30 protein-coding genes are annotated in these 48,947 nt (G+C 68.0%); 14 read left to right on the top strand and 16 right to left on the bottom strand.

What is annotated here, in order from left to right:
* Nucleotides 1-96 precede the first annotated feature (96 nt).
* The 3 genes from AB0J58_RS32555 to AB0J58_RS32545 form a co-directional block, all read right to left on the bottom strand.
* On the bottom strand, nt 97-741 hold the full coding sequence (locus AB0J58_RS32555) for an L-threonylcarbamoyladenylate synthase (RefSeq protein WP_364223118.1): 645 nt from the start codon (nt 739-741) through the stop codon (nt 97-99).
* A 100-nt stretch (nt 742-841) separates the two neighbouring features.
* Nucleotides 842-1,363, bottom strand: a complete 522-nt coding sequence (locus AB0J58_RS32550) for a GNAT family N-acetyltransferase (protein ID WP_364223115.1) — start codon at nt 1,361-1,363, stop codon at nt 842-844.
* A 61-nt stretch (nt 1,364-1,424) separates the two neighbouring features.
* Entirely contained in the window at nt 1,425-2,324 is a 900-nt protein-coding gene (locus tag AB0J58_RS32545) for an EamA family transporter (protein ID WP_343977910.1), read from the bottom strand.
* Between the two features lie 40 nt (nt 2,325-2,364).
* On the opposite strand from AB0J58_RS32545, the gene AB0J58_RS32540 reads away from it, so the two are divergent.
* Complete coding sequence (locus tag AB0J58_RS32540; protein WP_364223112.1) at nt 2,365-2,889, top strand: MarR family transcriptional regulator; 525 nt, start codon at nt 2,365-2,367, stop codon at nt 2,887-2,889.
* A 147-nt stretch (nt 2,890-3,036) separates the two neighbouring features.
* On the opposite strand, the gene AB0J58_RS32535 is transcribed toward AB0J58_RS32540, so the two are convergent.
* Both AB0J58_RS32535 and AB0J58_RS32530 read right to left on the bottom strand, forming a co-directional pair.
* The gene (locus tag AB0J58_RS32535; RefSeq protein ID WP_364223109.1) at nt 3,037-3,354 is read right to left on the bottom strand and encodes a zinc ribbon domain-containing protein; all 318 of its coding nucleotides are present in this window, start codon (nt 3,352-3,354) and stop codon (nt 3,037-3,039) included.
* A 291-nt stretch (nt 3,355-3,645) separates the two neighbouring features.
* Nucleotides 3,646-4,092: a MarR family winged helix-turn-helix transcriptional regulator gene (locus AB0J58_RS32530; protein WP_364223107.1), complete on the bottom strand. Its 447-nt coding sequence runs from the start codon at nt 4,090-4,092 to the stop codon at nt 3,646-3,648.
* A 333-nt stretch (nt 4,093-4,425) separates the two neighbouring features.
* Here AB0J58_RS32530 and AB0J58_RS32525 point away from each other — a divergent pair, with 333 nt between their 5' ends.
* The 6 genes from AB0J58_RS32525 (at nt 4,426) to AB0J58_RS32500 (ending at nt 19,026) form a co-directional block, all read left to right on the top strand.
* Complete coding sequence (locus AB0J58_RS32525) at nt 4,426-6,126, top strand: cytochrome P450 (protein ID WP_364223104.1); 1,701 nt, start codon at nt 4,426-4,428, stop codon at nt 6,124-6,126.
* A gap of 212 nt (nt 6,127-6,338) precedes the next feature.
* The gene (locus AB0J58_RS32520; protein WP_364223102.1) at nt 6,339-7,262 is read left to right on the top strand and encodes an ABC transporter ATP-binding protein; all 924 of its coding nucleotides are present in this window, start codon (nt 6,339-6,341) and stop codon (nt 7,260-7,262) included.
* A 126-nt stretch (nt 7,263-7,388) separates the two neighbouring features.
* On the top strand, nt 7,389-8,453 hold the full coding sequence (locus AB0J58_RS32515; RefSeq protein WP_364223099.1) for a radical SAM protein: 1,065 nt from the start codon (nt 7,389-7,391) through the stop codon (nt 8,451-8,453).
* A gap of 62 nt (nt 8,454-8,515) precedes the next feature.
* Nucleotides 8,516-8,752 carry a hypothetical protein gene (locus tag AB0J58_RS32510; protein ID WP_364223096.1) on the top strand — a complete coding sequence of 79 codons (237 nt, stop codon included), beginning with the start codon at nt 8,516-8,518 and terminating at the stop codon, nt 8,750-8,752.
* A gap of 506 nt (nt 8,753-9,258) precedes the next feature.
* Nucleotides 9,259-14,661, top strand: a complete 5,403-nt coding sequence (locus AB0J58_RS32505; protein ID WP_364223093.1) for a type I polyketide synthase — start codon at nt 9,259-9,261, stop codon at nt 14,659-14,661.
* A gap of 1,002 nt (nt 14,662-15,663) precedes the next feature.
* Entirely contained in the window at nt 15,664-19,026 is a 3,363-nt protein-coding gene (locus AB0J58_RS32500; RefSeq protein ID WP_364223091.1) for a BTAD domain-containing putative transcriptional regulator, read from the top strand.
* Here AB0J58_RS32500 and AB0J58_RS32495 read toward each other — a convergent pair.
* Together AB0J58_RS32495 and AB0J58_RS32490 are read right to left on the bottom strand one after the other, a co-directional pair.
* Nucleotides 18,950-20,881 carry a hypothetical protein gene (locus tag AB0J58_RS32495; RefSeq protein ID WP_364223089.1) on the bottom strand — a complete coding sequence of 644 codons (1,932 nt, stop codon included), beginning with the start codon at nt 20,879-20,881 and terminating at the stop codon, nt 18,950-18,952. The genes AB0J58_RS32500 and AB0J58_RS32495 overlap by 77 nt on opposite strands.
* 5 nt (nt 20,882-20,886) lie before the next feature.
* Entirely contained in the window at nt 20,887-21,330 is a 444-nt protein-coding gene (locus tag AB0J58_RS32490) for a hypothetical protein (protein ID WP_364223086.1), read from the bottom strand.
* Between the two features lie 1,244 nt (nt 21,331-22,574).
* On the opposite strand from AB0J58_RS32490, the gene AB0J58_RS32485 reads away from it, so the two are divergent.
* The gene (locus AB0J58_RS32485; protein WP_364223083.1) at nt 22,575-28,697 is read left to right on the top strand and encodes a DNRLRE domain-containing protein; all 6,123 of its coding nucleotides are present in this window, start codon (nt 22,575-22,577) and stop codon (nt 28,695-28,697) included.
* Between the two features lie 158 nt (nt 28,698-28,855).
* Here the strand turns inward: AB0J58_RS32485 and AB0J58_RS32480 are convergent, their stop codons facing one another.
* Nucleotides 28,856-29,326 carry a signal peptidase II gene (locus tag AB0J58_RS32480; RefSeq protein ID WP_364223080.1) on the bottom strand — a complete coding sequence of 157 codons (471 nt, stop codon included), beginning with the start codon at nt 29,324-29,326 and terminating at the stop codon, nt 28,856-28,858.
* Nucleotides 29,327-29,607: 281 nt separating this feature from the next.
* Entirely contained in the window at nt 29,608-33,528 is a 3,921-nt protein-coding gene (locus AB0J58_RS32475; RefSeq protein WP_364223077.1) for an NB-ARC domain-containing protein, read from the bottom strand.
* A 798-nt stretch (nt 33,529-34,326) separates the two neighbouring features.
* Here AB0J58_RS32475 and AB0J58_RS32470 point away from each other — a divergent pair.
* Both AB0J58_RS32470 and AB0J58_RS32465 read left to right on the top strand, forming a co-directional pair.
* Nucleotides 34,327-36,306 (top strand): hypothetical protein, encoded by a 1,980-nt coding sequence (locus tag AB0J58_RS32470; protein WP_364223074.1) that lies wholly within the window; start codon nt 34,327-34,329, stop codon nt 36,304-36,306.
* The gene (locus AB0J58_RS32465) at nt 36,303-37,868 is read left to right on the top strand and encodes an extracellular solute-binding protein (RefSeq protein ID WP_364223071.1); all 1,566 of its coding nucleotides are present in this window, start codon (nt 36,303-36,305) and stop codon (nt 37,866-37,868) included. Before AB0J58_RS32470 ends, AB0J58_RS32465 begins: the two co-directional genes overlap by 4 nt.
* Nucleotides 37,869-37,941: 73 nt before the next feature.
* Here the strand turns inward: AB0J58_RS32465 and AB0J58_RS32460 are convergent, their stop codons facing one another.
* Nucleotides 37,942-38,448 (bottom strand): lytic polysaccharide monooxygenase auxiliary activity family 9 protein, encoded by a 507-nt coding sequence (locus AB0J58_RS32460; RefSeq protein WP_364223069.1) that lies wholly within the window; start codon nt 38,446-38,448, stop codon nt 37,942-37,944.
* Nucleotides 38,449-38,811: 363 nt separating this feature from the next.
* Between AB0J58_RS32460 and AB0J58_RS32455 the strand changes: the two genes are divergently transcribed.
* A complete protein-coding gene (locus AB0J58_RS32455; protein WP_364223066.1) occupies nt 38,812-40,197 on the top strand; it encodes a glycoside hydrolase family 16 protein in 1,386 nt (461 codons plus the stop codon).
* 182 nt (nt 40,198-40,379) lie between these two features.
* Here the strand turns inward: AB0J58_RS32455 and AB0J58_RS32450 are convergent, their stop codons facing one another.
* Entirely contained in the window at nt 40,380-41,705 is a 1,326-nt protein-coding gene (locus AB0J58_RS32450; RefSeq protein WP_364223063.1) for an aminotransferase class V-fold PLP-dependent enzyme, read from the bottom strand.
* A 314-nt stretch (nt 41,706-42,019) separates the two neighbouring features.
* Here AB0J58_RS32450 and AB0J58_RS32445 point away from each other — a divergent pair, with 314 nt between their 5' ends.
* On the top strand, nt 42,020-42,640 hold the full coding sequence (locus AB0J58_RS32445) for a S1 family peptidase (RefSeq protein WP_364223060.1): 621 nt from the start codon (nt 42,020-42,022) through the stop codon (nt 42,638-42,640).
* A 169-nt stretch (nt 42,641-42,809) separates the two neighbouring features.
* Here AB0J58_RS32445 and AB0J58_RS32440 read toward each other — a convergent pair whose 3' ends face one another.
* Complete coding sequence (locus tag AB0J58_RS32440; protein WP_343977972.1) at nt 42,810-43,250, bottom strand: cold shock domain-containing protein; 441 nt, start codon at nt 43,248-43,250, stop codon at nt 42,810-42,812.
* Nucleotides 43,251-43,603: 353 nt separating this feature from the next.
* On the bottom strand, nt 43,604-44,248 hold the full coding sequence (locus AB0J58_RS32435) for an SRPBCC family protein (RefSeq protein WP_364223057.1): 645 nt from the start codon (nt 44,246-44,248) through the stop codon (nt 43,604-43,606).
* Between the two features lie 300 nt (nt 44,249-44,548).
* Between AB0J58_RS32435 and AB0J58_RS32430 the strand changes: the two genes are divergently transcribed.
* Nucleotides 44,549-45,511: a threo-3-hydroxy-L-aspartate ammonia-lyase gene (locus tag AB0J58_RS32430; RefSeq protein WP_364223055.1), complete on the top strand. Its 963-nt coding sequence runs from the start codon at nt 44,549-44,551 to the stop codon at nt 45,509-45,511.
* A gap of 117 nt (nt 45,512-45,628) precedes the next feature.
* On the opposite strand, the gene AB0J58_RS32425 is transcribed toward AB0J58_RS32430, so the two are convergent.
* From AB0J58_RS32425 to AB0J58_RS32415, 3 genes are all read right to left on the bottom strand, one after another.
* A complete protein-coding gene (locus AB0J58_RS32425) occupies nt 45,629-46,087 on the bottom strand; it encodes a hypothetical protein (protein WP_364223052.1) in 459 nt (152 codons plus the stop codon).
* A 90-nt stretch (nt 46,088-46,177) separates the two neighbouring features.
* Nucleotides 46,178-47,185 carry a 1-aminocyclopropane-1-carboxylate deaminase gene (locus AB0J58_RS32420; protein ID WP_364223049.1) on the bottom strand — a complete coding sequence of 336 codons (1,008 nt, stop codon included), beginning with the start codon at nt 47,183-47,185 and terminating at the stop codon, nt 46,178-46,180.
* Between the two features lie 28 nt (nt 47,186-47,213).
* Nucleotides 47,214-47,909, bottom strand: coding sequence for a GntR family transcriptional regulator (locus AB0J58_RS32415; RefSeq protein WP_364157949.1), 696 nt, complete (start codon nt 47,907-47,909; stop codon nt 47,214-47,216).
* A gap of 164 nt (nt 47,910-48,073) precedes the next feature.
* Here AB0J58_RS32415 and AB0J58_RS32410 point away from each other — a divergent pair, with 164 nt between their 5' ends.
* Nucleotides 48,074-48,775 carry a CBS domain-containing protein gene (locus AB0J58_RS32410; RefSeq protein ID WP_343977993.1) on the top strand — a complete coding sequence of 234 codons (702 nt, stop codon included), beginning with the start codon at nt 48,074-48,076 and terminating at the stop codon, nt 48,773-48,775.
* Nucleotides 48,776-48,947: the final 172 nt, after the last annotated feature.

The raw sequence follows: 48,947 nt of genomic DNA, 5'->3' as shown, positions 1-48,947 counted from the left end.
CTGGGGGGGGGGGGGGGTTGTGCGGCGGGGGCCCCCCCGGGGCCCCGCCCCGGGCCCCAGACCCTGCCGGACCCACCGTGAACAGTGTCGGCCGTCTTACTCGAAGAGGGACGGGTCTCCGGTGCCCCGGCGGAGGATCTCCGGCTCGCCCTGCGAGAGGTCGACGACCGTCGTCGGGGTGGCACCGCACTCACCGGAGTCGATGACGGCGTCCACCACATGATCGAGCCTCTCCTTGATCTCCCAGCCCTGCGTCAGGGGCTCGGTCTCATCGGGCAGCAGCAGGGTGCTCGACAGCAGCGGTTCGCCGAGTTCGGCCAGCAGCGCCTGCGTGACGACGTGGTCGGGGATCCGGACACCGACCGTCTTCTTCCGGGGGTGCAGCAACCGCCGCGGCACCTCCTTGGTCGCGGGCAGGATGAACGTGTATCCGCCGGGGGTCGCCGCCTTGACCGAGCGGAACAGCGCATTGCTCACATGCACGAACTGGCCGAACTGAGCGAAGTCTCTGCAGACCAGGGTGAAGTGATGGTCGCTGCCCAGGTGGCGGATCTCTCTGATCCGGTCGACGCCCTCCTTGTTACCGAGGCGGCACCCCAGGGCGTAGCACGAGTCCGTCGGATATGCGATCAGCCCGTCCGCACGCAGCAGCTCGACCACCTGGCCGATCAACCGAGGCTGCGGACCCTCCGGATGCACATCAAGGTATTTCGTCACACCTTGAAGCTTAGAAGCGGACATTCCATCAGATGACATGCGGGCTGCCCGCAGGTGCCGATGGCCACCGGCGCCCGGTCGTACCGGCGGTGGCCGTATCCGTCTCCGCGCCGGCCCCCGCCGACTAGATCTTGATCCAGTAGCGCCGTGCGGGACCGTACCCGGTGTCCCGTACGCCTTCGAGGACACCGCCGTTGTGCTCGATCGTCTTCACCGAGGCGAGGTTGCCGACTTCGCAGACGATCAGCACCCGGTCCAGACCGAGCTCCCGCGCCTCGCCGAGCATCCGGCCCAGTGCCCAGGTGGCCAGCCCACGCCGACGTGAAGACGGCCGGACACCGTACCCGATGTGGCCGAACCGCAGCACGTAGTCGTTGAGCCCGTGCCGCAGCGCGATCCCGCCGTGCACCCGGTCGCCCTCGACGATCCACCGATACACGCAACCCATTCGGCCGGCCTCCACCGGCTTCGCCGGATCCGACCCCTCGGCCAGTCGCGCCACCCAGGCCGCGAATCCGTCCGGCGAGTCGACCTCGTCGGACGGCCCCAGCCCGAATCCGTCCTCGTGGAGGCCGGGACCCCACTCGTGATGCGCCTCACGCCAGGCGGAGTGCAAACGCGTGGTGGGCGCGATCAGTTCAGGCATACGGCGACGATACTCACCCGGACCATCACGATCTACGGCTGGAACGTCGGGGACAGGCCGATCACGGCAGGCAGCCGGAGGGTGAACGCCTGGTTCGGACGGCCGCGGCGAGGCGGGCCGCGACGGGCTGCCCGAGGAGGATTCCAAGGAAGGTCAGCACCAGCCCGCAGAACTGCTGGACGGTGAGCACCTCTCCGGCGATCGTCGTGCCGAGCAGTACCCCGGTCACCGGGTTCAGCAGCCCGACGAGTCCCACCGTTCCCGCCGGCAGGTGCCGCAGTCCCGCGAACCAGGCGGCGAAGGCGAGAGCCGTCGCGACGACGCTGACATAACCGAACCCAAGGATCGCGGATCCCCCCAGGTCCGGCGGCGGACCCTCCACCGCGACGGCGAAAGGCACCAGGACGACTCCTCCGGCGATGAGCTGCCACGAGGTCGACGACAGCACGTCGACGTCCGTGCCCCATCGCTTGGCCAGTACGTAGCCGACCGACGACATCACCATGGCCGTGACGGACGCGAGCACGCCGAGCGCGTCGACGGCGGCCGCGCCGGCGAACAGCATGAGGCACACGCCCGCGACGCCGATGCCGGCTCCGGCCAGGTGCGCGATCCGCGGACGTTCCGAGAGCAGCGACCAGGCGGTGAGCATCATCGCGACAGGTGACGTCGCCATGATCATCGAGGCGATGCCCGTCGGGAGCAGCTGAGCCGCCAGGTAGATCAGCGCGAAGAACGCGCCCATGTTGAGCGTCCCGAGGACCAGGGATTTCCACCACCACGACCCGTGGGGGCGCTTCCCGCCGGCGAGGAGGAGCAGCAGCCCCGCGGGCAGCGCCCTGATGACCGCCCCGTACAGCGGGTAGCCGGGCGGGAGGAACCGGTGGGTGACGAAGTAGGTCGTCCCCCAGGCGATCGGCGCCACCGCCGTGACCAGCACCCAGCGAAAATTAGCTTCCATGGAAGATAATATAACTTCCCTGGAAGCTATATTGTCCTCCATGAACGAATCCCTGGATCACGTCGCCCGCATCCAGCAGGAATGGGCCCGCGAGCGCCCGGACCTGGACGTGAGCCCACAGGGGGTGATCGGACGACTCCACCGTCTCGCCGGGCACCTCACCGAACAGCTCTGTGTCGTCTACCGGCGATACGAACTCGGGGAGGGGGAGTTCGACGTCCTCGCCACCCTCCGGCGCGCCGGCGCGCCGTTCGAGCGCGCGCCCGGGGAACTCGCCGCCTTCACCATGGTCACCACCGGCGCGATGACCAAACGCATCGACCGGCTCGAACGCAACGGGCTTGTCGCCCGCCGCCCGAGCGAGAGCGACGGCCGCGGCCGGGTGGTCGCGCTCACCCCCGCCGGCAAGGAACTGATCGACCGGGCGTTCACCGAGCACATGCGCAACGAACGCCGCCTCCTCGACGAACTGACCCCCGAAGAGGCCGCGCACCTCGAATCGCTCCTCACCACCTGGCTGGCCCGCTTCGAGACACCGCTCACCGGCTCTCAGGATTCGTCGTGAGGCCGACCTCCCAGCCGAGCGCCTCGGCCCACCGGTCGGCGAGCACGTGGGGTTCTCACACGTCGACACAGACCTGGAAGCCGCATGCCATGCCCCGGATCCCACGGATCTTCGATGGTGATCACGCCTGGGCTCCCGGGCGGACGATCATGAGGACCACGACGGTCGCCCACAGCAGGTTTTGAACTCCTCCCAGGCCTGAGGGCCGTGGATTCTTCCCGTCGCGTCGGGCTGGGCGACGCGCGGGGGTTGACGCTTCACAGACCGGGCATTCCCGAGGTCTCCACGTCCTGACACCGGCGTTCCGACGGCGTTGTCGATATTGATCGCGGCGTTGGTGTCGGCATGGCCGACCCAGCCGCACCCGGGATTGACACAGGCGTACCGTGTCCCGTCCCGGGCCGCCGCATCACGACGGCCGCACCGGCGACAGGTCTGCGAGGTCCCCCGCGCGCAGACCTTCACCCCCGGCGTGAACGCCGGAGCACCGGCCCACAGCTCGGTAGATTCCGGCGAGCATGCTCAGGGTGCGCAACCGCTTGCCGTCGCCGGGGGCGGCGAGGGCCTCGCGCTGCTCCGGACAGAGTCGCGACGGCCGAGCCTCCGACGAACACCGTGCCGGCGAGTACATGGGCCGACAGCAGCAGACCTTCCACGAGTTCCCCCCCGCACCCTTCAGGCAGCCTGAAGCTTAGCAGGTGCTTCAGCCTACCTGAAGGTAGCGGCCCCGCCGCCCGGGGCGGCTCGCACGTCGGATCAGGACCGGGAACGCCCTTCGAACGCGGCGCGTACGGTGTCGGCGATCTGACGCTGGATCAGGTCGGCGTCCGAGCCGAACAGCCGCTCGTCCACCCCGTTCACGGCCTTCATCGCCTCCCGCATGAGGCTCGCCCCCTCGGGCGTGATCTCGATGGCCGAAGCGGACCCGGCGCGAGCGGTGTTGTCACGAACGAGCCCGGCCCCAGACAGCGCCTTCACCGCCGCATGAACGCTCTGGACGGTGATTCCGGACATTCGCGCCAAGTCACTGAACGACGCGCCGGGCACGCCGGAGATGTGTCCGAGCAGGCCGAACCTGCTCACCGTCAGCCTGAGCGGCGCGAGGGCCGCGCCGAGTTCGGACTCGATCCGATGCGCCAGCGTGAGCAGCACGATGGAGGGGCTGGTCTCCGGCGGACCTGGGCGGGCGTTCTCGATTGTCACCTTCCAAGTCTCCCGCACCGCCCCTCGGCTGCGGCAACGCCGGGACGCCCCAGATCGAGTCCGAACCCGACGCCGCCTCCCAGGAGTCCAGGCCTCCAAAAGAGTCACCGGCCATGCTCGCCCCGGTCTTCCTGTCCGTCACCCGCGCCCGGCCGAGGAGCGAACATGCGGACAGCGACGGAACCTCGCAGGTGACGCTCCACGGTGGGAACCTCATAAGTCGGCCACAACGACACCCCAAGTGCCCACAAGAGCATCCCAACTTCCCCCGGCAGCATTGATCACAAGCCAAGCGGGGCGTTCTGAATTACCGCAGTATCGGGGGAAGACGACGTGGCGACAGTCGCCAACGGTGTGATCGGGGCACTGTCCGTTACGGTCTCGAAGGACGACAAGTCGACCCAGGACGCCGGGGGGCGTGTCCTGATGATCCTCAACCGGGGTGCCGGGAGCGAGCGCCTGGAGGACGAGCTCACCGGCCGGGGCTGGCAGGTGCGGATGACCGGTGTACCGGCTGGTGACCTTGACGCGTGCATCGGAGGGATCACGGATTTCCTGGCGGCGCCGGACAGCCCGGATCGCGCTGTGCTACTTGGCTACGGTACGGCCGGATCCGCGGCGACGGAGGTCGCGGATCGTCATCCGGAGCGGGTGGCCGCGGTGGTGGTCGTGGGCTCACAGAGTGACGGGAGTCCGGTACCCGGAGACTCCGCCCCGGATCTGCTCTGCCCGGTCCTGGTGCTCTCCACCGCCGACCCGGAGGCGGTGATCCCGGCGCTCGTTCCCTTCCTTACCGATCTGGACCGGCAGGCGGGCGAGGCGGGCGCTCACCTGAAGGCCCCGGCAAGGCTCCCGGTACTCACCCCGGCGATCTTCAACGACCCCGACGCGCTCCGGCAGTGGCGGGAGCTGGGGCCGATCCATCGGGTCAACGCGTCCGGCATGGCGACGTCCTGGCTGCTGACCGGGCACGAGGCGACCACCACGCCCCTCGCCGGCCCGGGACTGACCGGGGACGCGGAGATCACAGCGGGGTTCCGGCTCCAGTCGGCCGATCCGGCTCTCGCCCATCAAGGCGAACTGGATCTGATCACGATCGAGGGGCAGGAGCACGCCCGGCTGCGCCGGCTGATCGAGCGGCACCTCACACCGCGACGGGTGGAGGCGCTGCGTCCGCGCATACAACGTGAGACCGACGCGCTGCTGGACGCGATCCCCGCCCACGAGGTGATCGACCTCCTCCCGACGTTCGCCTACCCCCTGCCGGTCGTCGTCCTGTGCGAGCTGTTCGGCGTGCCGGAGCAGGACCGGGGCTACATACACGAGTGGATCCTGGAAAGGCTTGTCTCCCCGCCTCCCAAGGCGCACAGCGACATCGACGACTACCTGCGCGCCCTGATCGCGGCCAGGCGGAACCGCCCCTCGGATGACCTGCTCGGCTGGGTCGTCGAAGCCGAGAGAGACGGACTGTCCGAAGAGGACCTCATCTCGGCGGCCAGGTTTCTGATGGTGAACGGGCATCGGGCGCCGACGACCGTGCTGGCGAGCGGTGTCGCCGCTCTGCTCCGGCGCAAGCAGTGGAAGCGGCTCGTGGACGACCCCACGCTGATCGTCACCGCGGTCGAGGAACTGCTGCGACTCATCACACCGTTCCCCGTGGGCATCGCCCGTCGCGTGACGGCCCCGATCGATGTGGAGGGCACGCCGATACCGAAGGGCGACCTCCTCACCGCGTCACTGGTGGCGGCCAACCGGGACCCGTCGTTCTTCACCGATCCGGACCTGCTGGACATCGAGCGGGCGAGCAACCCCCATCTCTCCTTCGGGCACGGCCACCATCACTGCCTGGGAGCGGAACTGGCCAGGGCCCAGACGCAGATCGCCATCGGCACGCTCGCACGGCGCTTCCCGGACATGGAGCTCGCCCGTGACTCCCAGAGTCTGCACTACCGGCAGAGCAGCGTGCGCTACCTCCTCGGACTGCCGATCGTTCTCGAACCGGACCGTCCCCGGCGGCCGGCGACCGGCGTGTGATGTCAGAAAACACGATCTCGTGCGAACAGTTCCCTTCGCGCCTTCAGCATCCTGGAGTTCGACCAGATGAAAGAGACACTTCCCCAGCTTGTGACCTACTGCCAGGCCGATCCGGTGTTCTTCGAACCGGTCTGGCGTATACCGGACGACGACAACCGGTTCCCCACGGCGCGCCGCCCCCTCCCCAGTGGGTGGCCGCCGGGGTGACCGACGTGGGAACGCTGATCGCGTTCCTGATGTACGTGTTCAACCTGGTGGCACCCGTCCAAGGGCTCGTCACCGCGGTCAGCCAGTATCAGGTCGGGGCCGCGGCCATCGCACGTATCCAGGAGGCCGAACGACTGCCGGCCGAGCCGCAGAGGCCTGCCGCCGTACTCCCCGCGCCCGGCACGGCACCCGCCGAACTGGGGTTCCACGACGTGCACTTCCACTACGCGCCCGGCCTGCCGCCCGTGCATCGCGGGGTGACCTTCACCGTCCCATCACAGGGCATGACCGCTTTCGTCGGCCCCTCCGGCGCGGGCAAGACCACCCTCTTCTCCCTCATCGAACGGTTCTACGAGCCGACCTCGGGAGGCATCCTCCTTGACGGCCGTAACCTAAGCGCCTGGGACATCCCGGAGCTGCGGTCCGCGATCGGATACGTCGAGCAGGACGCTCCCGTCCTGTCGGGCTCCCTCCGTGACAACCTCCTGCTCGGCGCCCCCGACACCACCGACCACGAGATACAGCGAGTCCTGCGCACCGCCCGCCTCGACGATCTGGTGGCCCGGCTGCCCAAGGGCCTGGACACCCTGGTCGGCCACCGCGGCACCAAGCTCTCCGGCGGCGAGCGCCAGCGCGTGGCCATCGCCCGCGCGCTGCTACGCCGTCCCCGCCTGCTGCTGCTGGACGAGGCCACCTCACAGCTCGACGCCGTCAACGAGGCGGCGCTACGGGACACGATCGCCGAGGCTGCCCGGACGACGACGGTGCTGGTCGTGGCGCACCGGCTGTCCACGGTCACCTTGGCCGACCGGATCGTCGTCATCGACGCGGGCAGGGTCCAGGCGGTCGGCACCCACAGCGAGCTGGTCGCCACGGACCCGCTCTACGCCGAACTCGCCGCCACCCAGTTCCTCATCGCCACCGGCTGACGCGCCAGGCGGGCACCACCTGCCTGGCCGTGACGGCCTCACCCATCCGTTCGCCGCAAGGACTCACCCGGAGTTCCTCACATCCACAAAGCCGGCCCCGGCCTGTCATGCGTCAGGAGCGCCACCATGAAAATACCCGATCGCCCGCTTGAGATCGTCTGGGACATCACCTACGCGTGCCCGCTGCGGTGTTCCCACTGCTACTCGGAATCCGGGCGTCGACCGCCACGTCAGCTGGATCACCATGAGATGCTTCGCGCCGCCGACGCCATCATCGCGATGAACCCGTACGGCGTCTGCCTGGCCGGTGGCGAACCTCTCCTGGTGAAGGGTGTTTTCGAGATCGCCGACCGGATGTCCGACGCGGGGATAGCGGTCTCGCTCTTCACCGGAGGCTGGTCGCTGCGCCCCGAAATGATCGACGACATCGTACGGGGCTCCTTCAAGGTGAGCGTGAGCCTCGACGGCGCCACCGCGGAGGTGCACGACCGGATTCGCGGCCGACGCGGATCGTTCGACCGGGCGATGAACACGCTGGCACTCCTGGACAAGGCCGCCGAGCGGCGGCGGCTGCGCGGGGGGAGTCGCCTCGGCCTGGGGATCGACTGTGTCGTGGTCAGCAGCAACTCCCACCAGCTCGAGGACCTCTGCACCGTCATCGCGCCCCGCTTTCCCGAACTGGAGTCCATCGCGTTCGGGGCGGTGATACCGGAAGGGCTCGCCAGCCGCGAGGGATTCGCACGGCACGAACTACTCTCCGACGCCCAGGTCGAGCTGCTGGGAAGTCACGAGTACGAAGAACATCTGCGCTCCTTGGCACCGTCGTCCGTACAGGTGGCCACGACGGACAACCTGGCCCTGCAGATGCACCCCGACCGCATCCGCAATGGGAGGTTCTTTCCCGTCCTGCAGATCGAGCCGGACGGAGCCGCGCGGGCGATGGCCGCCTACGAGGGAACGATCGGCAACATGCTCACTGACCCCCCGGAGGAGCTGTGGCGACGAGCCGTCGAACGCTGGCACGACCCGTTCGTGGTCGAGACGCTCACCCCCGTGCGCACGATGAGGCAGTGGGCGGAGGCGACCCGGAAGATCGACTATCACTTCGGGTCCGAGGCCGACCGCACGCGCATCGACCGCCGGCCGGAATTCGTGCCCGCCGACTCCGGGGCACCCCCTGCCCGGCGGTGAGACACGCCCGCCATGGCGATCCGAACGGGCGACGCGGGGGGGCGGGGGTTACGGTATGGCGCGTGACCGTTACCGTGTCGGCCCTCACATCCACGGCGCCGGTGCTGCTCTCGCTCGTCGTCACCTTCGCGCTTCCCCCGGCGTGGCGCCCAGTGCCGCCGGCGATTCCCGACACCGTCGCCGGCATGGCATCTCCGATCGCGGCCACGTTCCTCATCGCGCACCGGCCGCGCCTGGTCACGGCGTGGCTCCCGCTCCGCTGGTTCGGCTCGTCAGGGCGGCCCGGCCCGGCGGCGTAGTACGCCCTGAGCACGATGTCGCGGTTCGGCTCGCGGTACCGGCGGGTGACCACGGCGGTGCTGTGGGCCTTCGGCAAGCTCGCTGCAATCGAGGCCAAGCGACTTACAAGCGCGACCGGTCACTATCGGCGACCGACATCCCCCAGCCGTGCCCGGAAGGCACGACCATAGTCACGGAGTCACTCCTGTGCACTGGTTATTCAGTCGTGCCTCCGCTCAGCGGATCGCGCTTCCCCTGATCGCCGCGCTGGTCGGTTTCCTCACCACGCCCTTACCCGCGCCGGCCGCTGCCGGCCCGGCGTCATCTCGGGACGCAAACTCAAGCCGGCGGCAAGGGGGTCCACAAGTCGGCGGCAAGTGACGACCGCCATCGTTCGATGCGCTGGAACAGCAGGCTGCGAAGATGCGCGGCCTCTTCTCCGGCCGCGGTGACTCCGCGCTGCTCGCTCAGGCATGGGCGCGGAGTTCCCGGCCTTCCGCCCAAAAGCAGTGACAGGAACACCGCAATGAGCTTGAACCACGAAACCACGTCCTCGCCAGAGCCGATCGCCGTCGTGGGGATGGCTTGCCGGCTGCCCGGTGCCAACTCCCCGGAGGAGCTGTGGGAGCTGCTGTGCCGCGGTGAGAACACGATCTCCGAGATCCCATCCGACCGGTTCCCGGTCGAGGAGGTCTATCACCCCGTGTCCGGCGTGCCGGGCAAGATCGCCTCCAAGTACGGCGGTTTCGTCTCCGGTATCGACGAGTTCGACGCCGAGTTCTTCGGCATCTCCCCCCGTGAGGCCGCGGCGATGGACCCCCAGCACCGCATGGTGATGGAGGTGGCCTGGGAGGCCTTCGAGGACGCCGGCCTGGTGTTGGAACGAATGCCGGAGCTGACCGGAGCGGTCTTCATGGGGGTGATCACCAGCGACTACTGGGACCGTCAGTCGGGAGTCATCGAAGAGCTCGACGTGCACACGGTCGCGGGAAGCACCCGAGGGGGCAACGCCGGCCGCATCTCCCACGCCCTGAACCTCAAAGGGATGAGCGTGGCGCTCGATGCCGCCTGCTCCTCCTCGCTGGTCGCCATCCAGCTCGCCGTCCAGTCACTTCGCACGGGGGCGTGCGACCTCGCTTTCGCCGGTGGCGTCAACGCCATCCTCACCCCCGACCACGGCATCGGATTCTCCCAGGGCGCGATGATGGCCCTGGACGGCCAGTGCAAGACGTTCGACGCCCGCGCCGACGGCTACGTCCGCAGCGAGGGCGCGGGCATCGTCGTGTTGAAGACCCTCTCTCGAGCGCTGGCCGACGGGGACAGGGTTCACGCCCTGATCCGCGGGGCCGCCGCCAGCAACGACGGGCACTCGGACAGTTTCATGGCCCCCCAGGTCCCTGGACAGCAGGCGGCTCTGAAAGCGGCCTACCGGGACGCCGGGGTGGACCCGGCGAGCGTCGCGTACGTGGAGGCCCACGGCACCGGCACCAGCGTCGGCGACCCGGTGGAGATCGCCGCACTGGATGGGGTACTCGGGCAGGGGAGGCCCGAGGATCGGCCGCTCCTCGTGGGCTCGGTGAAGACCAACCTCGGCCACACCGAGGGCGCCGCCGGTGTCACCGGACTGATCAAAACCGTGCTGTGCGTACGGCACGGGTGGCTCCCGGCCAGCCTCAACTTCGCCTCGCCCAACCCCTCCATTCCCTGGAACGAGATCCGGGTGCGGGTGTGCGACCGGGGACAGCCCTGGCCACAGGAGGACGGACCCCGCAGGGCCGGGGTCAGCAGCTTCGGCATCACCGGCACGAACGTGCACATCGTCGTCGAGGAGCCGCCCTCCGCTTCGCAACGGGACGAGCGGAGCCGACCGGAGGAGCGGTGCGAGGACGGCGACCGCGCGGTGCTGCTGCCGATCTCAGCGCGTACCCCCTCCGCGCTCAGCACGCTCGCCGCGCGCTACCGGGACCTGCTCCCCTCCTCGCTGCACCAGATCGCCGGCGCGGCGGGGGCACGGCGCAGCCACCACGACCAGCGGCTGGCGGTCGTCGCCGGCACGAGCGAGGAGGCCGCCGCCAAACTGGACGCTTTCGCCGCGAACGGCCACGCGGAAGGCGTGTACGCCGGCGAGGCCGATGACGTCCGGGATCCCGACGCCCCGCACCGGACGGCATGGGTGTTCCCGGGCCAGGGGGCGCAATGGGTCGGCATGGGTCGCGACCTGCTCGACGAGGAGCCGGTCTTCGCCGCGGCGATCGCCGACTGTGAGAACGCCATGCGCCCCTACGTCGACTGGTCGTTGACCGCCGAGCTCAACGCCGCCCCGGAGACCTCCCGCCTTGCCGAGATCGATGTGGCCCAGCCGACGATCTTCGCGGTGCAGGTCGCGCTCGCCCGCCTGTGGCGGTCGTGGGGATTCGAACCGGACGCTGTGGTAGGGCACTCGATGGGAGAGGTGGCGGCCGCACACGTGGCCGGAATCCTCGATCTCGACGACGCCGCGCGGATCATCTGCGGCCGCAGCCGGCTCATCCGGGCCACCAGCGGACGGGGGGCGATGGCCGCGGTCGAGCTGTCGTCCGAACGCGCCCAGGAGCTGATCATGAAGCGGCGCGGAACCACGGTCCTGGCGGTGAGCAACTCCCCGGTCTCCTGCGTGCTCGCCGGCGAGCCCGAGGAGATCGACGCCATCCTCCGCGACCTTGACGCCGAAGGCGTCTTCGGGCGCCGTGTACAGGTGGACATCGCCTCGCACAGCCCGCAGATGGACCCCCTCCGCGAACCGCTCCTCGAACTGCTCGCCCCCCTGCGTCCCCGGTGGGGCGACGTCCCGCTGTGTTCCACGGTCACCGGCCGCCTCCTGGACGGGCCCGAGATGAACGCGGCGTACTGGGCTGACAACCTTCGCGAGCCGGTGCTGTTCGCGGACGCCGTCCAGCATCTGGTGGAGGCGGGGTTCGACACCTTCACGGAGTTCAGCCCCAACCCGCTGCTCGCCCGGGCCATCCAGCAGAACCTGCGCCACGCCGGCGAGGACGGGGTGGTCGTCACCGTGCTCGCCCGCGACACGCCCGGTCGCACCGCCCTTCTGGAAGCCGCGGCCGAGCTGTACGTCAAGGGGCGGACGATCGACTTCCCCCGGATGCAGCCCGACCGTGGACCCCACATCCCCCTGCCCTCCTACCCCTGGCAGCGCGAGCGTTACTGGAGGGACCCGGTCAGGCGGACCGGGGCCGTCGGGGACGGCGGCGGGCACCCGATCACCGGCACCGGCCTCACGCTGGCCCCCGCCGGCACCCTGGTGTGGGACTTCGACCTCGACGACGAGCGACTGCCCTACCTCAACCACCACCGCGTCCACGAGATGCCCATGCTGTCCGGCACCGCCTACCACGAGCTCGCCCTGGCCGCCGGCGAGGAGGCGTACGGCGACCGGCCCTTCGCCGTCGAGGAGCTCCGCCTGGAGCGCGCCGTGTTCCTGACCCCCGGGACGCCCCAGCGTCTCCAGGCCCGTCTCGACCCGGACGAGGACGACCGCGGCCGCCGCTGGACGTGCTACCTCGCCGACACGACCGGCGGCGGGACGACCGAATGGACCCCGGTCGCAACGGCCGTGCTACGTCCCGGCGGCTCCGCCGGTGAAGCCCGCTGGGCCGGAAGTCCGGACCTGGCCTGTTATCCGCAGACGGTCGACGTGGCCGAGCACTACGCCATGCTGCGCAGCCGCGGCATCGAGCAGACCGGCCCCTTCCAGTCGATCGTCGCGCTCCACTGCGGGGACGGGGTGGTGGCCGCCGAGCTGCGGGTGGACCCCGGCATCGCCACCGGACTGCGACGCTACCTGTTCCATCCGGCGCTGCTGGACGCGGCCCTTCAGCCCGTGATGGCCCTGCTCGGCGGCGGTGACACCGGGGACGACACCTACCTGCCGGTGCACACCGGGCGCTGCCGGGTGCATGCGCGCCCGGAGCCCGGCCGGCGCCTGTGGTCGACCGCCGTACGGACATCGGCCGGGCAGGAGTCCCGCCTGGTCGAATTCGACGTGCTGGTCGGTGACGACGAGGGCCGCGTGCTCGCCTCCATCGACGGCTTCCAGATCCAGCGGCTGGCCGCCGATCCACCGGAGGTCGTCGAGCACAGGGCACGCCGTCTGCTGTACGGCGTCGAGTGGACGGAACTGGAGCCTCTCACCGACCCCGCACCCGAGCAGGCTCCCTGGCTGGTGGTGAGCGACTCCCCCCTCGGCGCCGAACTGTGCGCCTCGCTGGCGGCCGCTGGAGGCGAGCCGCTGCTGGTCCAGCCGGGTGCCGGCTACCAGAGGCTCGACCCCCACCGGTGCGTGCTCGACCTCTCCTCCACCGAGGACTGGACGATGCTCATCAAGGAGCAATCGGAGAGCGGAGCGTGGCCCCCGAGAGCCGTCGTGCGCCTGTCCACCGCGCGCCCCGTCGAGGAGACGGCCGGACCGGACGCGCTGGAGCGCTCCTACGAGGTGCTCGCGTTGGTCAAGGGGCTCACGAGTGATCAGCAGGTTGCTCCCCGGCTCTGGCTGGTCACCACGGCCGCCCAGGCTCCGGACGATACCGGCGACGTCAGCCCCGCGGAGACCGCGGTGTGGGGCATCGGCCGTGTGATCCCCTACGAGCATCCCGAACTGCGCTGCTCAATGATCGACCTTCCCGAGGATCCGGACTCCGGCATCCTCCGTGCCCTCTCAGCCGAGATCAGGAACGACGGCACCGAGACGGAGATCGCCTTGCGGGACGGTCGCAGATACAGCACGAGGCTCCGCCACCGACCGCTTCCTTCCGCGAATCCGGTCCCCGTACGGCCGGATGGGACCTACCTGATCGCCGGCGGCTGCGGCGGGGTCGGGCTGCTCACCGCGGAGTGGCTCGTCAAGAAAGGCGCGCGCCATCTCGTCCTGGTCGGCCGCAGCGGCGCTGCGGAGAGCGTGATGGACCGGATCGCCGCGATGCGGTCCGCCGGCGCGCAGGTGCACATCAGCACGGCGAACATAGCGTCTCGGGCAGCGGTGACAGATCTCCTTGACGACATCGCCCGGCGCATGCCTCCCCTGCGAGGAGTCGTCAACTCCGCCGTCGTCCTCGACGACGGTACGTTGGCGCAGTTGGACCGCACGCGGTTTCTCGCGCCCATGCCTCCCAAGGTCCACGGGTCCTGGCACCTGCACGAACTCACCCGCCACCTGCCCCTCGACTTGTTCCTCCTCTATTCGTCCGCGGCCTCGGTGATCGGCTCGCCCGGGCAGGGCAACTATGCCGCGGCCAACGGCTACCAGGATGGGCTGGCCTGGCATCGGCGGGCCAACGGGCTCCCGGCCCTGACCGTCAACTGGGGACAGTGGTCCGCCACCGGACAGGTCGCCAAGGCGAGCAAGGACCTCCGGCTGAACGAGCGCGGCTTCGCCGGCTTCGCTCCCGCCGAGGGCCTGGCCGTCCTCGACCGCCTGCTCCCCTCCCCGCATGCCCAGGCGTCCGTCATGTCGTTCGACCCCACCGCCTGGACCCACTACTTCCCCACCATGCGCACCTCGTCCCTCCTGCGGCACCTCGTGGAAGACGGTCCAGGGGATGCCGCCCCCATGGCGGAACTCGAACCGGCCACCCTTGCCGGCCTCGGCAACGAGCAGGCCGAACAGCTCATCGCGGCGTACCTGTGCACGCAGGTCGCGGCCATCGTCCAGCTTCCCCCGGAGAAGGTCGACCCGGCGCAGCGCCCGCAGCGCCTGGGCCTCGACTCCCTCATGACAGTTCAGCTGCGCAACCGGATCGCGGCCGACCTCGGCGTCACCCTGCCGGTGGCGGTCTTCCTGCAACGCCGCACGATCGGCGATCTCGCCACCGTCGCCCTCACCCACCTGAGGGAATCCGAAGCCGTTCCAAGCGACTCCGATCGCTTGACGACGTGAGGCTCCGCGGTCACGAACTCCGGCGGACAGCAGGAATGACTCCGGGAGGAGACGACGGTTGATCTGACATCACGTACCCCACCACATGACGGACTCCGCCTTGCCTGATGGATCTGGCGGAGTCCTCGTCCTGCTCGCCCGCCTGCTCAGGGCGGGCGAGCAGTCACCACTACTTGCCGTTACCTGTGAGTGTGCTTTGGGGAGCGCGCCCCCTAGGCAGCCCACACCTTACGACATGAGCGTTCTTCCTGGCGGAAGTCCTCACTTCACCGCCAATCGCCCCGCCTTACGGCCGGATCACACATCGGCTGCACGAGCGTTTGGCGTCTCCCCGCGACTCCAGGCGATGTGATCGTGAGCACGATCGACTCTCCAGGAGAGTGACCCCCCTGCCGACCACGGCAAGGCATGACCGAGCCGTGCCGTCGTGACAGCACATGACGTCTTTTTCACTTCCGGTCGGGCGGGCACGAAGGCGTTGCCAAGAATGCCCGAGACCAACATTCCGTAATCTCTCCGTTACGCACGGCGGTGATCACGGTGATAGGTGCCGTCGTACCGCCCTGGGTGTGCGGTCGGCTTCTCCCCGCCACCGTCCGGCGCGTTGCGCGTTCCCCATCGACGATCCGCATGTGCACCAGCTCCGCACGGACGGCTCCTTATGGCCGCCGTCACCTGGGCGTACTCTCCGTGAGGCCGGCGGTCACATTGACGTCGCACCGATCAGCTCCGGCTCCGAAAATCGGCTTCGTGAGCCACGACACACACCCTAAGATTAGATATCGGATTTCGGTGGATTCGGCATCACTCTACGAGGGGCGAGCTACGGCAGAGCAGGCAGTCACTATGCATCGGATGTCACAGAGCTTTCTTCCCCAGAAGGCACTCGATGTGAAACAAGGAAGCAGAGTCCCCAGCAAGACGCAGGGGCCGCCGTTCATCGGGTTTCACGAACCCATGGGCATCCTCGTGGCGACATGCCCACTGAGATCGTAGGTGGTAATGGTGGAGTTTCGGGTTCTCGGCCTGGTGGGGGCCTACAACGATGACGGGGTCCAGGTCGATCTCGGCGGCCCGCGCCCGCGTGCGGTGCTGGCCCGGCTACTGCTCGCGCAGGGAGTGGTCGTGTCCGCGGACACGTTGATCGATGACCTGTACGGCGGGGCACCTCCGCCCAGCGCCCTGTCCAGCTTGCACTCGTATGTATCGAATCTCCGCCGGGCCATTGAGCCCGGCCGCAACCCCCGCACCCCTCCCCTGCTGCTCATCGGACGGCCTCCCGGGTACCTGCTCGCCACCACGAACGTCGACGCGATCCGGTTCACCGAACTGGTCACCCGCTCGGAGGCACGTCCTCCCGGCGAGGTGCTCGTCTCCCTGGACAAGGCGTTGCGGCTCTGGCGCGGCCAGCCGTACGGCGAATTCGCCGATGAGACCTGGGCCATCGCGGATGTCAGCCGCCTTCGCGAGTTGCGCCTGGTCGCGATCGAGCGGCGCGCCCAGGCCCTGCTGGACCTCGGCCGCCCACAGGCAGTGATCACCCATCTGGAAACCGAGGCGTTCGCGCACCCGCTACGCGAGCGGCTGTGGTGTCTGCTGGCCGTAGCCTTGTACCGCACCGGGCGGCAAGCCGACGCGCTCGCCGTACTCCGCCGTGCCAGGGACCTGCTCACCGAACAGCTCGGCCTCGACCCCGGCCCGGAACTAAAGGCGTTGGAGGAGGACATCCTCCGGCACTCCGACTCCCTGACAATCCCGCCCTTGACCACCACCGCGGTGTCGGTACCCATACCGCCGCAGTCGCCACCGCGACTCCTTGTCGGCCGGGAGCGGCAGCTTTCGGAGTTGAAGATGCTGCCGATACGTGCGGGCCGGGACGGTGTAGCCATCGCAGCGGTGAGCGGTGAGCCCGGCATCGGCAAGACCCGGCTGTTGGAGGCGTTTCGCGACCAGTGTGCCAGCCTCGGTTATGTGGTGCTGTGGGGCAACTGCCACAGTGTGGAGGGAACCCCGGCCCTGTGGCCGTGGCTGCAGGTGCTGCGCGCGCTGGATGAGATCTGGCCGCTACCGGACCGCCAGGCGCTGGCCGGACTCCTCGATGAGGAGATGCCCAGCGGCTCCACTGAGACGGCACTGCTCCACCGCAACCAAACCATCGCCCGTTGGCTCGCCACGACCGCACAGACCCAGCCATTGGTGATCGTTCTTGACGACCTGCACTGGGCCGACCCGGCCTCACTCGAACTGCTCAGAGATGTCGCCATGCTGGTGGGCAGCGAGACGGCGAACGTCCCGCTGACGCTGGTCACCGCATTCCGCGAGACGGCTTTCCACGAGACGGCGATTCATGGCACAGCACTTCCCGGTGGCTCGTTCCGTCTCTCATTAGATGGTTTGTTGGGCCATCTCGCCCGGTATGACTTGCTTCGCATCCGGCTGACCGGCCTGGGGGTGGAGGACGTGCGGGCGGTCGCTTCGGCTATGGGCGTTGAGCTGAACGAGTCCTCCGCCGAGCGCCTGTCCGAGCGGACCGGCGGCAACCCCTTCTTCGTGCGGGAAAGCGCTCGGCTGCTGGCCCAGGGACGAGATCTGGGCACAGTTCCCGAAGCGGTGGCCGACCTGATCCGCTGGTGGCTGAGCAGACTGGGTGCGCGGGCCGGTGAGGTTCTGGGGGTCGCCGCACTGATCGGCCGGAACTTCGACCCGGGCGTGGTCGCCGAGGTGTGCGAGGCATCTGAGATCGGGTGGGTGGAGGTCTACGACGCGCTGGACCGGGCCGCCCAGGCCGGGTTGATCGTTCCCGGTGAGGGTTCCATGGCGTTCGCCCACGACCTGGTCTGGGAGACCCTCGTCCACGAGATCCCGCCGCTGCGCAAGGCGGTCACCCACCAGGCGGTCATGACCGCCCTGTCCTCCCGGCCAGGCGTGGACATCACTGTCATCGCTCACCACGCGGTGGAGGCCGGCCCGGCCGCGTACGCCGATGCCACACGCTGGGCGACCGCCGCCGCCGAACAGGTGAGCCTGCGCCTGGCCTACGAGGAGGCGGCTGTCTGGTGGGGCCGGGCGGTCGCCGCGCACGGCGCCTGCGCGGGTGACCCGGTAGAGCACGTGGAGCTGCTGCTACGGCATGTCCGTGCGCTGTTGGAGGCAGGGGACGCGATCGGTGCGCGGCAGGCCCGCGCGGAGGCCGTGCGTGCCGCCGACCGAGCCGGAGCGAGCTCGGAGCTGACCGCCCGCGCCCTCACCGCACTGGACGCCCCGGCGATCTGGACACTGCGTGACCCGTACAGCGCGACGGAGTTGCGGCTGGTGGATCGGTTCGAGGCCGCGCTGCGAGCGCTGCCCGAAACCGACGGCCACGAGCGAGCCCTGCTCCTGGGCGGACTGGCACAGGAGCTGTACGGGACCGATGACCGACGCGGTTACACCTTTTCCGCTGAGGCCGTGGCGATCGCTCGTCGGCTGGGCGAGCCGTACCTGCTGATGCGGATGCTCAACGCCCGGCACCTATCGTTGCCTCAGCCGTTGCATATCCCAGAGTTGCTGGAGCTCACCGAGGAATTACACGAGCTCGCACTGCGCACCCGGATGCCGGAATTCGAACTACTCGCCCAGATGATGTTCACCCACCACCGGTTGGAGCTGTTCGACCTGGCCGGTGCGGACGCGGCCGCCGCCCGCTGCGACGCCATGCTGGAACGGCTGTCATTGCCATGGCCGCGCTTTCAGCACACCATATGGCGGATCAACCGGCTCATTCTGGCTGGCCGGTTCGACGACGCCGAAATCCTGTACGACGAGGCCGAACGCCAGGCCACCCGAATCGGCTACTGGTATGCGAACGGCGCGGTGGCGATCGGGCGTCTCATGTTTCATTATCACCGGGGCACCATGGCGGAGGCAGGGCCGCCGATCGACGCGATCACCGGTGCTCATCCCAGTGCGGATCACGATGCCCGGGTACTGCAATTGTGCGCGCAGAGCCGCCCGGAGGAGGCCCAGGCTTTGACCGCGAACGGCTGGCCGACACCTCCTCTGGACTGGTCATGGCTCTCCGCGACCTGCCTGCAAGGCGCGGCCCAGGCCGCCGTTGGTGACCTGCCGGCCTGCCAGGTGACCTACTCGGCGCTGCTGCCGTATTCCGGGCGGATTTCAACGGTTTCGGCGGTGCTCTGCATGGGGCCTGTCGACTGGTACCTGGCCCTGCTCGCCTCCGCCATGGGTGACAACGACACCGCGTCTCAGCATCTTGAGAAGGTGGCCCGGCTGGCGGGCCGGAACGGGCTCACGTGGTGGCGGGACCGGGCAAGGTCGGCAAGTTCTGTGAAACCTTTCCCCACGCACCTTGATACTCCAGCGTGATCTGCCTGGCCTCGTCGGGTATCACCGGCCGGGGGCCGGCCCCGTCGCCGTAGTCCACCCTCGCGCTCCAGGAGCTGGAACCGGGGTCGGTGAAGGTCACGACGCGCTGTAGTTTCTCCCCGGCGCTCAGCTCGACGTCGCCTCCGACGTCCAGCACCGGAGCGGTGTTCGCCGCCGCCTCCTCGATGACATACGGCACGCCGGCCGTCCCGAGGGCGCCGCTGCTGTCGGTGACCATCACCAGCGTATGCTCCGGAGGAGCCACACAGGGCAAAGGCCTGCCCATCCCCGCCAGGTTGGAAGGCGCCACCCCCTTCAAATTCATGAAACGGTCGTTGAACTCATCCCGCACGAACCGGGTGGTGTTCTGCTGGGTGGCCGGAGAGTGCGGAATCGAGGTATTGGTCAAAACCGAACTCAGCACGACCATGTCCGCACAAGGAGTTCCCCGGTTCGGGGTCCCCATCTGCAGCATCCGATTCACCACCGGCCTGTGATCCGGCGAGCTCGGCATCTCCTGCTGAATCATCTGGCGACTGATCAGACCACCCATCGAGTGGGCGATGACATCGACGTGCCAGGCGCCCGTCCGTTCACGCACGTTCTCGACATACGTCGCCAACTCCTGGGCATTCTCAGCGAGGGTCTTGGTCGGCTTCGAGGAGTCCGACAGGTCACCGATGTCCAGGGTGCCGCCCTCGGCGCCGAACTGACCGTCACCGACGGCGAACGACCCGATATTAGGGTGCAGGCCCTTGAAGATCTCATGAGCGGATCCCCACGCGTTCTGCGCGCTGGACTTCCAGCCATGCACCAAAACCACCGGCTTCGGCCGGGTAAGGATACTCTTCGACTCGGCGAAACCCTGCTTGGTATCGCCGATGTACAGCCGCGCCTTCACATGCCGGGCCAGGTTCACCTCACCGTTCTCCCAGGCGACCCCCGCGGTGTCCCAATTCCGCCGCACGTTGACGGTCTCGTTCGGAGCCAACTCAAGCTCGATCGGTTCCATGGGCAACGGCGTGCCGGGGACGGCATCCTCCGGTTTCGGCGCCTGGGACAACTCGATCCGCGCGTCGACAGGCCGCGAGTCGGGGTTGGTCACCGAAACCGTGACGCGCGCCGGGTCTCCCTCGGTCACGGCCTCAGCCACACCCCACTCCTCGGACGGGTATCTCTTCGTCTCCAGGGTGACCGAATCGACGACGGGCTTGGAGACTCCCAGGTCCAGCAGGAAGGCGTGGCGCACCCCGATCGAATCCTTGGCGACACCGGTGATCTGGTTGAGATCGTTGATACCGGTGGCCTTTTCCAAGGTCAGGGCCGTTCCCGCCGGCACCAGGGTGTTCAGGTCGACCCCGGTACCGTCCGCGTACAAGGCGGCCCGTGTCGGGCCGGATCTGGTGTTCAGCTCGCCCACGGCGACACCCGCGTTGTTGATCGCGAGCGCCCTGCCGCCGAAAGCGGTCGTCATCTCATGACGCGTACCGTCCTCATCCCAGATGAGAGGGACGTGGCCGCCGCCGCCCAGCACATCCTTTCCGTAGCCTGCGACCTCTCCCTTCCGATTGATGTCGAAGGCCCCGGTTGTATTGACGGACGAAAGAATGTCCTTTTCTAGGTCGATGGGCTTGCCAGGCTTTGTACGGAAGGCTCGAAGTTCCAGGACGAACGGGTCGGGGTCCGTGTCGACGAGGCCGACGACCGAACCTGAGTTGTTCAGTGACCCGACCTCTATGTACTGATTCTTGAACGCGGCGAGCTTCAGTACGGAGCCGTCCGGATCCCGTACCCAGCCATCACCCGCGATCTGGCCCTTGCTGTTGATGGCCTTCGGGAAGCGCAGCTCTTCCATACGAGTCACGGCGCCGTTTTTGTAAAGGAAAGACTTACCGTCTTCAGGACCTGAGTCGTCGTACCAGCCGACCACCGTGCCGTCGTTCTTGACGTCCTTGGCGACGCTACTCCTGACATCGCCGCCGAGACCGGCGTGGACATCCGTGACACGGGAGGCGCGTCTTCAACGGAGAACAGAGTCGCCTTGTTGTTGTCGTTGTTGTGCGCGACCGATATCGACCCGGCAACCTGCCCCTTGTTGTTGATGCCTCCAACAGAGCCGGAGTTGCCGACGAGAGAGCCGAGGTCGATGAGCTTGACGTCGTTCGCCGCAGACACCACCTCGTTGTCAGGAGGGGGGGCGGATGCGGCGATCGCGGATGTGGGCAGGACGAGAGAGCATGTCACCGCGGCGATCAGGGGAAGTGCGATCCGCTGAGCGGAGGCACGGCTGAGTAACCAGTGCACAGGAGTGACTCCACAACTATGGTCGTGCCTTCCGGGCACGGCTGGGGGATGTCGGTCGCCGATCGTGACCGGTCGCGCTTGTGGGTCGCTTGGCCTCGATTGCAGCGAGCTTGTCGAGGCCCACAGGCTCGTGGCGGCAGGATGACGCGTCGTAACCGCCCGCTGCTCACGGACAGCCCGGCGAAGGCCGCCGCACCGCCATCAACGATTCGAACGACGCAAGGAGGGCGGAAGTGGCGGCTGGTGCTGTGCGCCCCAGTCCCATAGTGCTCGGAGACCGGCTGACCGCCGATGAGCGTGACGGCCACCTGATCCGCACCGGGGCGCCCTAACCACCCACCCGTCCCAGGGACGCGACCGTCTCACCAACCGGAGAGCTTCGACCCTGCAGTACCGGCTGACGCCGTTGAACGGCTTCAGCTCCGGAACCGGCCTGATCCTCGACGCGTCGTGACCCTGACCACTCAAGGTCGGCATCCGGGACCAAAAGCCCCGGTTCATGTACCGCAGAAGTTCTAGACGGCCTACCGCCAGGGGTGCAGAGAGGATCAGATTCAGGCGGTATGTTGATCCGTCACTTCGGTAGATACACTAAGAATTCAACTCGTCGACCTAACGGGTTTTCCATTCTAATTACGGAGACATCTGCACGGGCACCCGGAAAGCGAAGACGGCAGGAAAAAGTTTCAACAAAAAAGAAGATGATCCCGGCGTCCATCGACACAGGACCAGGTTCACCCCTACTGCACGGCGTGCCCGCACCGGACAACGAACATATTGAGATCCTGGCACGCGCTCCGGATCATGCCATGGGATGGGTGAACAACGACACAACCCCCTGAACCACATACACACAGAATCAATGTGGTCACGCAATACGCCCGAAAATCATCTAGACGTGCAGCGCAGACGGAACATGTTTCCGGGTAGAGCGTCAAGGGACCATATCAAGCCCAGGACCCCGGCAAGTTAGGGATTCCTCCCGGTTCGCGCTGAGGTTCACATCGCGGCACCGGTCGCTGACCAGGCACGACAGGCCAATGTGGTCACGCTCGCCGTAGGAGCGGATTTCCGGTTTCCCGAATATCTATTTAGAGAATTTTTATTCCTTGACCGTTTCGAGGTATGGAATGGCGCAAAACGCGCGCGGGAACCCACCCGTGAGACGCCCGTCTCGCCGACCTGGGTTCCGGTTCATCGTTCAGGCCACCGCGTTATCCGTCGGCCTGTCACTACTGTCAGGAGTGCCCCAGGCACCCCCTGCCGCTGCGGATCCGAAGCCGAAGGCTGATCAGCTGACGGCCGAACGGCCGGATCGAGTGTCGGCGGTACTGACGGCACGTCAGCAGAAGTCCCAGGTGGAGATCACCGGTGAGCGGACCGAGACGTCCAGCACATGGGCGAACCCGGACGGGACGCTGACCACGGAGGTGTTCTCCGGCCCGGTCCGGGTCCGCAACGACATGGGTGATCTGGTCCCGATCGATCTGAGCCTGGTGGCCGACGGCAAGGTGCTGCGGCCCAAGGCCGGCCCGGCAGAAGTCGGGATCTCCGCCACCGGCGGGAAGGACCCCTTCGCCACACTCGAGCAGGACGACAAGTCTCTGTCGGTCTCCTGGCCCTCCGAACTCGGCGAACCCGAAGTCTCGGGGAACACCGCCACGTTCAAGGATGCCGTGCCCGGCGGTGACCTGGTCGTACAGGCGCTCAAGAGTGGTCTGCGCTACGACCTGGTCCTGCGCGAGCGCCCGACGGGGCCACTGGAGCTGCGATTACCGATCAAGACCAAGGGCCTGAAGCTGGCTCAGGCCAAGCACGGCGGCCTCACCGTGACCGACGGCAGGGACCGCAAGGTCGCCTCCGGACCGACGCCTCGCATGTGGGAGGCCGGCGCGGGCAAGGCGGCGCTGAGCCCCGCGGCGGAAGGCCGCAGCGCCAAGATGTCCACCAAGGTGGAGACCGGCCAGGACGGCCAGGTCCTGGTGCTGAAGCCGGACGCGGGGTTCCTGGCCGACCCGGCCACGCAGTACCCGGTGACGGTCGACCCGACCCTCAACCTGGCTCCCGTCGCCGACGCCGCCGTCTACTCCTTGGAACCCAACACCAACTACGGCTCGGCTGCGACGATGGACGTCGGGTCGTGGACCAACATGCCGTGGCGCGGGCTCATCAAGTTCGACGCCTCCGCGCTGACGGGTAAGAAGATCCTGTCGGCGAAGCTGAACATGCGCAACCTCTACGCCAAGCAGTGTGCCGACACCGGAGCCGGCGTGCAGATCCGCCGGGCCACCTCCAGCTGGTCGGCCTCGACCGTCACCTGGAACACTCAGCCGACCACCACCGCCGACGGCGCCGCCGTCTCCACCGACTCCCACGGCTTCGACTCCTCCTGCCCCTCCGGGGTGATGCCGTTCGACGCCACCGCCATCGCCCAGGCATGGGCCGACGGCCAGCCCAACCACGGCCTCGCGCTCCAGGCCACACCGGAGACCGACCCGACCGGGTTCCGGGTGTTCACCTCCTCGGAGAACACCAACCCGCCCGCGCTGCAGGTCACCTACAACACCGCACCGGCCACGCCGACGGGTCTGGCTCTGACCCCGTACAAGGTTTGGAACAACACGAACTACAGCGGCACCAATCCCGAACTGCTGGCCGTCGCCACCGATCCCGAGAGCGGGGCCGTCCGCCTGGACTTCGAGGCGGTCAAGGCGGACGGGACGCCGCTGTGGTCGAGGTCGAGCTCCTTCGTCCCCTCCGGTCAAGAGGCCACTGTCACCCTTCCCCCCGGCCTGCTGTCCAACGCCATGCTGTGGAAGTGGCGGGTTCGTGCCTTCGACGGCCACACCTACAGCGCCTGGACCTCCTACTCCGACCACCGTGTCGACGGGTTCGTTCCCCACACCCCCACCATCTGGTGCGAATACGAGTACGGGGTGTGGAACGCAGCGAGAACCGACGAGGTCAGATGCACCGTTGACACCATCAGCGATGACGGTGAGGGCTACCAGTGGTCCATCGACAACTCCAACCCGACCGAGGCCGTCACCAACAACGGCGGCGGCTCGCCCGGTGAGTTCTGGATCACACCAAAGAACGGCTGGCATGCCATCTACGCTCAGGCCCACGACGGGCTGGGCAACCTGTCGGCAACCGCCTGGTACCACTTCGGCGTCGGCATCGGCGGTCTGGTCACCCCCGTCGATGACGACCGCACCCAGCGATTCGCGCCGCTGACCGCTTCGGCCGTCCCTGCCAAGACCGGGGTCACCTACAAGTACCGGCCCGCCCACCATGACCAGACCACCTGGGGTGAAATCCCGGTGGCGGACATCACCGTCCCCGGCACCGGACAGAACCTGTCTGCCTGGCCGTTCACCCGCAGTGACACCGGCAAGGACTTCACCCAACTCGATTGGGACGTCACCAAATCCCTCGCCCGCTGGGGCAAGGGTGACGGACCCGTTGAAGTCAAAGCCTGCTACTCGGGGAATTCAAGTGGCATGGAATGTACCGTCCCCAACACGATCATTGTCGAACGGACGTCCTTCGGCGCTTCTCAGGCCGTAGGGAACATCGGACCGGGCCAGTTGTCCCTCCATACCGGAGACTTCTCCTTAGACCAGACCGACGTGAATGTCAATGGCCTGGCCGTTGATCGTGGTCACACCACGCTTAACCCGGGGATCGTGGCATCGGGCCCGTTCGGTCCGGGATGGTCCCCCTCTTTCCCCGACCCGGTCGGTGGGGTCGGCGGTCTGAAATTCGAGGATCACAGTGCCGAAGGGTACGTGAATCTCGTTGAGACCAATGGTTCGATTTCGACGTATGTCATAGATGCCAATGGAAAATTCACTGGCATCGCGGAGGCCGCGGACACCGGCGAGCTTGTCAAGAACTCAGCCACCCAGTTCACGTTCACCAGCCCCGACGACGTCAAGACCGTCTTCATTGCGGTCAATGGAATCTGGTCCGCCGCTAGCGTCGATGCTCCGGGGGATGAGGTCGAGCAGACCTACCATCGGGATACAGCCGGTCGTGTGGTGAAGATCCTGGGCGCGGCGCCGCAGGGAGTCACCTGCACCACGAGCACTCTTAATCCGGGCTGCGTCGCGCTGACACTGACTTACGCCACGTCCACCACCGCGACGGGCCTGGGTTCCGGCTGGGGCGCCGTCAACGGCCAAGTGTCCAAGATCGATTACACGGCCTACGACCTCGAGACCGGTTCCATGAGAACCGTTACGGTCGCCTCTTATCTTTATGACTCAAGCGGTCGACTGCGTCAGACTTGGGATCCGAGGATCTCACCGAACCTGTTCACGACCTACTACTACAACGGTCATGGGCGTCTGTCCCAGGTCACACCGCCGGGGCAGTCCCCCTGGACACTGGAGTACGACTCGACCAAGAACCGGGTCGCGCATATCTCACGCGTCGACGATCAGAATCGTGAGATCAGGCAAGCCATTGTGTACGACGTGCCCATCGCAGGTCAGACGGCACCCATCAACCTGTCTGCGACACAGACCGGAACCTGGGCACAGACCAGTGACCTTCCAGTCGAAGGTAGCGCTCTGTTCCCCCCGTCCCATGTCCCCCCGCGCAACGGTGACGGAAGTTATCGGGCGGAGGCCGGTGACTGGAAATACGCCAGAATCGCCTATCAGGATGTCAACGGACGTACGGTCAACGCCGCGAAGTTCGGCGCCGGCGCGTGGCAGATCTCGGCTCGTCGCCACAATTCAACGGGCGAGGTGGTCTGGTCGTTGTCCGCTGAAAACCGAGCTCAGGCACTTGTGCCGACCGATTCGACCGACGTCTACGTGCGGGGTCGCAACACGAGCGCGGAGCGCGCAGACCTGCTCGCATCGGTAACCGAGTACGGCAGCCGCGGCGAACCACTTTCCGAGACCGGTCCGGCACATCGTGCGGTCCTTGACTCGGGTGCCACGGTCTCGGCGCGCAATACGACCACCTATACGTACGACGAAGGCCGTCCGAAGCCCGGGCCGGCTCCAATCGTCACGACGATGAAGGTGTTCCCGACCGTGATCGACGGGACCGCTGTCTCGGTCGCCGCCGATACCAAGACCACCGTGACCGGATACGCCCCGATCGTGGGCACTGACCCGTCCGGGTGGGACCTCGCCATGCCGACGACCATCACCACCGTCGTGCCCGGCGCCACCGATATCGTCAAACGCACCCGGTACGACTCTGACGGCCGGACGATCGAGATGCGTATGCCTGCCTCTGGCGGGACCGACGCCGGCACCACGCTGACCTACTACTACACCGCAGGCACCCATCCACATGTCCAGTCATGTGGTCTGAAGCCGAACTGGGCAGGGAAAGTCTGCAGGACCGTACCGGCGGCCCAACCCACTGGGAATCCTCTGCCCACGACCACCTTCACCTACGGTTACTACGGCCAGCCGGTCAAGGTGACTTCTACAGCCGGTGGGACCACTCGTACGTCCGTGAGCTCCTTCGACGCGGCAGGCCGACCGACCCGCAGCAGCCTGCAGGTCACACCCGCCCAGGACGGCGGGACTGCGATTCCGGACACTGTGGCCGGCTATGACCAGCAGAACGGCCTGGTTTCAACCACATCCGCAGGCGACAAGACTCTGTCCACCACTCATGACAGCTTCGGCCGGGTCATCTCCTACACCGATGCCGGAGGTAACACCGCCACCACCACGTACAACGTGGACGGTCAGGTCGCCACCCTCAACGACGGAAAAGGCACCTACACCTACACCTATGACGGCGCCGACAACCGCGGCCGGGAAGAACGCCGTGGATTGGTCACCGCAGTTGACATGGGAATTCCCAACAACAGCGGTGTCGTCACCTTTGCATACAATGGCGACGGCCAAAGCATCGGCGAGTGGTACGGATTCGCGCAGATATGGGCGGGCCACACTTATGACGCCACCGGAAAAGAAACTCAGCGCGCGTACGGAAAAGACAGCACCTCATGGCTCTCGTTCGACGCGGGGACCTTCTTCAACGGCCAGAAGGCATGGTCCAGCGGCCCCGCGGGACGCGTGGACTACCGCTACGACAAGGTCGGACGGCTGAGCGAGGTCTACGACACCTACCAGGGTGAGTGCACCACGCGTCTCTACGCTTTCAGCGTCAACACCAATCGGACGGCGAAGACCACCCACGGTCCCGCCGCCAACGGTGAGTGCACCACGAGCACCACTCCGATCAGCGAGAACGACACCTACGACGCCGCGGATCGTCTTAACTCCGCCGGCTACACCTACGACAACCTGGGCCGGACCCTTACGGTTCCGGGCACCGATGTCAGCGGCGGAGCCGGCCTGCAGATCGGCTACCACTCCAACGACATGGTGTCCACGCTTACGCAGGGCACCCAGACCCGGACGTTCAGCATCGATCCTGCCAACCGTATTCACTCCATGCAGAGCAGCCCCGGTACCGAGGTCGTCAACCACTACTTCGGGAACAGCGACAGCCCGGCCTGGATCGCTGAAGCGGGTGGCGCTTGGACCCGGAACCTCACCGGGTCCTCGGGGCTTTCCGCGATTCAGAAGAGCGATGGCACCGTGACGCTCCAACTCTCCAACCTGCACGGGGATGTCGTCGCGACCACGGCGAACTCCCCGACCGCCCCCCTCGGCGGTTATTGGGAGCAAACCGAGTACGGGGCCCCCCGGGCCGAGAACACCACGAATCCCACCCGCTACGGCTGGCTCGGCAGCCACCAGCGCAGCAGCGACGCGCTCGGTGGCCTGATCATCATGGGAGTTCGGCTCTACAACCCGACCACCGGACGGTTCCTGTCTGTGGACTCCGTCCAAGGGGGCAACGCAAACGCCTACGAGTACGGATTCGGAGATCCGCAGAACAACCTCGACCTAGACGGCAGATTCAGCTACACCTATGAGTTCCCGGCCGGTTACCGCCCAGAGCTCAGGCCGGCCAACGCCATGAGGTGGATCCTTACCCACTTCAATCGAGCCTTCCCCTTCAAAAACGACTGCGGCCAGAATCTTCACCTTAATGAAGTATGCAGGCTGGACATTAAAAGAGGTCCCGACGCGACTGTCAAGACTCACGGGATCGGCCAAACATATTTCAGGTTCGTCGCACTGGGCAGGCATTTCGAGCCGAAGGGATCCAAGATCAGCTTTAAAATCTTCAGGAAGGCTGGAGACAAGAAGAACCTCTATCTCAGAATTCACGCCTACGGCCCGAACGCAGAAATACATGGGAACGGCTTCACCTCCCCCATAGCCAAGGGGTTCGCCTTCTCCGCATGGGGAAGATTCGCCGAGAACCTTCGGCGCTACCTACCGAGAAGGGCGACGGCGTACGGATGGGAGTAGCCATATAGGCATCCCTTGATGGGTCCGCTCCGAGCTCGCCGACCAAGCAGAGAGCTCGGAGCGGACCCTGGGCGATAAGCGGTAAAGATCGCAGCGACGCCTCGCCGAAGAACCGCGGCCGGAACGGTGAAGTCCGAGTGCCGTATCGAGGACCTGGTTCAGGCGTTCCCTCGGTCGGCCATGCCCCCGAGGGGGACGTCACGCAGGCTGAGCAGCATGAGCAGGGCGCAGCTTCCCACGAGAGCGATGTCGGCGACATTGCCGACGAACAGGCCGCCGTAGTCGATGAAGTCGACGACATGCCCCCGGCCGAACCCGGGGAAACGCAGGAGGCGGTCAAGCAGGTGGGAGAAGGCGCCGCCCAGAAGCCCGCCCAGCGCGACGGTCCAGGCGGGCGAGCGTAGCCGCCGCCCGGTGTACAGGATGCCGACCACCGCGACGGCCGCCGCCAGGGCGAACACCCACGTCGCCCCTGCCCCGATCGAGAACGCGGCACCGGGGTTGTACAGCAGTCGTAGCTGGATCAGCTGTGAGATCACCGGGATGCGTTCGCCGTCCGAGAGCGCCGAGATCGCCCAGACCTTCGAAGTCTGGTCCGCGAGAAGAACCACCGCGGCCAGCACGATCATCCAACCGTACAGCCGTGGCTCTTCCTTCGCCGTCTGCGGATTCCGTCCGGCCGACACACTTACCCCGCAATCTGCGACTTTCTCGCATCGAATCCATGGGGAGCGTCCCTGCCTTAGAGCGTCGCGGCCGGGAAGCACCATCTTGAGTGACGTCAGCATCGCACACGAGATGGGGGCTGCGTCCGGCCCGTGAAACACCGGCCGACACGGTTCACCGGGTGTCGGCCGATTACAGGGTGGCCGTCGCGCTCGCCGTGTACACAGCGACCCGACCCCTCGGTTCAGGCGGGGGGCGGGTAGAGGTCGAAGCCGTACAGGCCCTGGTCTCCCCCGGCGACCAGGCCGAAGCCGCTGGGGAACCAGGCCAGGCAGTTGAGGCCCGCCTCGACCCTGGCTCCGGCGCCCGCCGACTCTCCGTACCTGTCCCACAGCCGGATGGTTCCGTCGTCCGAGCAGGTGGCGAGCAGGTTGCTGTCCGGGGAGACGGCCACGCCGCGGATCCTTCCCGACTGCGCGGACAGCGTCGCCCGATCCCTGCCGCCGGCCGACCAGACGCGCGCGGTGCCGTCCTCGAAGCAGGCGGCCAGCCAGGTGCCGTCGGGGGCGATCACCACCTGCCGTGCCGCTCCCGGACATCCCTTGAGCGAGGCCCGTGCCTTTCCGTCGGCTCCCCACAGGCCCGCCGTCCCGTTGACCGAGACGATGGCGAACCACCTGCCGTTGGGTGCGACGGTGATCTCTCCTATGGCCTCCACCCTGCTTTTCAGAGTGGCGTACCTGCTGCCGTCCGGTTTCCAGAGCTGGATTTTTCCGTAGATGGACAGGGTCGCGAGCCAGGCGCCGTCCGGGGAGATGAGGATGTGCGCGGTCGCCCGGATGTTCGCGACCAGTACTGCCCGCTCGGTGCCGTCGGCCCACCAGATACGCGCGGTGCCGTCCTCCGAGCAGGTGGCCAGCCAGCTGCTGTCGGGGGCGATCACCACCTCGCGCACCGGCCCGGTGTGACCGGCCAGCACCGCCCTCCTGCTGCCGCCCGCACCCCAGAGCCGTACGGTCCGGTCCGCCGACCAGGTGGCCAGCCAGGTGCTGTCGGGGGCGATCGCCACTCCCCGCACACGTCCGGTGTGCCCTGTCGGAATGGCCCTCCTGCGGCCGCCGGCTCCGCGTATCCGGATCACGTGATCGCCGGACCAGAGGGCCAGCCACGTCTTGTCCGGCGAGACCGCGCCGTAGTGGCTGGTCTCGATGGGAACGGTGAGGGTCGCCCCTTCTATCCTGTCCTCGTTCCAGAGCTTCACCGAGCCGTCGCCGGAGTGGGTGGCGATCCAGTTCCCCTCGGGGGAGATGGTCACCTTGCGCACCATCCCGGTCCGGCCCCTGCGGCTCTGCCGTCCGGAGCGCTCCGACTGCCACATCCGGATCTCCCCGTCCTGCGAGCAGACGGCCAGCCAACTGCTGTCAGGGGCGATCACCACCTGACGCACCACCCCGGCATGCCCGGACAGGGCTGCCCGTTCGCCGCCGTCGGACTCCCACAACCGCACGCTCCGCTCTCCGGAGAGGGTCGCCAGCCAGCTGCTGTCGGGGGCGATCACCACCTGACGCACCACCCCGGCATGCCCGGGCAGAACCGCCCGCTGCCTGCCGTCGGACTCCCACAGCCGCACGTTTCGATCCTCGGAGAGGGTCGCCAGCCAGCTGCCGTCCGGGGCGATCACCACCTGACGCACCACCCCGGCATGCCCGGGCAGAACCGCCCGCTGCCTGCCGTCGGACTCCCACAGCCGGACCGAGCCGGTGGACGTCCAGGTGACCAGCCAGCTGCCGTCGGGGGCGATGCGGATCCCGGGTGCCGCTCCGACGTGTCCTGTCAGGACGGCTCGCTCGTCGCCGTCGACTCCCCACAGGCGCACGCTCCCGTCTCCGGAGAGGGTCGCCAGCCAGCCGCCGTCCGGCGAGACGGCCATCTTGGAGACCTCGCGTATCGGCCTGTTCCGGCCGGAGACCTTCTCGTTCTCCTGGTTCCAGCCGCGCATCAGCAGGGTGTCCCTCAGGGTTCTCGGCTTGGTCCTCACCCTGACCGGGCTCCTGAGGGTCAGGCGCTTCCTTCCTTCGGGGTTCCACAGAACGACCTTTCCCCGCGCGGAGAAGGTGGCCAGCCACGAGGCGTCCGGCGCGGCCACCAACCCGGCGAGCCTGCCGACCCCGCTCTTCAGAACGGCGCGCCTGCTTCCTTCGGGGTTCCACAGAACGACCTTTCCCCGCGCGGAGAGGGTCGCCAGCCACGAGGCGTCCGGCGCGGCCACCAACCCGGCGAGCCTGCCGACGCCGTTCTCCAGGATCGCCCTCTGGGTGCCGTCGATCCCCCAGACCTGCACTCTCCGGCGTCCGGAACGGGTCACCAGCCACGAACCGTCCGGCGCGGCGGCGACCTCGTGAACCGGCTTCCGGTGAGTGGCCAGCGTTGTCCGGGTAGTGCCGTCGGTCTTCCATATCTGCACACCGTCGCGGCCGTGGACGACGAATCTCGATCCGTCCGGTGTGATCGAGACGTCCCTCAGCCGTTTCGTCGTCGAGGTCAGCACGCCCAGCAGACAGGTGGCGCCGATGTCGGGCAGCGGCCAGCGGGCTCTCAGGAAGGAGGTCTCGGTCTCCTGGCTGTAGCGCTCGATCGACGCCCGCATCGGCGGGAACGCGTACAGGCGGGCCAGCAGGTTCGCGGTGGAGACGGCATCCGATTCGAAGGGGGTGAGCAGGTGTGCGCTCCGGGCGATCAGCTGCCGGACCCCGGCGACGGAGCGGGAGGTCGACAGCATCAGATCCGACTCCGCCGCGGCCACCCCGAAGGCTCGTATCCGGGTGACGAACCATCGCACGTCGTGCAGGATCGACTCCAGCTCCCGATGCCTTCTCCCCTCGGCGAGGTGGAACAGCAGATGGTCCCAGAGGTAGGGCACCTCCCTGGGCAGTCTCCACCATTCGGCGTCCGCCGCGAGGTCGTCGTCGGGTATCAGGTTGCGGGCCTCGTCGAGGAAGTCGCGGTTGACCGCCTCGACGCGCTCTCTCCCCAGCCCGTACTCCGAGCGGAGGTGTGAACGGATGACGTCGTGGATCGTGACCGACGGCACCGTTCCCTCCGTCCCGTGCCTGCTGATCAGTGACAGGTCGTGCAACCTCGCGCAGAGGCGCTCGGTCTGCTCGGGGGTGAGTCCGGCGGTGGCGCGCCAGAGAAGCTCGACGATGCCGACCGGTATGTCGGCATCCTGCGGAAAGACGCCCAGCTCGAGGAAGCGGGCGCGGTCGAACACACCGAGAGCCTCAAGGCTGTGCTCGACCGTCACGCGCACCGCGGTCTCCCGCTGGCGGGGAACGGTGACGTCCAGGGCGGCGGGTCCGGCCCGGCCGAGCCGCTCGACCGCCCGGCGGGCGGCGACGTCGGGGTTCACCCCGCCGCCGTACTCGTCACGCAGGCGCGCGTTGACGAGGTCCAGTAGCAGCGGCCATCTTCCCGTCAGGCCCATCAGGCTGTTGACGGCCCCGGGGTTCATCGGCGGCAGCCCACGGCTCAGCAACTGGACGGCCACCCGCGGTGCCATCTCGTCGACGATCATCGCGATCGCGTTCGGGGGAAGAGCTCTGGGCAGGCGGGTCGTCACCAGCACCCGGGACCGCACCGCCGCGGCCAGGAAGGGGCTCAGCTGTGACAGGCTCCACACGTCGTCGACCACCAGCAGCGTCTGGCCCCGCTCCGCCAGGATCTCGGCCATCCGGTGGCCGGCCTGCTCCGGGCTGGAGAACTCCGGCCGGGTGCCGGTCACGGCCTCCGTGACGTCGTTGGCCAGCGCCGCGAGGTCGACACCGGCGCGGTCGCGGCCCACGGTGACCCAGACGACGCCGCCCTTGAACCGCTTCCGCACCTCATCGCTGTGGCACGCCTCCACGGCCAGGGATGTCTTACCGAAACCGCCCGCCCCGGCGATGCCGGTGGTCAGGCCGACCGTTCCCGAGCCTCTCATCGTCAGGGTGGAGACCACGTCGTCCAGCTCGGTTCTGCGGACCCATCCCGCCCTCCTGCCGGGCACCTGGAAGAGCCCGCCGCGAGCGCGCGACTTCATCAGTTCCGGTGTCAGCCGGGTCAGCAGGACCGCGAGGAAGGCGGTCAACCCGAAAATCGCGACCCATGTGATCCGGTTCTCGGCCACCGTTTTCGGAAAATATTCTCCGACCATTCCGATCGGCAGTCCGACCAGGATTCCAACAATTACCAGAAGCGCCGTGGCCATATCGGCGAATTTTTTTGTGCGACGAGCCAACGATCACCTCGACAGTGCCGACCCCTGCCCCGACGGGCGCCGGGACCCCTGGACGCACGATATCCGTTCCCCATTGCCGTGGCGTTGAATCACCGAGGTTCGGGCAATTAAAGCGTACCCAGAAAGTCGGGTTGCACGCTTTGGGACGCTATGCCCACAAAGTCTACGCAAGCCATTCCGATTCATATTCAATGACGATCTTTTTCGCGATGACATGACCACTCCGAGTCACCCCGCTGGGATCACCCAGCGGGTCCACCGAGCCTGGAGTGATCATCTACCCCGCCGTGATCTCCGGCAACCAGGGACTCCAGGTCACGAACAACGGTTCGCCACGCCCGTTCCTCCCGGCGCCGAATAAGATCACGGGGAGCACAGAAAGCTACCTACCCGAATCGATGTTTAGTGTCGATAAAAAAGGGGGCGAAATCAAGGCGTCCGTCGCACTCGACGGCCGAGCGGTTTAGGATCTTAGCCGATCCGGACCTCTCCGGATCGGCTCGGACCGGCTCGGACCGACAAACCCCCTCAACTCACCCCACAGCAACATCCTCGAGGCATCGTCTCGCTAGACCGCACTCCGCAACGTTCCTTCACCTGAAAGCCCTCCCCTCCGGACCGGTACCTATTTGCGGTACAGCTGTTTGAAAGCCCGTCATTCACGTCGTCGAACAGGCAGTGATGTCCATGTCCGGTTCCTCCCCCTCCCCGTCCGCCGACGGCTCGCGGGAACCGGATGCCGACCCGCCCGGCGGCCTCTCGACGAAGCTCAAGGAGACCGCCGCGACCGCCCTGGTCGCCAGCGGCATCGCCGGCCTGGTCGCGGTGCTGACGGACGGCGTGCGGGCACTCGGCACCGGCCTGGCACTGCTCGTCTGCGCGGTGATCGGCCTGGCCGTGGCCGTCCTGCTGACGCTGGGCAGGTTCGCCCGTTTCCTGCGGCGGCGGCTCGAGCCGGCCAGGCGTCGCCGCGCGGCGAGGAGGCCCGCATCCGCCGCGCCGGGGAAGAGACTCCTGCGGCTGAGACGATTCATGTCCAAGCTGTCGGCCGGCTACATCAGTGTCCTCCTTGGTGCCTCGATCGTCACGGTCCCCTGGGGGATAGTCCAGGGCGGAACGTGGCTGAGCCACCGGATCTGGCCTCCCGACTGCGACCGGCCGCTGGAGTTGCGCGTCGTCACCGCGCCGGAGAACATGACCGTCCTGCAAGAGAGCATCGCCCACTTCACCCGGAAGCAACTGGTGAACGGCTGCGCCCCGTACGCGATCTCGGTGGGGGTGGCACCCTCGATCGGCGAGTTGACCTACGCCTTCGGCGACAACTGGTATCGCGACGACGCTCGGCAGGAGGGCGACGAGCCGTTTCGCCGGCTGTACGGTCCCCGGCCCGACGCCTGGATCGCCACCAGCACCGGCGAGGCCGAACTCGTCACCAACTATGTGGGGCCGGGTGGCGCCACCCTCGACATCGGCTCATCGGTCGCGTCCGACCGGCTGGTGGTCGGCATGATCAGCGGGCGGGCCGAGAAGGTGAGGAAGGAGCTCCCTCCGGGGCCGCCCGACAGCCACAGTCTCCCCGACCTCTGGGAGGTGATCCGCTCGAAGTTCGCCATGCCGGTGAACTACCCACAGCCCGAACTCTCCACCGCCGGGCTCGTCGCGGTCTCCGACCTGATGCCCCTGGGAAACGTCCTGGGGGCGGAGCAGCTCGGCCTCGTCGCCGAGAGTGTCAGCTCGCTGCTCTGCCGAGTCAGGATCGCGACCCGCGGGGCCGACGCGGAGCTCGACCAGAGTCCCGCCCTGGTGATCCCGCTGCACAGCCTGAGGGAGTACAACAACGGGCGGTTCGACGACCCCCGCTGCCCGGAGGGGGCACCGAGTGGGATGACCAAGCTCAAGGAGTTCCTCTCCCCCGGACTTTCCTGGCTGGACTACCCGTTCGTCAGGATCGACTGGCCGAACGAGCGGAACAAGGAGCGCACGGCCGCGCTCGACCTGTTCCGCGCCTGGCTGGTCGCCAATCCGCTCTTCGGCGCGGGCCCCGGGAAAGGGCAGCCCGTGCGCACTTTCCAGGAACTGGAAAAGGCCCAGGGCCAATTCTTCGGCCGGCTGCCCCGCGTCGACGCCGAGATCGCCCTTGACGTGTCCGGTTCGATGGCCGAACCGCCCCGGTCCCTGCTCATACGACTGCGTGAGACCTTTCCCGACATCAAGCCGCTGATCACCCCACGGGATGATTTCACGCTGAGCTCCTTCTCCACTGTCAGGGGAAGGACCCGGTTCAGGCAGCTTCATCAGGCGGTGGGCCGTGCGGAGTTCGACAGTCTGACCAGGATGGTCACCGGCGCGACACCTGACGGCTCCGACGCCCCCATATCGGACATGATCATGAATCTGGACGGGCGTGCCAGAGCCCCGGGTCGTGCCCTCGTCGTCGTGACCGACGGGGGTGTCTTCAACGACGAGCCACCGGGGAGAAGCATCGGCGCGGCCCTCGCCCGCGCGTCCAACGTCAGCGCCCTCTACGTCCTGGCTCTCGGTGACAACGGCTGCGACCGCTCTCCCCCGCGCCAGGGGAAGTACCGCGAGTGCGTGGAGGCAGGAGCCGACATACGGCAGGCACTGAGACATCTGGTCTCCAGCCTGCGGGGAAGGGATCTTCGATGAGCCTGATGCGCCGCCCTGTCGCCCTGGTCAGCGGGTTGACCCCCGCCCAGCGCCGCTGGGGTGGCGCCGGAGTGCTGGCGGGAATGGTGCTGGCCTCGCTGCTCATCTCCCTCACCGTTAAGGTCCCCTCGTTCCCCGTCGGGAAATCCAGCGACTGCGGGAGGTCGGACCGGCTCACCATGGCGACCGGTTCCGACATCACCGCGGGCAGCTTCCGCCGCGACCTGATCGAGGAGTGGAACCGTACACACACCACCCAGGTCATGCTGGTCGAGGTGGCCGACCCCACCGACGAGCAGCGGGTCGAGATGGCCGGCCGATCCCAGTTCGGGAGTTGCGCCTACGACGTGCTCTCGGTGGACGTCGCCTGGATCACCGAATTCGCCCGAAGTGGCTACATCCTGCCGTACCCACTCGACCCCCAGAAGGCGAACCTGTTCGTGGACACCGTCCTGGAGACCGGCCAGGTGGACGGGATCCAGTACGCGGTGCCCTTCGTCACCGACGTGCCCCTGCTGTTCCACCGTCGAGACCTGCCGGTGCCCACCACGATGGAGCAGCTCTGGAAGTACGCCGCCGGAAGTGGCGGGTACGCCGTGCAACTCGGCGACTACGAGGGCGGCACGGTCAACCTGATGGAGGCGATCCTCTCCGAGGGCGGGAGGGTCACCGACGGTGACCGGATCGTGGTGGACGAGGAGGCCAACGGCGAGCGGGTACGCGAGGCGCTCGCCCACTGGCAGGCACTGCTGAGGGAGGGCACCCTGGCACGTGGTGCGGAGGAGTTCTCCAAGCAGGACACCTTCGACGCCTTCAAGGACGGACTCCTGGTGCGAGGCCCGAAGCACTCCGCAGAGGAGAACAGCCTGCACGCGTTCCGCGACGAGGGCGCGGGCTACATGCGCAACTGGCCGTTCGCGTTCCACCGCCTGGCCACGGACAGTTCGATGTACGACGACCAGCGGCGCCTGCGCTTCGGCCTGGCCGCGCTGCCCAGTACCGGCATCCTCGGTGGTTTCAATCTGGCGATCTCCGCACGTTCGAAGAATCCGGACCAGGCACGGATGCTCATCGACTTCCTGACCGGCCACCAGGCACAGGCCCGGCTGTTCGCCTGCAGCGGCTATCCGCCCGTGCTCGAATCCGTCTACGAGGAGTACCGGCGCGACCCGCGCAGCTGTGACCAGCTCTCGGTCTCCCCCGGGACGGAAACGGGCTTCTCCGGGAGAACGGACTGCACGCCGGGGACGGGAGCGAATCCCTCGACGGGGGCGGCCGTCGCCGCCGGCCCTCCCGGCGAGGACCCCGAGATCACCGCTTCCATGCTCCAGGAGCTGGCCGGGAGGATCCACCAGGCCCTGTGCAAGGCCGAGTCACGCCCGCGGTACTCCTACTACTCCGCTTTCAGCGAGGTGTTCCGCGGGTGCGCCCGCGCGGTGGTCAACGGCGACCTGCCCGCCGAAGAACTGGACCTCGCCCGGTTCGCCGACGCCCTGCGCACCGCCCGGCAGGGCAGGGCGCCGGAGGACGCCGGGTCGCTCGCTCACTGCGGGAAACCCTAGCTGCGATCAGGATGACGGGAACCGCCCCCGCCCCCCACCGGGGCGCGGAGGGAGCGGGAGCGGGCCGGACGGGTCAGCGCTGCAGGTCGACGCAGGAGTAGAAGGCGTTGGCGGTGTCGGCGATGTTCCAGACCGCGAGAACCTTCAGACGGCCGGTCCTGCCGCCCAGGCTCACGTTGTGCGAGACCGTGGCGCCGGGCTGCCTGCCGCCGTCGTTGAAGACCGCGATCCGGGTGTTGCCGATGTAGTACTCCCAGGTGCTGGTGGCGTGGCGGGCGGTCAGCACCCAGTTGAAGGTGACCGAGTTGCCGACACTCGTGGTCGGCCAGCCCTTGCTCTCGTCGCTGAGCTGGGAGAACCGGCCGACATTTCCGTGGCAGTTTCGCAGGCCCTTGGGGCCCTCCACGCTCTGCGGCTCGTAGATGATGTCACCGCAGTTGGAGACGCGGCCCTGGGCGCACATGGCCTGACGGCTCGGCGGCGACGAGATGTAGCCGTGTGCGCTGGCCGGTGAGGCGACGAACACGGTGGCGGCGATGGCGATGATCGCCGTCGCGAGGAAGGTGACCGTTCTGCGCATGTACTGCTCCTTAGCTGGGGGGGTGACTCGAATATAAAAGAAACTTTCCTAACAGTAAATATTCGAGTCAGCGGATTTCCGAGGGTATTGTCAGACTTTCCGACGGTCGGCGACCCGGGCGGAAGGCGGGCGGCCACCCGGGTCCCGACAGAACGCCGCACGTCACCCGGCGGCGCGGGCAGCACGTCCGGAACGCGAAGCGATGACCGAACACATCGCGAACGAGCACTGAGAGCGCTCTCTTGCTTTTTCCGACTCAGGTGTTGACCCTGACTTAACCTTCGCGTAACAGTGGTATTAATCGGTCTTTATGCTGCAGCGATGGTCGACCGTCCGCTTTATTCGCCTTGTGAGAGGTTCCGAATGAGCCACCCCCCAGAAAGAAAGCGCTCTCTCGGATGGATCTCGGTCATCGTCGCCGCGCTGGTGCCGATGATGATCGCCATCACCGCCCACGCCTCCGTCCCGGCAACCCCCTCCGGCTGGTCCCTGGTCTGGAGCGACGACTTCACCGGCGGCGCCGGGTCGCTTCCCTCCTCCGCCAACTGGATCGTCGACACCGGCCACGCCTACCCTGGCGGTCCCGCCAACTGGGGTACCGGTGAGATCCAGCGCTACACCGACTCCTCCGCCAACCTGGGCCTCGACGGCGGCGGGAACCTGCGCATCACCCCGATAAAGAGCGGCAGCGAGTGGACGTCCGCCCGCATCGAGACCCGCCGCTCGGACTTCAAGCCCGCCGACGGCCGCATTCTGCGCATCGAGGGCCGTATCCAGATGCCCAACGTCACCGGTGACGCCGCACTGGGCTACTGGCCCGCCTTCTGGGCACTGGGCGCGCCGTATCGCGGCAGCTACTGGAACTGGCCCGGCATCGGCGAGTTCGACATCATGGAGAACGTCAACGGCATCAACTCCGTCTGGGGCGTGCTCCACTGCGGGGTGAACCCCGGCGGGCCCTGCAACGAGACCACCGGCATCGGTGCCAGCCGGACGTGCCCCGGTTCCTCCTGCCAGTCGGCGTTCCACACCTACCGCTTCGAGTGGGACCGCAGCATCACCCCGAACCAGTTGCGCTGGTACGTCGACGGACAGCAGTTCCACAGTGTCAGCCAGTCCCAGTTCGACGCCGGGACCTGGAACAACATGACCGGCCACCAGGGCTACTTCATCCTGCTCAACGTGGCCATGGGCGGGGCGTTCCCCAACGCGCTGGCCGGGCAGACCCCGACCGCGGCCACGGTCTCCGGCCGTCCGATGCTCGTTGACTACGTGGCCGTCTGGCAGAGCGGCTCCGGTTCCACTCCCACCCCGACGATCACTCCCCCTCCGGGCGGGGTGGACGCCCGCTCGACCATCCAGGCCGAGCGCTACCAGGCGCAGGCGGGCACGTCGCTGGAGACCACCACGGACACCGGTGGCGGGCAGAACGTCGCGCAGATCGGCAACGGCGACTGGCTGCGCTTCGACGGAGTCAACTTCGGCGGCGCGGCGGCCACCCAGTTCAAGGCCCGCGTCGCGTCCGGGGCGGCCGGCGGGGTCAGCGGGCTGGTCCAGGTGCGCCTCGACAGCCTGACCGCGGCTCCGATCGGCGACTTCGCCGTCGGCAACACGGGCGGCTGGCAGAGCTGGCGTACGGTCCCGGCCAACATCGCCTCGGTGACCGGAACCCACACGGTCTACATCACCTTCACCAGCGGGCAACCCGCCGACTTCGTCAACCTCAACTGGTTCTCGTTCGGCAACTGAGCCCGGGGGCCCGCGCGTCCCGGCGGACGCGCGGGCCCCATCACCCGGGATCGTCCCGCCGCGGCACGCGTCATCGGGCGAACGCCAGGAAACGCCGTCCGACCTGCCCGATCCGGACACCCGTCGGCGTGCTCGAGGAGCGGCCCGCAGGACTTCGCCGACGTACCGGAGCGCGAGGACCTTCAGACGCGCATCCGCCCCGCGATGTCGCGCACCGCCGCGGCCAGCAGGTCGACGTCGTCACAGCCGGTGAAGAGCGCCGGTGTCACCCGCACGCAGTCGCCCCTGGCCGGGCCGCCGCGGTTGACGGTGAAGATCCGGTATCGCTTCATCAGGTCGGTGGCGATCGCGACGTTCTCGGCTTCCGAGGTACGTCCGGTGATCCGGAACGCGGTGATCGTGCCGTACATGGCGGGTTCCTCGGGGGTGAGGATCTCCAGGTTGTCGATGTCGAGCACCTGGCTCACCCAGCGGTCGCGCAGGAAGCGCAACCGCGCCTGCTTGGCGGCGGCGCCCAGGGCGTCGTGGAAGTCCAGTGCGACGTCGGCGGTCAGGACGGGGGCGACGTTCAGAGTGCCGGTGTGCACTCGCGAACGGATGTCGTCGCGGGGGAAGGTCACGTCATCGAAGGCGACGTCGATGTCGGCCAGGCGATCCTTGCGGATGTAGAGGAATCCCGCCCCCAGCGGCATGCCCATCCACTTGTGCAGGGAGAATCCGGCGAAATCCGCCTCCAGGTCGCCCATGGTGAAATCCAGGTGCCCCCAGGAGTGGGCGGCGTCGACGATCACGTCGATGCCCCGCTCGCGGGCCATCGCGACGATCTCGCGCACGGGCACCACCAGCCCGGTGCGATTGTTCATGTGGCTGAGCAACAGCAGCCTGACCCGAGAGTGCTCCCGGAACGCCTGGGCGTAGGCGTCGAGCACCGCCTGGCGGGTCGCCGGCTCGGGAATGACCAGCCGCTCCACCTGGACGCCACGCCGGTCGCGCAGCCAGTTCATGGAGTACTGCATGCTGTGGTAGTCCAGGTCGGCGTACATCACCGAATCGCCGGGGCGCAGCCGCAGATAGCCGGCGATCAGCAGTTGCAGGGCCTCGGTACCGCCACGGGTGAGGGCGATCTCCTCCATGGAGACCCCGAGCATGGTCGCGATGCGCTTCCTGACCTGGTCCGCCTGCCCTTTGTAGGTGTTGCGCAGCAGGTAGGAGCTCACCTCGTTGAGGTGGTCGGTGTTGCGGTGGTAGGCACGGCGCACCGGCTCGGGCATGATCCCGTAGTAGCCGTTCTCCAGGTTGACGAAGTCCCGGCTGACCCGATACTGCCGCGCCACGGTGCTCCAGAAACCCTCGTCCCGGGCGAGCCGCCCGGGATCGGCACCGGCGGGAACGACCGGCAGCGCGGCCGTCGACCGGGACTCCGGTGAGGGCGAGGCCGTCGGCCGCGGGGCGAGGGGAACGGCCAGCGCACCCAGCCCCGCGACCATCTCACGCCTGGACAAGCTCATCGAACCACTCCACACCGATCAGCGAGAGGCCGGCGGGCCCGGCCTGTTCCAACGGATCAGTCACAGTGTGCGCGAAACGGACTCCCCAGGCGGGCATCCGCGCTGTTCAGGCGTGGCGTGGCGGCACCGGCCCCCACCCGGGAGATCCGGGAACGGCCCGGTGGCCCGGCTCGAAATCGCCATCCGCGTGGCGTCCGGTCCCCGTGGCCGTGACCGGCGACGGCTGAATTAGAGTTGCATCACCCGTGTCGCGTCACCAGCCGCAGATGCGGGGTCCCCTCAGGTCCGGAGAAGCCGGAGTCGAGGAGAGGCTCATGTCCCGTAGGCACATCGTCACCGCAGGGTGCGTCCTGACGCTCACCGTGCTCACCTCGTCGGTCGTCCCGGCAGCCGTCCCGGTTCGGGAGGCGAGCGCCTTTGCCGCCTCGTCCACCGGGAAACGGAAGCCACCGCCCGATCCCATCAAACAGCTACCGCCGGGCGTGATCGAAGCGCTCCAACGCGACTTCGGCCTCACCAGGGCACAGGCCGAGACCCGGCTGCGCAACGAGGCCCGGCTGACCGTGGTCGAGGCGAGGCTCCGTGACATGCTCGGCGGCTGCTTCGGCGGATCCTGGCTGATGGGAACCCTCTCCGAGACCTTGGTGGTGGCCACCACCCGCGCGGCCGACGTCCCCCGCATCGTCGCGGCGGGTGCCCAGCCCAAGGTCGTCGCCGCGTCGCTCGCGAAGCTCAGGGCGATCAAGCAGAGGCTCGACGAGTCCCTGCCGAACCACCCGACCGGCGGAAGCGTCCGCTATGTCGATGTGAAGAGCAACAAGGTGGTCATCCTGTCCAGGCACGCCGAGGCGACCCGGCTCCTGGTCGCCTCCATCCCGGTGGACAGGTCCCTGGTGGTCGTACAGCCCTCCACGGAGACCCCTCGGCCCTTCTGACGCCCGTCGGGACCGGTGCCCCGGCGATCTCCGCCGCACCGCTCGGCCCGCGGCGCGAGAAGGACGACCCACATCACCCTCACCGGCGCATCGGCCGGTTCTCGTTCGGCGACCGAAGCGGCCGCGGCCCGCGCATCCGGGAGGACGCGCGGGCCCCACGACGGAGGTGTCAGTCGTCGACCCAGCCATGGGATCGGGCGAACGCCAGAAAATGCCGCCGGACCTGCCCGATCTGCGCACCCGTCAGCGTGGGCGCGTTCTCGATGAGCAATTCGGTGACCGCGCCACTGAAGGACTTCGCCGACAGCACGTCGCACACGCCGTCGTCGTCGCCGAACTGCGGGGAGGCGACCGAGGAGGACGTCACCGACGGCGCCGTCACCGCGACCGGCCGGCGCGCCGACGGCGGGTCCACCAGGCTGACCGTCGACACCTTCAGGCCGCGCTCACTCTCCATGACCTCGTACTCCACCCGAAGGCCCGGCTGAACCACATGCCGGTTCTCACCGAAGTCGTTGGCGTGGAAGAACACATCCTCGCCTCCTCCGACAGCGGCGATGAAACCGTATCCGCGCACCTCGTCGAAACGGAGGATCGTACCGACTGCCACCACAACACCACCTGCACAGAGAATCGCGACGCTCTACATGATCTTGCCGGATCCCTCCGGCCCAGGGATCCGGCCCGCCTGTCGCGCCGGATCACCGCTCTCCTCCTCACCGCTCTGTCACCCACCACCCGACGGCCCAGGCACCTCGCGGCCGGATCCAGAACCCGATCCGTGTGCGGTCCCGGCACCGGCCGCCTGCCGGAGCCCGCCGAGGGAGCGGGCCCGCACCGTCCCCGTTCAGGCCGGACGACCCGATGCTAGCCCGGACGGCGCGCCGCGCGCACCGATCCACGACCACCTCGACCGCTTTCGCCGTCCGTTCGTCGGCTCCCCGGCCGGCCGGTGCGTCAGAGCTAGCTCGACGCCTCAGCGGCCGGGGCGGTGTAGGCGGCCATCACCTGATCCGCCGCCGCCTTCGCCCGGGCCTCGTCGGCACCCGCCGCGACGTCCGCCTCGTACCACCCCAGGCTGCTGAGTTCCATGAACCGCCTGCCCTGGTCGGACGCCACCCATGCCTCGGCCTCCTGCGGGTCCACGGCCTGTGCCGACGACAGATGGGCGGCCAGGCCCACGAGCCCCAGGTCCCAGCCGACGCCGAGCGCGCCGGGCCCGAACTCCTCCCACCTGTCGTCCACATGAGCGGTGTGCTCGAGTTCGAAACGCGTCCCGCCTCCGGGCTCGGCCGTCAGCCGGACTTCGATCCAGCTGATGTCCCCGCCGTACTCCCAGGTGGCGGCGTAGCCCTTGGGCGGGTCGCAGCGCTCGATCCTGCCGCCGGCGTTGCCTCGAAGCTGGTAGCGGCCATGGAGCCGCAGGTCACCGGAGATGGGCAGGAACCATCGGGGGATGCGCTCGGGGTTGGTGCAGGCGTCCCAGAGGTCTTCGATCTCGGTGTCGTATGTCTGGCTGATGGTCACGACGCGCGCCTCACCCGCCTCGAGCACGCGGCTGCCGACCTGCCGCCGTACGGCACTGATCTGCCGGGTGACATCGATCATGCGGTTCTCCTCTGGTCTGGTCCCTCGCCGGGATGGTGGAGGCGACATCGCGCAGCGGTTCGGTGCTCACCATGTGGAGGCGCCCCGGAGCGCGCCAAGAAATATTAGAACGTGCTTGAGTGGTGAGCGGGTGGTTCGGTAAACACGTTCGACAGAGCAAGCCGGTCGCCACGACATGCGGCAGCGGCGCTTTCCGCGCTCTGGGTAGGATCCTGCCTTCTCAGGAGGAGTACGGATCACCCAGGCCCCGGGCCGCCGAGATCGTGGCCCCAGCCGTGTCCAACAGAGAAGAGCCAGCCGATGTCCCAGTCGCCGACCTACGACGACGTTCGGAGCGCCGCCGCCCGCATCGCGTCACAGGCCCACCGCACCCCGGTGCTGCGCTCGCGGCTGATCAACGAACGCGTCGGTGCCGATGTGGTGTTCAAGTGCGAGAACTTCCAGCGTGTGGGCGCCTTCAAGTTCCGCGGCGCGTTCAACGCCCTGTCGCGCTTCACCCCCGAGCAGCGCCGCTCCGGAGTGATCACCTACTCCTCCGGCAACCACGCCCAGGCGATCGCCCTGGCCGCCCGGCTGCTGGACATCCCGGCCACGATCATCATGCCGCACGACGCGCCGGCCGCGAAGGTGACCGCCACCGAGGGTTACGGCGGGCAGGTCGTCCGCTACGACCGCTACACCGAGGACCGGGAGGAGATCGGCCGCACGCTGGCCGCCGAGCGCGGCCTCACACTGATCCCCCCCTATGACCACCCCCACGTGATCGCGGGCCAGGGCACCGCCGCCAAGGAGCTGTTCGACGAGGTCGGCGAGCTCGACGCGCTCTTCGTACCGCTGGGCGGCGGCGGGTTGCTGTCCGGCACGGCGCTGTCGACCCGGGCGCTGTCACCGGACTGCACGCTGTACGGCGTCGAACCCGAAGCGGGCGACGACGGCCGGCGATCGCTGCGCCAGGGCACCATCGTGCACATCGACACCCCGAAGACCATCGCCGACGGCGCGCAGACCCAGCACCTGGGCACCTACCCGTTCGACATCATCCGCCGCGATGTCGACGACATCCTCACCGCCACCGACACCGAACTCGTCGAGAGCATGAGGATCTTCGGATCCATCATGAAAACGGTCGTCGAGCCCACCGGATGCCTCGGTTTCGCCGCCGTCCGCAACCTCGCCCCCCAGCTGCGCGGGCAGCGGGTCGGCGTGATCATCAGCGGGGGAAACGTCGACCTCGACCGTTACGCGTCACTGCTGACCTCCTGACCCGAGAAGCAGCGACGCGGTGCTCGCGCGTCCCGTTCTCGCAGCACCCCCGCACACCTCTGTGGACCAACGGCCCATCGGGCGGCAGGACGCGGGCCGGGTGCGAGATCCAGGTCGTCAGGCGGTCGTCAGGCGGTCGGCGAGACGGTCGAGGCCCTGCCTGATCATCTGCCCGTACCCGTCGTCACCGAGTGCGTCGGCGGCGGCGCGTCCGCGCCGGAGGTGGTCGCGCGCACGATCGAGGTCGCCGAGCCTGCGGTAGACGTCGCCGAGGTTGAGATGCAGGGAGGGGTAGAACCCGCTCGCGGGACCGGCGACACCCGCCTGCCGCGCCCGCGCGTCGGTGATCAGATCTGCCGCCTCCAGGGCCCGCAGGTCCCAGAGCAGTTCCTCGTGCGCGTCGTCCTGGACGTCGGCCATCGAGTGGGCGAGAGCACAGCGATGCAGGGGATCACCGGTCGCCCCGACCTCCTCCCACAGCTCGGAGAAGAGCCGGCGGGCGGCTGCCCGCTCGCCGCTCTGGCCCAGCTCCATCCCTTGGCCGATCCTGGCCATCGTCGCATCGGGCTCGGTCACCCATCCTCCTTCGCACGGGGTTTCCGGTGACCCTAACGGCGGGCACCGACAAAACTCAGGCCCGTGGCCAGGAGGGCGGGGACGCGGAGGTCAGCGGAAGAGGGCGCTGTACGCGTTGACGGCGGGCTGCCCGCCGAGGTGGGCGTAGAGCACGTTGGAGTCCGGGCCGATCTCACCGCTCCTGACCAGGTCGATGAGCCCGGCCATGGACTTGCCCTCGTACACCGGGTCGATGATCATTCCTTCCAGGCTGCCGGTGAGCCGCATCGCCTCCAGCGTCGAGGAGACCGGGATGCCGTAGAGGTCACCGGCCCAGCCCTCCAGCACGGTGATCTCGTCCTCCCGCAGGTCACGCCCGAGACCGATCAGCTCGGCGGTGTTGCGGGCGATCCTCTCCACCTGCGCCCGGGTCGCCTCGATCTTGGCGGAGGCGTCGATGCCGATCACCCGGCGGGGACGGTCCTGGCCGGCGAACCCGGCGATCATCCCGGCGTGGGTGGAGCCGGTGACACTGCAGACGATGATCGTGTCGAAGAACACGCCGAGCTCCCGCTCCTGCTGCTGGACCTCGTAGGCCCAGTTGGCGAAGCCGAGGCCGCCGAGGCGATGGTCGGAGGCCCCCGCCGGGATCGCGTAGGGCACGCCCCCCGCCTGGCGCACCTCCGCGAGAGCCTGCTCCCAGCTGTCCCTGAAGCCGATGTCGAACCCCTCGTCGACCAGCCGCACCTCGGCACCCATGATCCGGGAGAGCAGGATGTTACCGACCCGGTCGTTGACCGAGTCGGGCCAGTCGACCCAGCTCTCCTGGACCAGCAGGGCCTTCAGCCCCAGCTTGGCCGCGACCGCCGCGACCTGCCGGGTGTGGTTGGACTGCACGCCGCCGATGGAGACCAGGGTGTCGGCGCCCTGGGCGAGTGCCTCGGGGATCAGGTATTCCAGCTTGCGGGTCTTGTTGCCGCCGAAGGCGAGACCGCTGTTGCAGTCCTCCCTCTTGGCCCAGATACGCGCTCCGCCCAGGTGCGCGGTGAGCCGATCGAGCGGGTGCACCGGGCTCGGCCCGAACAGCAGGGGATAGCGGGGAAAGTCCGCGAGGGACATGTCGTACTCCTTGGGTTTCCGGGGCGATTCAGCTTGAAAGTCCCCACGCGCCGCCGGCCGCGTCCCCGGTCGCCGAGTCCAGCAGTGGTGCGAGGGTCTGCCAGTTGGCCCGCGCGGCCAGCGCGGCGCCGTCGGCGTCCCCGGCCGCGCACAGCGCGATGATCTCGTCGTGCATCTCCACGGATCCCCGGCCGGTGAGCGAGGAGAAGCGCAGCCGCTCGACCCGGCGCAGCGCGGGAGTGACCTGCTCGAGCACCGACCTGACCACGTTGTTCGCGCACGCCGTGACGGCGACCTGGTGGAAATCGTCGTCGGCGGCCAGCGCCCCGTCGACGTCACCGCGCCGCAGCGCCACCGCGAACCGCTCGTTGGCCTGACGCATCAGGTCGAGTTCCTCACCCGACAGCACCGGCACCGCTTCGCGTACGGCCAGTTCGTGCATGGCCGCGGCGACGGACTGGGCGTTGCGGGTCTCCCTGTCGTCCAGCGGGCTGACGATGGTGAACCGGCCCGGTTTCGTCTGCACGAGACCTGCCTGTTCGAGACGGGCCAGTGCCTCGCGGATCGGCGTGCGGCTGATGCCCAGCCAGCTGATCAGATCGGCGTCGTTGAGACGTTCGCCGGGCGCGAGGGTGCCGTCGACGATCGCGTCGCGGAGGGCGCGGTAGGCGTCCTCCCGCAGCAGGGACCTGGCGACGAGACCTTGGTTTTTCGGGACCGGCATGCAAAATATTGCACATCACACTTTGCGTATTGTCAATCGGCCCCGAACGCCGGACGCGCCTCATCGGGACCGAAAGACCACCGATGAAGGACTTCCGACCCTCACCCCGGGACGCGTCCCGCTGTCCAATGGAGGAGAGGCCTTCCCCCTTCGAGGAGGAAACGATGCGTGTGAAGGTGAACGAGGTCATGACGCGAGCCGTCGCGTCGGTCAACGGCAGCACGCCGTTCAAGGACGTCGCCGAGGTGCTCATCGCCCACGGGGTGAGCGCGGTGCCGGTCGTCGACGCCGAGAACCACGTCCTCGGCGTCGTCTCGGAGGCGGACCTGCTGGCCAAGGAGGAGTTCAAGGAGCAGTACTACCGCGAGGGCTACCGGCCGCCGCTGCGCGCCCGGCTGCGGTACCGGCTCAGCCGGGAGGGGCGTTCCGCCCAGGAGAAGGCCCGGGGCGACACCGCGGCCGAGCTGATGACCGCGCCCGCCGTCACCATCACCCCGAACGCCCCGGTGGTATCGGCGATGCGGCTGATGGACGAGCGCGGCGTCAAACGCCTGCCGGTGGTCGACCGTGAGGGCAGGCTGGAGGGCATCGTCAGCCGCCAGGACCTGCTCAAGGTGTTCCTGCGCACGGACGACGAGATCGCCCGCGAGATCAGGGAGGACGTCCTCGATCACTCCCTGTGGGTGGACACCTCCCAGGTGAAGGTCACCGTCAAGCAGGGCATCGCGAAGCTGAGCGGTCACATGGCACGGCACAGTGACGCGCTGATCGCGGCCCGGATGGCGCTGCGGGTCCACGGGGTGGTCGACCTGATCGACGAACTGGAGTGGGACGAGGACGACACCCCCGCCTGGCAGGGCCGGTAGGAGTACCCGCCCGGACGTCACACCGGCGACCGGGGCCGGCGGCGCCTGGAACCTGCCTCCTCATCAGCGGGCACGGAGAAGCCGCCCGCGCCGCGGCCCCCCGGCGGGGGGCGGGGGCGCCGCCGCGCGCCCCCCCCCCGGCGCCGCGGCCCCGCCCCCCCCCGGTCCGGGC

Source organism: Streptosporangium sp. NPDC049644 (genome assembly GCF_040675205.1).
Lineage (GTDB): Bacteria > Actinomycetota > Actinomycetes > Streptosporangiales > Streptosporangiaceae > Streptosporangium > Streptosporangium fukuiense.
This window is presented reverse-complemented; position numbering and strand designations above follow the sequence as displayed.

Coding starts and splice junctions, on each gene's coding strand:
- AB0J58_RS32410 (WP_343977993.1), top strand. CDS start 48,074: ATGCGTGTGAAGGTGAACGAGGTCATGACGCGAGCCGTCGCGTCGGTC.
- AB0J58_RS32450 (WP_364223063.1), bottom strand. CDS start 41,705: ATGAGCTTGTCCAGGCGTGAGATGGTCGCGGGGCTGGGTGCGCTGGCC.
- AB0J58_RS32480 (WP_364223080.1), bottom strand. CDS start 29,326: ATGATCGTGCTGGCCGCGGTGGTTCTTCTCGCGGACCAGACTTCGAAG.
- AB0J58_RS32460 (WP_364223069.1), bottom strand. CDS start 38,448: ATGCGCAGAACGGTCACCTTCCTCGCGACGGCGATCATCGCCATCGCC.
- AB0J58_RS32415 (WP_364157949.1), bottom strand. CDS start 47,909: ATGCCGGTCCCGAAAAACCAAGGTCTCGTCGCCAGGTCCCTGCTGCGG.
- AB0J58_RS32445 (WP_364223060.1), top strand. CDS start 42,020: ATGTCCCGTAGGCACATCGTCACCGCAGGGTGCGTCCTGACGCTCACC.
- AB0J58_RS32420 (WP_364223049.1), bottom strand. CDS start 47,185: ATGTCCCTCGCGGACTTTCCCCGCTATCCCCTGCTGTTCGGGCCGAGC.
- AB0J58_RS32455 (WP_364223066.1), top strand. CDS start 38,812: ATGAGCCACCCCCCAGAAAGAAAGCGCTCTCTCGGATGGATCTCGGTC.
- AB0J58_RS32465 (WP_364223071.1), top strand. CDS start 36,303: ATGAGCCTGATGCGCCGCCCTGTCGCCCTGGTCAGCGGGTTGACCCCC.
- AB0J58_RS32500 (WP_364223091.1), top strand. CDS start 15,664: ATGGTGGAGTTTCGGGTTCTCGGCCTGGTGGGGGCCTACAACGATGAC.
- AB0J58_RS32430 (WP_364223055.1), top strand. CDS start 44,549: ATGTCCCAGTCGCCGACCTACGACGACGTTCGGAGCGCCGCCGCCCGC.
- AB0J58_RS32505 (WP_364223093.1), top strand. CDS start 9,259: ATGAGCTTGAACCACGAAACCACGTCCTCGCCAGAGCCGATCGCCGTC.
- AB0J58_RS32435 (WP_364223057.1), bottom strand. CDS start 44,248: ATGATCGATGTCACCCGGCAGATCAGTGCCGTACGGCGGCAGGTCGGC.
- AB0J58_RS32540 (WP_364223112.1), top strand. CDS start 2,365: ATGAACGAATCCCTGGATCACGTCGCCCGCATCCAGCAGGAATGGGCC.
- AB0J58_RS32470 (WP_364223074.1), top strand. CDS start 34,327: ATGTCCGGTTCCTCCCCCTCCCCGTCCGCCGACGGCTCGCGGGAACCG.
- AB0J58_RS32555 (WP_364223118.1), bottom strand. CDS start 741: ATGTCCGCTTCTAAGCTTCAAGGTGTGACGAAATACCTTGATGTGCAT.
- AB0J58_RS32515 (WP_364223099.1), top strand. CDS start 7,389: ATGAAAATACCCGATCGCCCGCTTGAGATCGTCTGGGACATCACCTAC.
- AB0J58_RS32495 (WP_364223089.1), bottom strand. CDS start 20,881: ATGGAAGAGCTGCGCTTCCCGAAGGCCATCAACAGCAAGGGCCAGATC.
- AB0J58_RS32545 (WP_343977910.1), bottom strand. CDS start 2,324: ATGGAAGCTAATTTTCGCTGGGTGCTGGTCACGGCGGTGGCGCCGATC.
- AB0J58_RS32550 (WP_364223115.1), bottom strand. CDS start 1,363: ATGCCTGAACTGATCGCGCCCACCACGCGTTTGCACTCCGCCTGGCGT.